The organism is Burkholderia sp. Bmkn7 (assembly GCF_041103175.1).
In the GTDB taxonomy this organism is placed as follows: Bacteria; Pseudomonadota; Gammaproteobacteria; order Burkholderiales; family Burkholderiaceae; genus Burkholderia; species Burkholderia cepacia.
Map to the genome: position 1 here is coordinate 1,701,883 of NZ_JBGCUH010000002.1, position 57,400 is coordinate 1,759,282.

The 57,400-nt window shown below is 67.0% G+C and carries 47 protein-coding genes and 1 pseudogene (1 of these 48 cut by a window edge); 23 read left to right on the top strand and 25 right to left on the bottom strand.

The genetic code is table 11. The annotated features are described in order from the left end of the window. Positions 1-37 precede the first annotated feature (37 nt). Together AB3K92_RS13610 and AB3K92_RS13615 are read left to right on the top strand one after the other, a co-directional pair. Positions 38-982 (top strand): hypothetical protein, encoded by a 945-nt coding sequence (locus AB3K92_RS13610; protein WP_059623301.1) that lies wholly within the window; start codon positions 38-40, stop codon positions 980-982. Positions 983-1,156: 174 nt separating this feature from the next. Further along, positions 1,157-1,951 carry an enoyl-CoA hydratase gene (locus AB3K92_RS13615; protein ID WP_059591475.1) on the top strand — a complete coding sequence of 265 codons (795 nt, stop codon included), beginning with the start codon at positions 1,157-1,159 and terminating at the stop codon, positions 1,949-1,951. A gap of 151 nt (positions 1,952-2,102) precedes the next feature. On the opposite strand, the gene alr is transcribed toward AB3K92_RS13615, so the two are convergent. Then, positions 2,103-3,224: an alanine racemase gene (gene alr / locus AB3K92_RS13620; RefSeq protein ID WP_104767585.1), complete on the bottom strand. Its 1,122-nt coding sequence runs from the start codon at positions 3,222-3,224 to the stop codon at positions 2,103-2,105. A 301-nt stretch (positions 3,225-3,525) separates the two neighbouring features. Between alr and AB3K92_RS13625 the strand changes: the two genes are divergently transcribed. After that, positions 3,526-3,897: an MAPEG family protein gene (locus AB3K92_RS13625; RefSeq protein WP_369465250.1), complete on the top strand. Its 372-nt coding sequence runs from the start codon at positions 3,526-3,528 to the stop codon at positions 3,895-3,897. Positions 3,898-3,944: 47 nt separating this feature from the next. Here AB3K92_RS13625 and AB3K92_RS13630 read toward each other — a convergent pair whose 3' ends face one another. Then, complete coding sequence (locus tag AB3K92_RS13630; protein ID WP_042976269.1) at positions 3,945-4,904, bottom strand: LysR family transcriptional regulator; 960 nt, start codon at positions 4,902-4,904, stop codon at positions 3,945-3,947. A gap of 119 nt (positions 4,905-5,023) precedes the next feature. Between AB3K92_RS13630 and AB3K92_RS13635 the strand changes: the two genes are divergently transcribed. From AB3K92_RS13635 to AB3K92_RS13670, 8 genes are all read left to right on the top strand, one after another. After that, a complete protein-coding gene (locus AB3K92_RS13635; RefSeq protein WP_369465251.1) occupies positions 5,024-8,563 on the top strand; it encodes an ATP-binding cassette domain-containing protein in 3,540 nt (1,179 codons plus the stop codon). A gap of 523 nt (positions 8,564-9,086) precedes the next feature. Next, on the top strand, positions 9,087-9,839 hold the full coding sequence (gene glnH, locus AB3K92_RS13640) for a glutamine ABC transporter substrate-binding protein GlnH (protein WP_369465252.1): 753 nt from the start codon (positions 9,087-9,089) through the stop codon (positions 9,837-9,839). Between the two features lie 15 nt (positions 9,840-9,854). Then, the gene (gene glnP, locus AB3K92_RS13645) at positions 9,855-10,562 is read left to right on the top strand and encodes a glutamine ABC transporter permease GlnP (protein WP_021160890.1); all 708 of its coding nucleotides are present in this window, start codon (positions 9,855-9,857) and stop codon (positions 10,560-10,562) included. Further along, on the top strand, positions 10,559-11,287 hold the full coding sequence (gene glnQ, locus AB3K92_RS13650) for a glutamine ABC transporter ATP-binding protein GlnQ (RefSeq protein ID WP_369465253.1): 729 nt from the start codon (positions 10,559-10,561) through the stop codon (positions 11,285-11,287). Before glnP ends, glnQ begins: the two co-directional genes overlap by 4 nt. A gap of 20 nt (positions 11,288-11,307) precedes the next feature. Beyond that, positions 11,308-12,357 carry a C45 family autoproteolytic acyltransferase/hydolase gene (locus AB3K92_RS13655; RefSeq protein WP_369465254.1) on the top strand — a complete coding sequence of 350 codons (1,050 nt, stop codon included), beginning with the start codon at positions 11,308-11,310 and terminating at the stop codon, positions 12,355-12,357. Positions 12,358-12,372: 15 nt separating this feature from the next. Further along, the gene (locus tag AB3K92_RS13660; RefSeq protein WP_048026022.1) at positions 12,373-13,707 is read left to right on the top strand and encodes an aspartate aminotransferase family protein; all 1,335 of its coding nucleotides are present in this window, start codon (positions 12,373-12,375) and stop codon (positions 13,705-13,707) included. A gap of 32 nt (positions 13,708-13,739) precedes the next feature. Further along, the gene (locus AB3K92_RS13665) at positions 13,740-14,294 is read left to right on the top strand and encodes a carboxymuconolactone decarboxylase family protein (RefSeq protein ID WP_060226381.1); all 555 of its coding nucleotides are present in this window, start codon (positions 13,740-13,742) and stop codon (positions 14,292-14,294) included. 160 nt (positions 14,295-14,454) lie between these two features. Further along, complete coding sequence (locus tag AB3K92_RS13670) at positions 14,455-15,228, top strand: extensin (RefSeq protein ID WP_369465255.1); 774 nt, start codon at positions 14,455-14,457, stop codon at positions 15,226-15,228. A gap of 234 nt (positions 15,229-15,462) precedes the next feature. Here AB3K92_RS13670 and ahpF read toward each other — a convergent pair whose 3' ends face one another. The 5 genes from ahpF to AB3K92_RS13695 all read right to left on the bottom strand — a co-directional run bounded on the left by ahpF (position 15,463) and on the right by AB3K92_RS13695 (position 19,654). Beyond that, positions 15,463-17,061, bottom strand: a complete 1,599-nt coding sequence (gene ahpF / locus AB3K92_RS13675) for an alkyl hydroperoxide reductase subunit F (protein WP_059492406.1) — start codon at positions 17,059-17,061, stop codon at positions 15,463-15,465. Positions 17,062-17,189: 128 nt separating this feature from the next. Further along, the gene (gene ahpC / locus AB3K92_RS13680; protein ID WP_006488685.1) at positions 17,190-17,753 is read right to left on the bottom strand and encodes an alkyl hydroperoxide reductase subunit C; all 564 of its coding nucleotides are present in this window, start codon (positions 17,751-17,753) and stop codon (positions 17,190-17,192) included. A gap of 336 nt (positions 17,754-18,089) precedes the next feature. Beyond that, a complete protein-coding gene (locus tag AB3K92_RS13685; protein WP_021160897.1) occupies positions 18,090-18,455 on the bottom strand; it encodes a type II toxin-antitoxin system VapC family toxin in 366 nt (121 codons plus the stop codon). Beyond that, positions 18,449-18,667, bottom strand: a complete 219-nt coding sequence (locus AB3K92_RS13690; protein ID WP_021160898.1) for a hypothetical protein — start codon at positions 18,665-18,667, stop codon at positions 18,449-18,451. The genes AB3K92_RS13685 and AB3K92_RS13690 overlap by 7 nt, the downstream gene beginning before the upstream one ends. A 90-nt stretch (positions 18,668-18,757) precedes the next feature. Next, positions 18,758-19,654, bottom strand: a complete 897-nt coding sequence (locus AB3K92_RS13695; RefSeq protein ID WP_048026027.1) for a LysR substrate-binding domain-containing protein — start codon at positions 19,652-19,654, stop codon at positions 18,758-18,760. Positions 19,655-19,831: 177 nt separating this feature from the next. Between AB3K92_RS13695 and AB3K92_RS13700 the strand changes: the two genes are divergently transcribed. The 3 genes from AB3K92_RS13700 to AB3K92_RS13710 are packed head-to-tail and all read left to right on the top strand — an operon-like array spanning position 19,832 to position 22,840. Continuing rightward, positions 19,832-20,998, top strand: coding sequence for a branched-chain amino acid ABC transporter substrate-binding protein (locus AB3K92_RS13700; RefSeq protein ID WP_060341559.1), 1,167 nt, complete (start codon positions 19,832-19,834; stop codon positions 20,996-20,998). A 59-nt stretch (positions 20,999-21,057) separates the two neighbouring features. Continuing rightward, positions 21,058-21,582: an L-2-amino-thiazoline-4-carboxylic acid hydrolase gene (locus tag AB3K92_RS13705; RefSeq protein ID WP_021160901.1), complete on the top strand. Its 525-nt coding sequence runs from the start codon at positions 21,058-21,060 to the stop codon at positions 21,580-21,582. Beyond that, positions 21,575-22,840 carry a Zn-dependent hydrolase gene (locus AB3K92_RS13710; protein WP_369465256.1) on the top strand — a complete coding sequence of 422 codons (1,266 nt, stop codon included), beginning with the start codon at positions 21,575-21,577 and terminating at the stop codon, positions 22,838-22,840. Before AB3K92_RS13705 ends, AB3K92_RS13710 begins: the two co-directional genes overlap by 8 nt. A gap of 87 nt (positions 22,841-22,927) precedes the next feature. On the opposite strand, the gene AB3K92_RS13715 is transcribed toward AB3K92_RS13710, so the two are convergent. Both AB3K92_RS13715 and AB3K92_RS13720 read right to left on the bottom strand, forming a co-directional pair. Beyond that, complete coding sequence (locus tag AB3K92_RS13715) at positions 22,928-23,410, bottom strand: GNAT family N-acetyltransferase (protein ID WP_226202121.1); 483 nt, start codon at positions 23,408-23,410, stop codon at positions 22,928-22,930. A gap of 29 nt (positions 23,411-23,439) precedes the next feature. Beyond that, positions 23,440-24,276 carry a cytochrome c gene (locus tag AB3K92_RS13720; protein ID WP_059677102.1) on the bottom strand — a complete coding sequence of 279 codons (837 nt, stop codon included), beginning with the start codon at positions 24,274-24,276 and terminating at the stop codon, positions 23,440-23,442. 258 nt (positions 24,277-24,534) lie between these two features. Here AB3K92_RS13720 and AB3K92_RS13725 point away from each other — a divergent pair, with 258 nt between their 5' ends. Then, entirely contained in the window at positions 24,535-25,377 is an 843-nt protein-coding gene (locus AB3K92_RS13725; RefSeq protein ID WP_369465257.1) for a DUF3626 domain-containing protein, read from the top strand. A 46-nt stretch (positions 25,378-25,423) separates the two neighbouring features. On the opposite strand, the gene AB3K92_RS13730 is transcribed toward AB3K92_RS13725, so the two are convergent. From AB3K92_RS13730 to AB3K92_RS13770, 9 genes are all read right to left on the bottom strand, one after another. After that, a complete protein-coding gene (locus AB3K92_RS13730; RefSeq protein ID WP_369465258.1) occupies positions 25,424-26,689 on the bottom strand; it encodes a hypothetical protein in 1,266 nt (421 codons plus the stop codon). Next, on the bottom strand, positions 26,686-28,509 hold the full coding sequence (glmS, locus tag AB3K92_RS13735; RefSeq protein WP_104767595.1) for a glutamine--fructose-6-phosphate transaminase (isomerizing): 1,824 nt from the start codon (positions 28,507-28,509) through the stop codon (positions 26,686-26,688). The genes AB3K92_RS13730 and glmS overlap by 4 nt, the downstream gene beginning before the upstream one ends. Before the next feature lie 127 nt (positions 28,510-28,636). Next, positions 28,637-29,125, bottom strand: a complete 489-nt coding sequence (locus AB3K92_RS13740) for a hypothetical protein (protein WP_021162105.1) — start codon at positions 29,123-29,125, stop codon at positions 28,637-28,639. Beyond that, positions 29,103-30,374, bottom strand: coding sequence for a poly-beta-1,6-N-acetyl-D-glucosamine synthase (gene pgaC / locus AB3K92_RS13745; protein ID WP_059650993.1), 1,272 nt, complete (start codon positions 30,372-30,374; stop codon positions 29,103-29,105). The genes AB3K92_RS13740 and pgaC overlap by 23 nt, the downstream gene beginning before the upstream one ends. After that, positions 30,371-32,461 (bottom strand): poly-beta-1,6-N-acetyl-D-glucosamine N-deacetylase PgaB, encoded by a 2,091-nt coding sequence (gene pgaB / locus AB3K92_RS13750; protein WP_369465259.1) that lies wholly within the window; start codon positions 32,459-32,461, stop codon positions 30,371-30,373. Before pgaB ends, pgaC begins: the two co-directional genes overlap by 4 nt. A gap of 15 nt (positions 32,462-32,476) precedes the next feature. Then, positions 32,477-34,846: a poly-beta-1,6 N-acetyl-D-glucosamine export porin PgaA gene (gene pgaA, locus AB3K92_RS13755; RefSeq protein WP_369465260.1), complete on the bottom strand. Its 2,370-nt coding sequence runs from the start codon at positions 34,844-34,846 to the stop codon at positions 32,477-32,479. Positions 34,847-34,951: 105 nt separating this feature from the next. Then, positions 34,952-35,749 (bottom strand): hypothetical protein, encoded by a 798-nt coding sequence (locus tag AB3K92_RS13760; RefSeq protein WP_369465261.1) that lies wholly within the window; start codon positions 35,747-35,749, stop codon positions 34,952-34,954. A gap of 63 nt (positions 35,750-35,812) precedes the next feature. Continuing rightward, complete coding sequence (locus tag AB3K92_RS13765) at positions 35,813-36,223, bottom strand: hypothetical protein (protein WP_021162100.1); 411 nt, start codon at positions 36,221-36,223, stop codon at positions 35,813-35,815. A 734-nt stretch (positions 36,224-36,957) separates the two neighbouring features. Further along, on the bottom strand, positions 36,958-37,956 hold the full coding sequence (locus AB3K92_RS13770; protein WP_060125485.1) for a LysR substrate-binding domain-containing protein: 999 nt from the start codon (positions 37,954-37,956) through the stop codon (positions 36,958-36,960). Between the two features lie 585 nt (positions 37,957-38,541). Here AB3K92_RS13770 and AB3K92_RS13775 point away from each other — a divergent pair. The 7 genes from AB3K92_RS13775 (at position 38,542) to AB3K92_RS13805 (ending at position 49,777) form a co-directional block, all read left to right on the top strand. After that, positions 38,542-39,957 (top strand): circularly permuted type 2 ATP-grasp protein, encoded by a 1,416-nt coding sequence (locus tag AB3K92_RS13775; protein WP_021162097.1) that lies wholly within the window; start codon positions 38,542-38,544, stop codon positions 39,955-39,957. Positions 39,958-40,021: 64 nt separating this feature from the next. After that, positions 40,022-40,963 (top strand): alpha-E domain-containing protein, encoded by a 942-nt coding sequence (locus tag AB3K92_RS13780; RefSeq protein WP_021162096.1) that lies wholly within the window; start codon positions 40,022-40,024, stop codon positions 40,961-40,963. Positions 40,964-40,971: 8 nt separating this feature from the next. Then, positions 40,972-41,949, top strand: a complete 978-nt coding sequence (locus AB3K92_RS13785; protein WP_369465262.1) for a transglutaminase domain-containing protein — start codon at positions 40,972-40,974, stop codon at positions 41,947-41,949. A gap of 96 nt (positions 41,950-42,045) precedes the next feature. Beyond that, complete coding sequence (locus AB3K92_RS13790) at positions 42,046-45,459, top strand: DUF2126 domain-containing protein (RefSeq protein WP_369465263.1); 3,414 nt, start codon at positions 42,046-42,048, stop codon at positions 45,457-45,459. 217 nt (positions 45,460-45,676) lie between these two features. Further along, entirely contained in the window at positions 45,677-48,283 is a 2,607-nt protein-coding gene (locus AB3K92_RS13795; protein WP_369465791.1) for a circularly permuted type 2 ATP-grasp protein, read from the top strand. Further along, positions 48,277-49,320: a transglutaminase family protein gene (locus AB3K92_RS13800; protein WP_249453692.1), complete on the top strand. Its 1,044-nt coding sequence runs from the start codon at positions 48,277-48,279 to the stop codon at positions 49,318-49,320. The genes AB3K92_RS13795 and AB3K92_RS13800 overlap by 7 nt, the downstream gene beginning before the upstream one ends. Positions 49,321-49,504: 184 nt before the next feature. Continuing rightward, a complete protein-coding gene (locus tag AB3K92_RS13805; RefSeq protein WP_369465264.1) occupies positions 49,505-49,777 on the top strand; it encodes a hypothetical protein in 273 nt (90 codons plus the stop codon). 75 nt (positions 49,778-49,852) lie between these two features. Here AB3K92_RS13805 and pip read toward each other — a convergent pair whose 3' ends face one another. Together pip and AB3K92_RS13815 are read right to left on the bottom strand one after the other, a co-directional pair. After that, positions 49,853-50,785 carry a prolyl aminopeptidase gene (gene pip, locus AB3K92_RS13810; RefSeq protein WP_021162091.1) on the bottom strand — a complete coding sequence of 311 codons (933 nt, stop codon included), beginning with the start codon at positions 50,783-50,785 and terminating at the stop codon, positions 49,853-49,855. 142 nt (positions 50,786-50,927) lie between these two features. Beyond that, on the bottom strand, positions 50,928-51,125 hold the full coding sequence (locus tag AB3K92_RS13815) for a hypothetical protein (RefSeq protein WP_124587607.1): 198 nt from the start codon (positions 51,123-51,125) through the stop codon (positions 50,928-50,930). Between AB3K92_RS13815 and AB3K92_RS13820 the strand changes: the two genes are divergently transcribed. Further along, positions 51,117-52,268, top strand: a complete 1,152-nt coding sequence (locus AB3K92_RS13820) for an acyltransferase family protein (protein WP_369465265.1) — start codon at positions 51,117-51,119, stop codon at positions 52,266-52,268. The two genes, AB3K92_RS13815 and AB3K92_RS13820, sit on opposite strands and share 9 nt — an antisense overlap. Before the next feature lie 18 nt (positions 52,269-52,286). On the opposite strand, the gene AB3K92_RS13825 is transcribed toward AB3K92_RS13820, so the two are convergent. From AB3K92_RS13825 to AB3K92_RS13845, 5 genes and pseudogenes are all read right to left on the bottom strand, one after another. Continuing rightward, positions 52,287-53,105, bottom strand: coding sequence for a multidrug ABC transporter ATPase (locus tag AB3K92_RS13825; protein ID WP_124587609.1), 819 nt, complete (start codon positions 53,103-53,105; stop codon positions 52,287-52,289). 181 nt (positions 53,106-53,286) lie between these two features. Further along, positions 53,287-54,441 (bottom strand): hypothetical protein, encoded by a 1,155-nt coding sequence (locus tag AB3K92_RS13830; RefSeq protein WP_226233744.1) that lies wholly within the window; start codon positions 54,439-54,441, stop codon positions 53,287-53,289. A 60-nt stretch (positions 54,442-54,501) separates the two neighbouring features. Next, positions 54,502-54,660: pseudogene (locus tag AB3K92_RS13835) on the bottom strand (HNH endonuclease); the annotation flags it as partial. Between the two features lie 607 nt (positions 54,661-55,267). Beyond that, positions 55,268-56,026 (bottom strand): hypothetical protein, encoded by a 759-nt coding sequence (locus tag AB3K92_RS13840; RefSeq protein WP_369465266.1) that lies wholly within the window; start codon positions 56,024-56,026, stop codon positions 55,268-55,270. A gap of 395 nt (positions 56,027-56,421) precedes the next feature. Then, positions 56,422-57,400: the 3' portion of a 2-aminoethylphosphonate aminotransferase gene (locus AB3K92_RS13845; RefSeq protein ID WP_369465267.1), read on the bottom strand. The gene runs 86 nt beyond the window's last position; 979 of the gene's 1,065 nt are visible here — the last part of the coding sequence; the start codon falls outside the window, past its right edge; its stop codon occupies positions 56,422-56,424.

Consider the following 57,400-nt stretch of genomic DNA (forward strand, 5'->3'; position numbering starts at 1 on the left):
CTGCTGGCTGCCTCGTCACTTCACAGGACTTTCGGGCATGACCATCCGCTTGATACCCTGGTTGATCGCGATCGGCACCGCATGCACGGGCCTGGCCGCGCACGCGGCGGGCACCGCACATTCGCTTGACGAGGTGCCCGGGAAGTTCAGTTCACCCGACGCACGCGCCGCGTACGCGCGCGACATGAGCGGCGTGCCCGAACAGGACGGTTTCGGCGTGCACCTGCCGCCCGGCTTCACGAAAGAGGCATTGGTTGCGCAGCTTGCGCCGGGCCAGCCGCTCGGGCGCGTCGTGCTGGTCGGCGCGAAGCCGTGGCCGCAGCGCCCCGGTGCGTTTGTCGCGATCGTCTGTGCTGCACTGACCGACGACCTTGCGCGTGAAGTGCTGCGATTCCGCGCGCCAACCGATTGTGAGGGCTATGAGCGCCACCCCGATGCCGATGAAACGAAGGAGCTGGTCTGGCTGGGCGTGTTCGAGCGCAGTCCCGACGGTGCGCCGCGCCTCGTCGCGCGTACCGAACAGCCGCTCGACCAGGGGATTGACTGGAGCCAGACGAACATCGAGAGTCCCGACTCCTTCAGAAAGACGGACGATTTCGCCATACGGCCCCAGCGGTGGTTACGGTTCGATCTTGCCCCCTACGCACTGCGGGCGGGCGATGCGGCATTCGGCGTGCGTGCGGGCTGGTCAATCGGTTATGCGGGCGGTGGCGCATCGTTCGAGGCGCTGTATCTGTTCCGGATCGACGGCAAGACGCTGCGCATCGCGTTCGCGCAGCCGATGATGTTCTACCAGGACCTCGCCGGCGACTGGCATCGCGACGGCACGCGCGATCACGATATCTCGGAGGCCAGCAATACGCTGAACGTGCTGCCGACGTCGACGGAGGGTTTCCACGACCTGCAGCTGCGCCAGCGCGGCGGCAAATGGCGCCAGACGTTTCGCTGGTCGGCCACCGACGGAGCGTATCAGCCGCGCTGAAGTGGCGCGATCGCCGCCTTTGCCGCGCGGACGGCGGGCAACGCGAGTGGTATGCAACTGGACGCCGCCCGTAATGTGGAGGACGATTTCAACACCGTGCCGTGAACGGGCGTGCATCACCGCCGCGCGTTCATGTCGTGCCGAACCCTGCCGAACCCCGTCGAGCGAATCATCATGGAATCCGATCAAGAGACTGCCGGGCCGATCCTGTTGCGCGACGCGCACGACGGCGTCGTCACGCTGCGACTGAATCGCCCGCAGCAATTCAACGCGTTATCCGAGGCGTTGCTCGCGAGCCTGCACGATGCGTTCGATACGCTGGCGGCCGATCCGCACGTGCGCTGCGTCGTGCTGGCCGCCGAAGGCCGGGCGTTCTGCGCGGGCCACGACCTGCGGCAGATGCGCGGCACACCCGAGCTCGATTACTACCGCACGCTGTTCGCGCAATGCAGCCGCGTGATGCTCGCGATGCGCGCGTTGCCGGTGCCGGTGATCGCACGCGTGCACGGCATCGCGACGGCGGCCGGCTGCCAGCTCGTCGCCGCGTGCGATCTGGCCATCGCGGCCGATACCGCGCGCTTCGCGGTGTCGGGCATCAACGTCGGGCTGTTCTGTTCGACGCCGGCCGTTGCGTTGAGCCGCAACGTCACGGCGAAGCGCGCGTTCGACATGCTCGTGACCGGGCGTTTCGTCGATGCGGCGACGGCCGCCGCGTGGGGGCTCGTCAACGAGGCCGTGCCCGAGGACGCGCTCGACGCGGCCGTCGCACGCAAGGTCGCCGAGATCGTCGCGAAGAGCCCGGCCGCGGTGCGCTACGGCAAGCAGATGTTCTATCGCCAGCGCGAGTTGCCGCTCGACGAAGCCTATGCGTATGCGGGCGACGTGATGGCGCGCAACATGATGGAAGAGGATGCGGGCGAGGGGATCGACGCGTTCCTCGAGAAGCGCAAGCCGACGTGGCGTTCGTAGTGCGACGTCGAAGGCCGGCGAACGGCGCGGAAGGGCCGTAACCCGGGCCTGTCCCGTCCACCGGAAAACGAACGGGCTGCCCGAGGCAGCCCGCAACCGAAGCGGCACTTGCGGCGTAGCGCGCGGCCGCGCGCCGCCGCAGCGACCCGTGTCAGCGCCCGTAGCTTCCGGTCCGCAGCGCCGGCTGTTCGCTCGACGCACCGGGCGGCACGATCACGACCGGCACGCGGCGCGCGAGCGCGCACATCAGCTCGTAGCCGATCGTGCCGCTGGCTTCCGCCACGTCGTCCACCTTCACCTGGTCGCCCCACAGCTCGACGCTCGACCCGATGCCCGCGTCCGCGCACGGCGTCAGGTCGACGGTCAGCATGTCCATCGACACGCGGCCGACGACGCGCGTCATCACGCCGTTCACCGCGATCGGCGTGCCGGTCGGCGCGTGGCGCGGATAGCCGTCCGCATAACCGCACGCGACGACGCCGATCCGCATCGGCCGGTCGGCCTTGAAGCGGCGGCCGTAGCCGACGGTTTCTTCCGGCGCGAGCGTCTGCACGCCGATGATCTTGCTCGTCAGCGTCATCGCGGGCATCAGCGGCGTGTCGGCGATATCCCGCGACACACCCGTCGGCGATGCACCGTACAGGATCGTGCCGGGCCGCACCCAGTCGCGGTGCGCGTGCGGATGCCACAGCACGGCCGCCGAGTTCGACGTCGAGCGCTCGCCGGGAATCCCCGCCGTGGCCGCGTCGAACTGTTCGAGCTGCCAGTCGGCCTGGCCTTCGTCGGCGTTCGCGAAATGCATCATCAGCGTGATCTTGCCGATCGACGGCGCGCCGGCCGCGCGCTCCCACGCCGCGCGGAAAACGTCGGGCCGGTAGCCGAGGCGGTTCATCCCGGAGTTCATCTTGAGCTGGATGTCGATCGGCTGCCGCGGCTTTGCCGCGATCAGCAGGTCGAGCTGTTCGTCGCAGTGCACGGACACCGTCAGCCGATGACGGTCGGCCAGCTCGACATCGGCCGGCTCGAAGATCCCCTCGAGCAGCAGCACGGGCTTGTCCCAGCCGAGCTCGCGCACGCGCACGGCTTCGTCGAGGTCGAGCAGCGCGATGCCGTCGGCGGCGGCGAGGCCCGGATAGATCCGCTCGATGCCGTGGCCGTATGCGTCGGCCTTGACGACGGCCCACACGCGCGATTGCGCGGCGGTGCGGCGGATGAAGTCGAGGTTGTGGCGGATGGCGTCGGGGCGGATATGGGCGACGATGGGACGGGGCATGGCGATGTCTCGGATCGGATGTCGTTGGGCGCGCGCGGCGGCGTGGGTTCGGCAGTCCGGCGCGAAAACACGCCGGGCCAGTGTTGAGCGCTATCTTATTGGTGTTCGACCAGTTTTAATTAACGTATTTGTCGACGATTTGGTGGAAATTTTTGTGTTCGTCCTGGCTGGGCCCAGCTGTCGACAGGCCGCGCAGCCGAGTCTCCCGTCTAGAAAACCGGTGCGCGAACGGCATGACGCAATGCTAAGCTCTCGGCGATCTTGTCATTGATCAATGTAACGATAAAGGAGGAGACTTTTGATGACGACGTCCCAGCTGTGCCTGTTCATCGTCGCGCTGTTGCCGTTCACGATGACGTTTCTCGCGAAGGCCCGCAAGGGTTACGACAACCGCGCGCCGCGCGACTACCTGGCGAAGCTCGAAGGCTGGCGCGCGCGGGCGCAGGCCGCGCACCAGAACGCATGGGAGGCGCTCGCGCTGTTCACGGCCGCGCTGGTGGTGGCATGGCACAACGGCGCGAACGTGCATCGCGTCGACCAGCTCGCGATGGCGTTCGTCGCGATCCGGATCGTCTACACGCTGATGTACCTGCTGAACTGGGCGTCGCTGCGTTCGCTCGTGTGGTTCGGCGGGATGGCGTGCGTGGTCGCGTTGTTCTTCGCTGTGCCGTAGGCGCCGGCAGGCAAGGCGAGGCGAGGCCGGCTTCGTGTGCCGGCCCGTCAGGCGCCGCCCGCGCCGCGCGCGTGACTGTCGTTGGATGCGGGCGCAACGATCTTCGCGAGCGTGGCGGGTGGCGCGGCTTCGGTTTCGGCTTCGCGACGCAGGAACGCGATCAACGGATCGAGCAGCCGGTGCCGCGCGGACGGGTTGCGACGCAGCACGAAGCGCCATGACGCATCGCGTGCGAGGCCCGGCACCAGCGGCACCAGCCGCCCGCTGCGCAGTTCGGGCTCGATCAGCGGCACGCGGCCGAGCGCGATGCCCGCGCCGCCGACCGCCGCGCCGATCACCTGGCTGAAACTGCTGTAACGGACGATCTTCGTCTCGAAGTCGTCCGGCAAGCCGAATTCCGATGCCCAGTTGTGCCAGTCGATCTCGGGGCTGTTCTCGTGCATCTCCTGCAGCAGCCGCGAGCGGCACACGTGCCCCGATGCGTACGGAAACAGCTCGGGGCTGCACACCGGGAACACCGTCTCCCGGATCAGCACGTCGTCGTCGTCCCGCAGCCGGTGCGCGGGCACGTGCACGATCGCCAGATCGACGCCGCTGCGCGCGAAATCCGGTTCGTCGTCGAGCACGACGGCGTGCAGCGGCGTGTCGGGATGAAGCGACGAGAATTCCGCGAGGCGGCGTGCGAGCCACATTGCCGAAAACGGCGCGTTGGCGGAGACGGTGAGCCGTTGCGCGGTGCCGCGAATCTCGGCGCAGGCATCGGTGAGGCGCGACAGCGCATCGCTGACGGCCGGCAGCAGGCGCTCGCCGGCCGGCGTGAGGCCGATGCCGCCGAGCCCCGTGCTGCGTTCGAGCAGCCGCGCGCCGAGCGATTCCTCGAGCGCGCGAATCTGGTGGCTGACCGCGCTCGTCGACACGTTCAGCTCGACCGCCGCGCGCGCGAACCCGCCGAGGCGGACGGCCGCCTCGAAAGCCCGCAACGCGCTGAGGGGAGGGAGGTGCGACATGCCGGGTATTGTAGGTGACTCAACACCCGTTGAAAAATCATCTTTTGCCGCGCGCAGGCGGCGCGGGTAGCCTCGATCCGGTCAAGAAAAAATGCAACCAGACACTACCGGAGGGCTTCATGTATTTCGACCGACGACTATGGGCAATGATGGCGGGACTGCGCTGGCGGGTCGCCGCGGCCGTCGCGCTCGGACTGCTCGCGATGGGTGTCGGGATCCTGCGCTTCGTGTTCCTCGGCCGCGTGCTGGCGCTGGTCTTTTCCGGCGCGCCGGCGCGCAGCATCGGCGAAGCCGTCGTTGCAACGGCGGCCTGCGTGTTGCTGCGCGCGTGGCTCGACCATCGCCGCACGGTGCTCGCGCAGCACACGGCCGGGCGCGTGCAGGCCACGCTGCGCGCGCGGCTGTTCGACCGGATCGCGGCGCTCGGCCCCGCATGGTTCAGCGGCGAACGCACGGGCGGCGTGATGCTGGCCGTCGTCGACGGCGTCGAGCAGCTGCAGACCTTTTTCGGCACCTACCTGCCGCAACTCGTGATCGCCGCCTGCGCGCCGGTGATGATCTTCGCGGTGCTCGCGTGGTGGGACGTGCCGACGGCCGCCATCCTGCTGGTCGCGGCGCTCGTCACGCTGGCGCTGCCGCAACTCGTGCATCGTGCCGACAAGCGCGCGGCGCTCGCGCGCTCGGCCGCGTTCAAGGCGTTCGGCGAGGAGTTTCTCGATGCGGTGCAAGGCCTGCCGACGCTGAAGGCGTTCGGGCAAGGCACGGCGTTCGGCGCGAAGCTGGCCGCGAAGGCGCGCGCGCTGTCCGACAGCACGTTCTGGGTGCTCGCGCTCGGCCTGTTGACGCGGCTCTTCACCGATCTCGGCACCGGCCTCGGCGCGGCCGCCGCGATCGCGGTCGGCGCGTGGCGCGTGCGGCACGGTGACATGAGCCTCGAGGCGCTGCTGATCGTGCTGATGGCCGGCAGCGAGATCTTCCGGCCGCTGCGCGACCTGCGTTCGGTATTGCATCAGGGGATGATCGGCCAGTCGGCGGCGAATGCGATCCACGCGCTGCTCGATGCGCGGAGCCACACGCCTTCCGCCGATGCGCCGCGCGTGCAGGGCCTGCGGCCGGAGATCGCGTTCGACGCCGTCAGCTTCGCGTATCCGGGGCGTCGCGCCGACGCGCATGCGGCGCTGAGCTTCTCGGTTCGCGAAGGCGAGACGGTCGCCATCGTCGGGCCGAGCGGCGCGGGCAAATCGACCATCGTGCGCCTGCTGCTGCGCCAGCACGATGCGCAGGGCGGCGCGGTCCGCATCGGCGGCCGCGACGTGCGGACGCTCGATGCCGGCCAGGTGCGCGAGATGATCGCGGTCGTTGCGCAGGATGCGACGCTGTTCGACGGCAGCGTCGCCGACAACCTGCGGCTCGGCCGCCCCGACGCGAGCGACGCGGACATGATCGCCGCCGCGCGTGCGGCCAACGCGCACGATTTCATCTCGGCGCTGCCGGACGGTTATGCGACGCGCATCGGCGAACGCGGGCTCACGCTGTCGGGCGGCCAGCGCCAGCGCCTCGCGATTGCCCGCGCGCTGCTGCGCGACGCACCGATCCTGCTGCTCGACGAGGCGCTGTCGTCGGTCGACGCGGAGAACGAAGCGTTGATCCAGCAGGCACTCGACCGGCTCACGCGCGGGCGGACCACGCTCGTGCTCGCGCACCGGCTGTCCAGCGTGATCGGCGCCGACCGCATCCTGGTGCTCGACCAGGGGCAGGTGGTCGACGAGGGCACGCACGCGGCGCTGATCGCGCGTGACGGCCCGTATCGCCGGCTGATGGGGCCGCAACTGGAGGCGGTCGCCGAATCGGCCGGCGTGGCGACGACGGCCGGCGCGACCGCGCGTGCGTCGTCCGGCCCGCAGGTGCGGCCGCTGAACGACGATGCGGCGGAGATCGGCTGGCCGGAAACGCTGCGGACGCTGCTGCGGTTCGTGCGGCCGTGGACGGGCAAGGTCGTGCTGACGGTGCTGTTCGGGATCGGCCGCGTGCTCGCGTTCATCGGTGTCGGCGTGATCGGCGCGCTGGTGGTCGGTGCGGTACCGGGCGGCCATGTGAGCCCGGCGCTCGTCACGGCGCTGCTCGTGATCGCGCCGGTGGCGGCCGTGCTGCACTGGCTCGAATCGTGGCTCGCGCACGACATGGCGTACCGGCTGCTCGCGGAAATGCGCATCGCGCTGTTCGCGACGCTCGAACGCCTCGCACCGGCCGGGCTGCTGCGCCGCCGTTCCGGCGATCTCGTGTCGCTCGCGACGCAGGACGTCGAGACCGTCGAGTATTTCTATGCGCATACGCTGGCGCCCGCGTTCGTCGCGGTGCTCGTGCCGGTCGCCGTGCTGGTGCTGCTCGCGTCGGTCGCGTGGCCGCTCGCGCTCGCGCTGCTGCCGTTCCTGTTGTGGGCCGGGCTTGCACCGGTGCTGGCGCGGCGCGAGGTCGACCGGCTCGGCACCGGCGCGCGCGAAGCGCTCGGCCAGCTCGGCGCGCACCTGACCGAGACGATCCAGGGGCTCGCGGAGCTGACCGCGTTCCAGGCCGTCGCGCGCCGGCGCGAAGCGTTCGTGGCGGAAGTCGATGCGTACCGGAAGCAACGCGCCAGGCTGCTCGACGACCTGTCGGCGCAGAGCGCCGCACTGGAAGTCGCGAGCGGGCTCGGCGGGCTGGTCGTCGCGGCGCTCGGCGCGCTGCTCTGCGCGCGCGGCTGGTTTCCGCGCGAGTCGTTGCCGCTGCTGGTGCTGGTCGCGGTGGCCGCCTTCATGCCGGTTGCCGAAATCGGCCAGGTCGCGCGCCAGCTCGCCGACACGATCGCGTCGACGCGCCGCCTGCGCGCGCTGGAGAAGGAGCCCGTGCCGGTGACGGACGGCACGCATGCGCTGCCCGCCGATCCGGCGGTGCGCTTCGAGGCGACGTCCTTCACGTACCCGGGCCGCAGCGTGCCCGCGCTCGACCGCGTGAGCTTCGACGTGCCGCCCGGCAGCACGGTCGCGCTGGTCGGTGCGTCGGGCGCCGGCAAGTCGACGGTCGCGAGCCTGCTGCTGCGCTTCTGGGATCCGCAGCAGGGCCGCGTGACGCTCGGCGGCGTCGACCTGCGCGACCTGCGGCTCGACGACCTGCGCCAGCACATCGCGCTGGTTGCGCAGGATACCTACCTGTTCAACGACACGCTGGAGGCGAACATCCGGCTCGCGGCGAACGACGCGTCCGACGCGGACGTGCAGCGCGCGATCGAGCATGCGGCGCTCGGCGAATTCGTTGCGCGGCTGCCGGACGGGCTCGCGACGCGCGTCGGCGAGCGCGGCGTGCAGTTGTCGGGCGGCCAGCGCCAGCGCGTCGCGATCGCGCGTGCGTTCCTGAAGGATGCACCCGTGCTGATCCTCGACGAAGCGACGTCCCACCTCGACACGATCAGCGAGCAGCAGATCCGCGCGGCGCTGGAAGACCTGATGACGCAGCGCACGTCGATCATCATCGCGCACCGGCTGTCGACCGTGCGTAATGCCGACCTGATCCTCGTGATGGAGCAGGGCCGCGTGATCGAGGCCGGACAGCATGCGGACCTGCTGGCGCGGCAGGGCGCGTATGCGCGGCTCGTGTCGCATCAGGCAAGCGGGGTGGCGGTGTAATCGACGTCGCATCGACGCGCGGGCCTCGCTTCCGGCGGTTCCGCGCGCGTGTCGCAACATTCGTCGAGTCACGCCGGCGGGTGCGTGCGTCGCGGGGGCAGCCACCCCGGCACCGTACCCGATCGCCGACGCTTCACGCTGACAAACCCTATGCGCGGGCCGCGACGATTGTCCGAGCGCCCGCGCGATCCTCCTCCTCTCGTGCGTGACGCCCTGAGCCGCAAGCCGGCCCGGTCACCGCCAACTGCGCCCAGGCGCCGCCGCCGTTCGGCGCGGCGTGATCCGGCCCGGGTGCTTCGCCCCGCGCCACCCTCCCTTTCCTCCGATTTATCCGCGCCGCGCGCCCCGGGTTTGTTTCGATGCATTTATCCGTTGCGCGTTTTTTTGTTGTCGTAGTATCGCGGTTGACAACACTTGTTGCACTAAGGTCTAATTCGACATCGCATGTTGCGGTGCGGCTTGATGTCGTCGTTACCGCCGGCCGGCTGGCCGGTCACATCGCTCAATCATGCGGAGAGAAATCATGAGTCGCCGTTCCTTCCTGAAAGCCGTCGCGGTCGTTGCCGCGCTCGGCGCAAGCCTCGCACACGCGGATAGCAGGACGCTCGTCGTCGGCACCGACACGTCGTTCATGCCGTTCGAGTTCAAGCAGGGCGACAAGTATGTCGGCTTCGATCTCGACCTGTGGGCGGAGATCGCGAAGGACCAGGGCTGGAAATACACGATCCAGCCGATGGATTTCGCGGGCCTGATCCCGGCCCTGCAGACGCAGAACATCGACGTCGCGTTGTCGGGGATGACGATCAAGGAAGAGCGCAAGAAGGCGATCGACTTCTCCGCGCCGTACTACGACAGCGGTCTCGCGGCGATGGTGCAGACCGGCAACACGACGATCAAGTCGATCGACGACCTGAACGGCAAGGTGATCGCCGCGAAGACGGGCACCGCGACCATCGACTGGATCAAGGCGCACCTGAAGCCGAAGGAGATCCGCCAGTTCCCGAACATCGACCAGGCCTACCTCGCGCTCGAAGCCGGCCGGGTCGACGCGGCGATGCACGACACGCCGAACGTGCTGTTCTTCGTGAACAACGAAGGCAAGGGCAAGGTGAAGGTCGCGGGCCAGCCGGTCAGCGGCGACAAGTACGGGATGGGTTTCCCGAAGGGCAGCCCGCTCGTGCCGAAGGTCAACGCGTCGCTCGTGAAGATCAAGGCCGACGGCCGCTACGCGCAGATCTACAAGAAGTGGTTCGGCGCCGAGCCGCCGAAGATGTAAGCGCGGCGGCGCACCATGGCGCGGCCGGGCGGCCGCGCCGGTCTTGAATCGAACGGGGAGCGACAAGTGAATTTCGATTGGTCGGCGATCTGGGCGGCGTTGCCGGACCTGATGGACGGGGTCCGGTTGACGGTGTTCATCGCATTTTTCGGGCTGGTGGGCGGCTTCATCGTCGGGATGATCGCGGGCATGTTCCGCGCGTACGGACCGAAGGCGATGAACGTGCTCGCCCAGGTTTATATAGAGTTGATTCGCGGCACGCCGATCGTCGTGCAGGTGATGTTCCTGTACTTCGCGCTGCCGCTGCTCGCGCATATCCGCATCGACGGCCTGACGGCCGCGATCATCGCGATCACGGTGAATTCCGGCGCGTATCTCGCGGAAGTGGTGCGCGGCGCGCTGCTGTCGATCCCGAAGGGGCTGACGGAAGCGGGGCTCGCGATGGGGTTGTCGATGCCGCGCGTGCTGCTGAAGGTGGTCGGGCCGCTCGCGTTCCGGCGGCTGATTCCGCCGCTCGGCAACCAGTGCATCGTGAGCCTGAAGGACACGTCGCTGTTCATCGTGATCGGCGTCGGCGAACTGACGCGCAAGGGGCAGGAAATCATCGCGGGCAATTTCCAGGCGGTCGAGATCTGGAGCGCCGTGGCCGTCATCTACCTGCTGCTGACCGGCGCGATGACGCTGACGCTGCGGCTCGTCGAAAAGAGGATGAGAATTCTATGAGCATGATCGAATTCCAGAACGTGTCGAAGAGTTTTGGCCCCGTGCCGGTGCTGAAGCACATCGACCTGAAGATCGACGCGGGCGAGGTGGTCGTCGTGATCGGCCCGTCCGGCTCGGGCAAGTCGACGATGCTGCGCTGTATCAACGCGCTCGAGAAAATCACCGGCGGCGAACTGCTCGTCGACGGCCAGAGCGTGCGCGGCAACGCGACGACGATCCGCAACATCCGGCTCGAAGCCGGCATGGTGTTCCAGCAGTTCAACCTGTTTCCGCAAATGACCGCGCTCGAGAACGTGATGTTCGGGCCGATCCAGGTGCGCGGCGCGTCACGTGCCGACGCACGCGACCAGGCGATGGCGCTGCTCGACAAGGTCGGCCTCGAATCGCGTGCGAATCATTACCCGTCGGAGCTGTCGGGCGGCCAGCAGCAGCGCGTCGCGATCGCGCGCGCACTCGCGATCCGGCCGCGGCTGATGCTGTTCGACGAGCCGACGTCGGCGCTCGATCCGGAATTGCGCCACGAAGTGCTGAAAGTAATGCAGGATCTCGCCAACGAAGGGATGACGATGATCGTCGTCACGCACGAGATCGGCTTCGCGAAACGGGTCGGCACGCGCCTGCTGTTCATGGATCAGGGCGGCATTGCCGAGGACGGCCATCCGGTCGACCTGATCGACCGGCCGCCGACCCCGCGCCTGAAGGAATTCCTGAAACACGTGTCCTGAACGAAACCGAAATGGCCGACATGCCGCTTTCCCTTACTCCTGTCATCGCCGGTGCGCCGTTCGACATCGGCGTGCGCCTCGGCGAACTCGCCCGTCCCGTGTTCGACGCGTACATGCAGCAGAGCAGCGCGTGGCAGGCCGTACGCCGCTGGCGCGGCCATCCGTTCGTCGATGCGCTGCGGCAGGCGGCGCTGGCCGCGTACCCCGATCTCGTCGCGGAACTGGACGGGATCGCGGCGGGTGTCGGCTGGCCGGCCGAGGACATCTTCCTGTGGAACTGCCGCGGCGAGCTGATCCACAACGCGCCGGACGGTTGCACGACGCTGGCCGCGCGCGATGCGGCCGGCACGCGCTGGATCGCGCACAACGAGGACGGCGATCCGTTCCTGCGCGAACGCTGCCTGCTCGTCGACGTGCAGCCCGACGGCAAGCCGGGCTTCGTCAGCTTCTACTACCCGGGCTCGCTGCCGGGGCACACCTTCGCCGCTAACCGGGCCGGCATCGTGCAGGCGATCAACAACCTGCGGATCAGGACGCCCGCGTCGGGCGTGCCGCGCATGATCCTCGCGCGCGCGGTGCTCGATGCGGCGTCGCTCGACGAGGCCGCCGACGTGCTGCGCGTGAATGCACGCGCGAGCGGCTTTCACCATACGCTCGGCGCGACCGGCGACACGCGGCTGCTGAGCATCGAGGCGAGTGCCGCGCGCTGCTCGGTCGTCGACGTGGCGACGCTGGCCGGGCACGCGAACCATCTCGTGCATCCGGGCTGTGAAGCAGAGGCGCAGATCGTCACGCAATCGTCGGCCGACCGCCAGCGCCGCGTCGACGCGCTCGTGCCCGGGATCGACGCGATCGATGAAGCCGCGCTGCTGCGCGTGCTCGGCGATCGTGCACCGGAAGGGTTGCCGATCTACCGCGACGATCCTGCGGACCCCGACGACGAAAATACGCTGGCCACGGCCGTGTTCGCGATCGACGCGGCGTCGATCGACGTCACCATTCACCAACAAGGCACGCAGCGTTTCGCGACACGCATCGTGCCGTCCGGACGCGCGCACGACGCATCCTGATCCATGAGGCAACGCATGACGACCGTTTTCCATCGCGCTCCGCGCGCCACCTTGCCCGTCGCCGTCGCAGGCGACGGCATCGAGATCATCGACTCGACCGGCAAACGCTATATCGACGCGTGCGGCGGCGCGGCCGTTTCGTGTCTCGGCCACAGCAACCAGCGCGTGATCGATGCGATCAAGCGGCAGGCGCAGCAACTGGCCTACGCGCACACGTCGTTCTTCACGACCGACGTGGCCGAGGAACTCGCCGACCGGCTCGTCGAAGCCGCGCCGGCCGGCCTCGAACACGTGTATTTCGTGTCGGGCGGCTCCGAGGCGGTCGAGGCCGCGCTGAAGCTCGCGCGCCAGTATTTCGTCGAGAAGGGCGAGCCGCAGCGCCGCCATTTCATCGCGCGACGCCAGAGCTATCACGGCAACACGCTCGGCGCGCTCGCGATCGGCGGGAATGCGTGGCGGCGCGAGCCGTTCCTGCCGCTGCTGATCGAGGCGCACCACGTGAGCCCGTGCTTTGCCTATCGCGACCGGCAGGCCGGCGAAACCGACGAAGCGTACGCGCAGCGTCTGGCCGACGAACTCGAGCAGAAGATCGTCGAGCTCGGCGCGGACAACGTCGCGGCGTTCGTCGCGGAGACGGTGGTGGGCGCAACGGCCGGCGCAGTGCCGCCGGTGCGCACGTACCTGAAGAAGATTCGCGCGGTGTGCGACAAGTACGGCGTGCTGCTGATCCTCGACGAGATCATGTCGGGGATGGGCCGCACGGGTTACCTGTACGCGTGCGACGAAGACGGCGTCGCGCCCGATCTGCTGACGATCGCGAAAGGGCTCGGCGCCGGCTACCAGCCGATCGGCGCGACGCTGGTGAGCGACCGCATCTACCGGACGATCGTCGACGGCTCGGGTTTTTTCCAGCACGGCCACACGTACCTCGGCCATGCGACCGCGTGCGCGGCCGCGCTCGAAGTGCAGCGCGTGATTGCCGAAGAGAAGCTGCTCGACAACGTGAAGGCGCGCGGCGAGCAGTTGCGTGCGTCGCTGCGCGAGCATTACGGCGCGCATCCGCATGTGGGTGACGTGCGCGGCCGCGGGCTGTTCGTCGGCGTCGAGCTCGTGCGCGATCGCGACACCAAGGCGACGTTCGATCCCGCGCTGAAGCTGCACGCGGCGGTCAAGCGCGAAGCGATGCAGCGCGGGTTGATGGTGTATCCGATGGGCGGGACGATCGACGGCGTTCACGGCGATCACATCCTCGTTGCGCCGCCTTTCATTTGCACCGCGCAGCAGATCGACACGATCGTCGAGCGGCTGTCGGGCGCGATCGACGCGGCGCTCGCGTCGGCCGGCGCGTAAGTGCATTCGTTGAACGTTCTCCGGAGATCGCCATGACCAACAGACTGCCGCCGTTCGATCCCGCGTCGGCCACCGACGCCCAGAAGGCCGTGCTGGCCGACATTCTCAGCGGCCCGCGCGGCAACCTGAACGGGCCGTTTCTCGGCTGGATCGCGAGCCCCGAACTGGCCCAGCACGCGCAGAAGCTCGGCGCGTTCTGCCGCTATCGCACGGGCCTGCCGCTGCGCCTGTCGGAACTCGCGATTCTCGTGACGGCCGCGCGCTGGCGCTCGCAGGCCGAGTGGCACATCCACCATCCGATCGCGCTCGAAGCGGGGGTGCCGGCCGCGACGGCCGACGCCATTCGGCTCGGCGTCGCGCCCGCATTCGAATCGGACGACGATGCGCTGATTCATGCGTTCGCGAGTGAGTTGTACGACACGCGGCGCGTGAGCGACGCGACGTTCGCGCGGGCGCAGGCGCGCTTCGGCCACGAAACCGTCGTGAATCTCGTTGCATTGCTCGGCTACTACGCGCTCGTCGCGATGACGCTGAACACGTTCGGCATGCGTGCGGACGGGCAGACCGAATTGCCGTTTCCGGAGTAAGGGCGGCGTTCCGGCCGTGCCGGAGCGGGGCGGCGATACGTCTGACGAACATCGTGACGACCTGCTCCCGGCACAATGCAACCAAATGTATTCGTGCGGGATCGACGGCCGATCGCAGCGTATGATGGCTTGTTCACGTCGACATGATCGGTGAGCAAGCATGACGAGTACCCGCAAGACCTTGATGATCGCCGGTGGGCTCCTGGTAGCCGCGGCCGGCACTGCCTACGTGATGCTCCTGCGCGCGGACCACCGTGCGATCGAAGATTCGGGCATCGGCGATTCCGCCGCGCCGGTTGCCGTGGCACCCGCGAACAACGATCACGCGGTGCAGGGCGCCATCGCGCCGCCGGCCCCGGCGGCCCCGGCGGCCCGGGCCGATACGGCATCGAAGCAGGCAGCCGTTTCCCCGCAGCCGCCCGCCCCGGCAACGCCCGCACCTGCACCCGCGCGTGTCGGTGCCGCACCCGCATCCGTCCCCGCCGTTCCTGTCGTGAGCGAGAAAGCGCAGCCGAGCGCACCGGCGCCGAAGGTCAACGTCGTGACCGTCGATGCGCAGGATTCGACCCCGCCGGCCCCGGCGCCGGCTGCGAAACCTGCGCAGCCGGTCGCCCCCGCGCAGGTCACGCAACGCGCACCGCGCAAGCGCGACGGTCTCGAACGCCACGCGGCCGCCGCGCCTTCCGCCACGAAATCCGAAACGCCGGAGACGGCCGCGCTCGTGAGGGAATCGGCGAAGCTCGACCCGTCGTTGCCGCCGCCGCCGATGTCGTCGACATCATCGATATCGTCGAGCACCGGTTCGTACCGGCAGGGCGGTTCATCGTCGGGCGCGAACCCGGTTGCCGCTGCGATGACCGAGCAACTGGTCAGGCAGTCGAGCAGTGTCAAGGCGTCGCCCTCGGCAAATAGCGATTCGACTGCGACCAAGTAAGCCGCGCAACTCGAGCGTGATGCTTGCGAACGTGATCGAACGGACGTGCGATGACGCGCAATGCCAATACACGATGACGTTTGACGCGAAAGTTGCGGGAATGCGACTCGTCAGTTAAGGGCGATTCGCTATTCGTCTGCGCCTCCAGGCGTCGACACAAAAAAGGGCCCCGCACGCCGACCAAAGCATGCGGGGCCAAGAGAGACAAACTGTTGTGCCGATGTGCGACGCGCGTTACGCGGCGACCGCTTCCTCGGCCTGCGGTTGCGCGGCGGCCACCGGTGCGACGTCCTGCCGGATCAGGTGGTCGAACGCGCCAAGCGATGCCTTCGCGCCTTCACCCACCGCGATCACGATCTGCTTGAACGGCACCGTCGTCACGTCGCCGGCCGCGAACACGCCCGGCACCGACGTCGCACCGCGCGCATCGACGACGATCTCGCCGTGCTTCGACAGTTCGACCGTACCCTTCAGCCATTCGGTGTTCGGCACGAGGCCGATCTGCACGAACACGCCTTCCAGATCGATGCGCTGCGTGTCGCCCGAGCGCAGATCCTTGTAGACGAGGCCGTTCAGCTTGCTGCCGTCGCCGGTCAGCTCGATCGTTTGCGCCTGCGTGACGATCGTGACGTTCGGCAGGCTGCGCAGCTTGCGCTGCAGCACTTCGTCCGCGCGCAGTTGCGCACCGTATTCGATCAGCGTGACGGCCTTCACGATGCCGGCGAGGTCGATCGCGGCCTCGACGCCCGAGTTGCCGCCGCCGACCACCGCGACACGCTTGCCCTTGAACAGCGGGCCGTCGCAGTGCGGGCAGTACGCGACGCCACGGTTGCGGTATTCACGCTCGCCGGGCACGTTGATTTCGCGCCAGCGTGCGCCGGTCGCGAGGACGATCGTCTTCGCCTTCAGCACCGCGCCGTTCGCGAGGCGGATCTGGTGCACGTCGCCCGGAATCAGCGCGTCGGCACGCTGCACGTCCATGATGTCGACGTCGTACTGCTTCACGTGCTGCTCGAGCGCGGTCGCGAACTTCGGCCCTTCGGTTTCCTGCACCGACACGAAGTTTTCGATTGCCATCGTGTCGAGCACCTGGCCGCCGAAACGCTCGGCGACCACGCCCGTCGCAATGCCCTTGCGTGCCGAGTAGATGGCGGCTGCCGCGCCCGCCGGGCCGCCGCCGACGATCAGCGTATCGAACACCGGCTTGTTTTCGAGCGACTTCGCGGCACGTGCGCTGGCGCCCGTGTCGAGTTTTGCGAGGATTTCCTTCACGCTGCTGCGGCCCTGGCCGAACGAGGCGCCGTTCAGGAACATCGTCGGCACGGCCATGATCTGGCGCGACTCGACTTCATCCTGGAACAGCGCGCCGTCGATCGCGACGTGGCGGATACGCGGGTTGATCAGCGACATCACGTTCAGCGCCTGCACGACTTCCGGGCAGTTCTGGCACGACAGCGAGAAGTACGTTTCGAACGCGTAGTCGCCGTCGAGCGCGCGGATCTGTTCGACCACGTCGTCGTCGAGCTTGATCGGGTGGCCGCCCGTCTGCAGCAGCGCGAGCACGAGTGACGTGAATTCGTGGCCCATCGGGATGCCGGCGAAGCGGATGCCGGCCGGCTTGCCGGGCTCGCCGATCGAGAACGACGGCTTGCGCTCGGCATCGTCGCGGCGTTCGGTCACGGTCACGCGATCCGTCAGCGACGCAATCTCGTTCAGCAGCGCCAGCAGTTCCTGCGATTTCGCGCCGTCGTCGAGCGAAGCGACGAGTTCGATCGGGCGCGTGATTTTTTCGAGGTACGCTTTCAGTTGGTTCTTGAGATTGGCGTCGAGCATGGCGTTTCGGATTCCGTATTGATGATTCTGGTCGGGCACGTCGTGCCGGAGGAGGGCGCGGGCCGCATGCGGCGGCGGCCCGTCTTCGTGTGTCTCGCGCGCCTCGGGCGAGGCGCGCGGAGCGATCGTCAGATCTTGCCGATCAGGTCGAGCGACGGGGTCAGCGTTTCCGCGCCCGGCGTCCACTTGGCCGGGCACACTTCACCCGGGTGCGCCGCGATGTATTGCGCGGCCTGCACCTTGCGCAGCAGTTCGCCTGCGTCGCGGCCGATGCCGTTGTCGTGGATTTCGCACAGCTTGATCTCGCCTTCCGGGTTGATCACGAACGTGCCGCGCAGTGCCATCCCTTCTTCCTCGATCAGCACGTCGAAGTTGCGCGACAGCGTGAGCGTCGGGTCGCCGATCATCGGGTACTTGATCTTGCCGATCGTGTCCGACGTGTCGTGCCATGCCTTGTGCGTGAAGTGCGTGTCGGTCGACACGCCGTAGATTTCGACACCCAGCTTCTGGAATTCCGCGTAACGGTCGGCGAGGTCGCCCAGCTCGGTCGGGCAGACGAACGTGAAGTCGGCCGGGTAGAACACGACGACGGACCACTTGCCCTTGAAGTTCTCTTCCGAGACGGGCACGAAGTCGCCGTTGTGGTAAGCGGTTGCCTTGAACGGCTTGATTTGGGTGTTGATGATCGGCATCTGGAGAGTTCCTTTGCTTCAGTGGTGAGTGGAGTGTTGCCAGTATCCGGGTTCACCCTGAGCTTGTGAAATTGCTTGTTTCAATCCGGGGCATCGGGAATTTCTATCTGCTTCCGGCCCTTGATTGCGTTGGGCTTGGGGGGCTTGTGAGGCGGTGGGCGGATAGCCGACGAATGCGGGTTGACAGCGGGGCAGTTTGGCGTGATGCGCCAGCGCGAGGGGCTGGCACATTGCGTGCGCAGGATGGTCGTCTCGCGCGTTCGTATCAGGTGCTGCGGGAGGGCCGAGTTCCGGCGCATACAACGGGCTCGGACTCGGAGGTGACTTGGCGCTGACTCAGAGCTTGTAGGGCACGCGAACGCCGGGTTCGGTGGCAGGGAAGTCCTTCGTGTTGCGCGACACGAGCAGTAGACCGTTCACTTGTGCCGATGCCCAGACGATTGCATCGGGAAGGCGTATGCGGCGTTCCTTGCGGATTGTCACGGCACGATTCGCAACCGGGCTGTCCAGTGCGATGACATCGAACGACGACAGCCACGCGCGGATGGGTGCCTCGTCCTGTGCGGACGTGCCGACCAGGACCTCCATCCACGAGATCGTGCTGATCGCCCGATAGTCGTAGCGGCCCAGTTCCGCACGAGCGGATTCCACGCCGCCCAGATAGTCGATCAGGATGTTGGTATCGAAGAGAGCTTTTACCATTCCGAGCGCAGTTCTTCCTGATAGGTGAGCCCGTCGACCTTGCGATCTTTCCAGAGACCGAAGACGTCGTCGGCAAGCCGGTGCTTGTGCAAGGCAATATAGGCATCGATTGCGTCGCGGATGATTGCGGCGCGGGGACGATGTTGAGTCTCGACGATGACGGCCAACTCGTCGAGTTGGCCGTCCGACAGATCGACCAGAATTCGGCTCATGATAGCCTCCGATATATGATATGCATATCATATATACCAGATCTTTCGGCCGCAAGACGATAGCAAGCGAATCGGCGCAGCGTACCCCGCTCACATCCCCGCCATCTTCCTCAGCCACTCCGCCAGCCGCCGCGCCCCGTCCGGCATGTCCGCGTCCTCGCGCGTACACAGGTAGTAATCGCGCCCGTCGTCGAGCGCGTGATCGAACAGTTTCACGAGCTCGCCATTCGCCAGTTCGCGCTCGACCAGCGGCGCGCGCAGCAATGCCGCGCCGAGATCCGCGCGCGCGGCGCTCAGCGTCAACTGGCCGTCCTCGAACATCGGCCCCACCGCGTGCGACACGTGCCGCACGCCCGCGCCCTGCAGCCAGTTGACCCACGTGCTGCGATCCTCGTCGTGCACGAGCGGCGCGCGCGCGAGATCGGCCGGCGTGCGGAACGGCCCGTGGCGCTTCAGGAACGATGGGCTGCACATCGGCACCATCGCGCCCGGAAGCAGGCGTTCGCAGCGATAGCCGGGCCAGTCGCCGGTGCCGAAGCGGATCGACAGGTCCGACGCATCGCTGCGGTAGTTGCGGTGATGCGCGTACAACACGGTGACGTCGACGTCCGTGTTGTCGGCCAGGAACGCATGCAGCCTCGGAATGAACCAGCCGATGCCGAGCAACGGAATCAGGCTGACGGTGATCTGCCGCAGCGACGAGCGGTCGCGCACGAAGCGCGTCGCGCTGCGCAGCACCGAGAACGCGGCGCTGATCGAGCGGTAGTAATCGCGGCCTTCGTCGGTGAGCGCGAGCAGCCGGCCCTCGCGCACCGTCAGCGGCGTCTGGATGAACGCTTCGAGCAGCTGCAGCTGATGGCTGACCGCCGACGGCGTGATGTCGAGCTCGCCCGCGGCGGCGGTCACCGACCCGAGGCGCGCGAAAGCTTCGAACGCACGCACCGCGCGCAGCGGTGGATCGTGCGGCAATTGTTCGATATTTTTCATGTGTCGAATTTTATCGAAAAATCAGGGTAAGCGACAACACAAAAATATCCTGTATTTACAGTGATATAGGTTAATGTGTGGCCAGCGATATAAGCATCCAACAATTGGGTATTTGGGGTTTGGGTGCTCAATATTTAATATTTTTCATGTTTTGATTCGATCCACCCATCCCCGCACATGAAAATCGCTTTCCTCCACGCCACCCTCGCATTCTCGGCGGCCGCCCTGGTCGCTTCCGTTCCCGCCTTCGCGCAATCCGCGCCGCAGACGGTCCTGATCGGTCTCGCCGCGCCGCTCACCGGCCCGTCCGCGCGGATCGGCAAGGACTTGCAGAACGGCGCGCAACTCGCGATCGACGATGCGAACGCGAAGCATCCGACCATCGGCGGCAAGCCGGTCGTCTACAAGCTCGTCGCGGCCGACGATCAATCGGATCCGCGCACGGCCGTCGCGGTCGCGCAGCAACTCGTCGACCAGCACGTGATCGGCGTCGTCGGCCACTGGAACACGGGTTGCAGCGTGCCGGCATCGCGCGTCTACCGCGATGCGGGCATCCCGCAGATCGCGCCGGCGTCCACCGGCCATCAATACACGCAGCAGGGTTATGCGACGGCCTTCCGCATCATGGGTCACGACGATGCGGGCGGCAACTTCACGGGCGCGTATGCGGTGAAGACGCTGAAGGCGAAGCGTATCGCGGTGATCGACGATCGCACGTCGTTCGGCGCGGGGCTCGCCGACCAGTTCATCAAGGGCGTGCAGGCGAACGGCGGGGCGATCGTCGATCGCCAGTACGTGAACGACAAGACGACCGATTTCAGCGGTGTGCTGACCGCGATCAAGGGCAAGCGCGCGGATCTCGTGTTCTTCGGCGGCCTCGATGCACAAGCGGCGCCGATCGCGCGCCGGATGCGCCAGCTCGGCGTGAACGCGCCGTTGCTCGGCGCGGGCGGCTTCGTGAGCCAGACCTTCCTGTCGCTCGCGGGCAAGGACGGCGACGGCGTGACGGCGCTCGAACCGGGCCTGCCGCTCGACCGGATGCCGGGCGGCAAGGCATTCGACACGCAATACCAGGCGCGCTTCCGTGCGCCGATCGAACTGCATGCGCCGTTCGCGTACGACGCGGCGGCCACGCTGATCGCGGCCGCGCAGAAGGCCGGCACGACGCAGCCGGCGAAGCTGGTCGCGGCGGTGCGTGCGATCGACCGGCCCGGCGTGACGGGGCGGATCGCGTTCGACGGCGAAGGCAACCTGAAGGACCCGGCCTTCACGATCTACCAGGTGCGCGGCGGCAAGTGGACCGTCGTCGACGTGCTCGGCGGCTCGCGCACCGCAACCAAGTAAGCGAAACGACACGGCGCGACACAGCGCAATACATCGATAAAACGACCCGGACGATCCCCATGACCGAAGCGACCCAGACATCCGCCGCCGCACCCGAGGACACACGCCTCGGGATCCTCGCGCGGCGCCGCATCGAAGCGGAAATCATCAAGCCGATCTACGAGATCATGAAGCGCGAGTTCGGCGCCGAGCGCGCGCAGGCCGTGATCGCGGAAGCCGTGCGCGGCGCGGCCGTCGACGCCGGCCGCACGTTCGCCGCGCAGGAGCCGGGCGGCACGAGCGTGAAGTCGTTCATCGCGCTGCAGGTGCTGTGGGAGAAGGACGATGCGCTCGACGTCGAGGTGCGGCGCGCGGACGACGCGCACTACGACTACGACGTGCATCGCTGCAGCTACGCGGAGATGTATCACGCAATGGGGCTCGGCGAGATCGGGCATCTGCTGAGCTGCGCGCGCGACAGCCATTTCATCCAGGGTTATGCGCCGGACATCGCGCTCACGCGCACGAGCACGATCATGCAGGGCGGCAAGCGCTGCGATTTCCGTTACGCACTGCAATCCGCGCCGGAGAACGGCGATGCGTGACGATCGCGGCAACGTGGATATCGTAAGCGCGCCGCGCGTCGACGGCGACCGCCTGTGGGCGTCGCTCGAACGGATGGCGCAGATCGGTGCGACGCCGAAGGGCGGCGTCTGCCGTCTTGCGCTGACCGACCTCGATCGCGAGTCGCGCGACCTGTTCGTGCAATGGGCGCAGGACGCCGGCTGCACGGTGCGCGTGGACCGGATGGGCAACGTCTTCGCACGCCGCCCGGGGCGCAATCCCGCCGCCGCGCCGGTCATGACGGGCTCGCACGCCGATTCGCAGCCGACGGGCGGCCGCTACGACGGCATCTACGGCGTGCTCGGCGGGCTCGAGGTCGTGCGTGCGCTGAACGACGCGGGCGTCGAGACCGAGCGCCCGATCGACGTCGTGATCTGGACCAACGAGGAAGGCTCGCGCTTCGCGCCGGCGATGGTGTCGGCCGGCGTGTTCTCGGGTGTCTATTCGCTCGAATACGGGCTGTCGCGCACCGACGGCGCGGGCAGGACGATCGGCGAGGAACTGGCGCGGATCGGCTACGCGGGCGCCGAGCCCGTCGGCGGTTATCCGGTGCACGCGGCGTATGAGCTGCATATCGAGCAGGGCCCGATTCTCGAACGGGCCGGCAAGACGATCGGTGTCGTGACGGGCGGGCAGGGGCAGCGCTGGTACGAAGTGACGCTCACCGGCGTCGACGCGCACGCGGGCACGACGCCGATGGAGGTCCGCCGTGATGCGCTGGTCGGCGCCGCGCGGATGATCGCGTTCATCGAGGTGCTCGGCCGTCGTTACGCGCCGGACGCACGCGCGACGGTCGGGATGATCGAGGCGCGGCCGAACTCGCGCAACACGGTGCCGGGCGGCTGCTTCTTCACGGTCGAGTTTCGTCATCCGGACGATGCGGTGCTCGACGAACTGGACGCGGCGCTGCGTGCCGAACTGGCGCGTGTGGCCGATGAAACGGGCCTCGGTGCGCAGATCGAGCAGATTTTCACGTATGCGCCGATCCCGTTCGCGCCGCGCTGCATCGACGCGGTGCGTGACGCGGCACGCTCGCTCGGGCTGTCGCACCTGGACATCGTGTCCGGTGCGGGTCATGACGCGTGTTATGTCGCGCGCGTCGCGCCGACCGGGATGATCTTCGTGCCGTGCGTCGACGGGCTGAGCCACAACGAGGCCGAAGCGATTACGCCCGAGTGGGCGGCGGCGGGGGCGGATGTGCTGTTGCGTGCGGTGTTGCGGAGCGCGCAAGAGGCCTGAGCCCGAGCGTGACGGCAGCGGCCCGGCGGCACGGTGTGCGCCGGGCCGTGCCGGTTTCGGCCTGGCGCCGCGAACGCGAAATTCGCGTCAGGCCACTGGCGAATGCCGATCGATGTATCGGCGCATCACGTAAAACGCCGTATCGGTGCGCCCCGGCATCGTCACCATCTCACCATCGGCCGTAAAACCGAGCTTTTCATAGAACCGGTACGCCACTTCGCGTGCCGTACACCACACGAGCGCCGCCCCGTGCGCTTGCGCATGCCGCACGCATACCTGCACCAGCACGCGCCCGAAGCCCATGCCGCGCACGGCAGGGTCGACGGCCATTCCGCGAAGCCGCCACGCGGGCCGTGCCGGATCGTCGTCGCGCAACTCCTCGCAGAGCGACGCGACCGCCACGATGTTCGAACGGTCGTCGCGCACGCCGACATGCAGCGTCGTCGGCGCATGGTCGCCAGCCAGTTCGCAGGCGTTCAGGTCGCCGTTCAGCAGGATCGCCGCCCGGAGCGGGTGCGTCTGCGCGGCGTCGATCGATGCGATGGTGAACAGCGGGTCGCCTGAAGTCATCAACGTTCCTCGTGCAATCGGGCCGCGCGTTATCGAGCGGCCTTGCGCCGCGCCATATACGCGAGATACGCGACGATCTGTTCGAGTTCCCGGTCGCTCAACTGGTCGGGCGGAAACGCCGGCATGACGCGGCCCGGCCAGTCGCGCACCGATGCCGGGTTGCGGATGTAGCGGCGCAGCGCGGCCGGCTGGAAGTAGTCGACCGGGTTCATCGGCGTGTTCAGGTCGGGGCCGGCATGGCTGCTGCCCGCGCCGTCGAGCCGGTGGCACGCGAGGCATTGCGTGACGAACAGGTGCTGCCCCGCGCGGGCCGGGTCGTCGGCAGGCAACGCGGCATCCACGGCAAGCGACGGCCAGCGCGCGAGCGGCGACGATTCGATCGTGACGCGCACGATCTGGTACGGCCACTGCTCGCCGCGCACCGACGCGGCGTCCGGCCCGAGCCACACCAGATAGAACGGCCCCGCGCTGACCTGCTTGCCGGGCAGCTTCGGCCACGGATGGGCCGGGTCCTCGATCGCGAGCCACGGAACGGCGCCGGCCGGCGCACGGCGGCGCACGAGGTCCAGCGGCAGTTGCGCGGCGAAGCCGTCGGCGGCGCGCGTTTCGAGCACGCCGTCGGCGGGCAGCGGCGTGTCGCCGAGCAGCGCGGCGAACGGCACCGCGCGGAACGTCATCGGCCGGCCGTACGCGATGTCGCGCGGCACACGGATGTCCGTCGCGTCGGGGCGTGCGAGCAGTGTCTGCCGGGTGAGGGGGCGGGCCGTGCCGTCGGTGTCGAGTTCGAGCGTGGACTGGGCCGACGCGCGTTGTCCGAACAGGCAAACCGTCAGCAGCACGAGCGAAAACCACTGGCGCTTCAGCATTCGTTCTCCGGGAAGGGGCGTTCCGGCGGCGGCAGGAGGCGGGCGCCGCGGCCGATGGAAGGAATCGGGCGACAGTCTATCCGGTACGCGCGGCGCTGGCGACTGCGGCGCGGGGCGGGTGACCGGTTCCGCGCGACGGTGTATCGTGCTTCGTCACGCACCGGGTGCGGCCAGCCGCAACCGACGTCGGGCCGTGGGCCCGAGGATACCGTCGGCGCTGCGCGGCCCGGCGGCATTCAACGAGACCGGACAACACGCATGGACTCCCCGGCAGAGCGGGCGCTTGCCCATATCCGACGATCGTGGCCGCCGGCGCGGCAAGGCCACGCATTTCCCGTCACGCTCAATTTTCATCCGGACATGCCGTCCGACGGTATGGGCACGCTCGAGCGGATCGTCCTCGATGGCATCTACCGGTCCCAGTTCGAGACGGCGACGAGCAACGGCGGCCTCACCGCGTATCCCGGCGGCGATCGCTGGCTGTGGGAAAGCCGGATGTTCGGGCAGGCGTACGATGCCGCCGACCCCGCGCTGCGGCCGAAGTACGGCGCGCTGAACCATCTGGGCGATCCCGTCGGCGGGTCGCGCCGCTTCGGGTCCTGTCATTTGCGCCTGCATGGCGACGCGTATCGGCGCACGACCTTCTGTTACCCCGACAGCCATTACCGGCCCGAGCATTTCGCGATTCACGACTGCACGGCGCTGATCGCGCTCGCAGCCGAAAACCGCGCCGGCCTCGATCCGCTGCTCGACAACTACATCGAGGCGCAGGTGCATGGCGTGGTCAGTCTGGACGACGACGTCGACGCGATCGTGCTCGATCCGAGCTATCGCGATACGCCGGTCGAGGCCGCGGCGAGGCGGTCGGGCTGCCGGATCGAGTGGCACGACGGCTTCCGGCTGTCGCTCGACCGGCTGGCCGAGTGCGCGCAATTCCGCGGGCAGGCGGCCGCCGACGCGATCGAACGCATCGCCGTCGACCGCATCGTGACGCCGGCCGTGCTCGGCCGCGCGCGCGACGGCACACTCGACTATCAGACGGCCAAATGGGTGTGGCATTGCATGGCGCGGTTTGGACTGGCGCGCGAAAACGCGGACTGACCGCACTCATCCGGCATGCGCCGCGCGACACTTGCGCGTCGTCGCTTCAATGACTCGAACAAGGCACTGCGCTTTTCGGCATCGGCGTGTCGTGCGCAGGCTCGAAATCGGCTTCGCGCGTGCCCGACGGCGTCAGCGACACGAAATGCATCGCGTTGCCGCGCGCCGGGAAACCGGCGATGCCCGTCATGCCCCACGGAATCGGCGAACGCTGCACGCCGTCGACCGCGATGTCCGTCGGCCCGAGTGCCAGCGTCAGCAGCCGGCCGTCGCGGATCGGCACGTACGCATGCGTGCCGGACACCCCGATGCCGGATTCGCGCACCGACGCCGGCAGGCAGTCGAGCGTCGCCGTGCGGCGGCCGTCCGGCGCGATCAGCATCGCGATGCCGCGATCGTCCGCCGTCGTCGTGACGACGATGAAGCGGTCGATCTCCGGCACATACGCCGACGCGTAAACGTAGTACTGGATCGCGTCGTTCAGCGTTCCCAGCTTGTCCAGCTTCGCGGTGACCGGGTCGAACATCGCGTATTCGAGCGTCGCGTCCGTGCTGCCTTCGATGAACTTCTGCCACACGAGCAGCGCGGCATGCGGCGAGCCCGCGACCATGGGCCACCACTCACGGCGGTGCGGCGCGACCGCGACGTGGTTCAGCACGCGCCCGGCCGCGTCGTAGGTCTTCACGTAGACGCCGTTGCCGGTGCCGAGGTTGTCGACGCCGCCGCCGTCGATCCAGTCGGCGGAATAGAACACGACGAAGCGGTCGGCAGCCGTGGCGACGTGCCCCGAGTGGCCGCCCGATTCGACGTCGTTCGGGTAGGGCTTGATCGGCTTCAGGTCGCGGCGGTAGACGCCGTAGCGCTGGCTGACTTCCTGCGGCGCGTTCCAGCCGTCCTCGAACGTGACGAAGATGTCGCCGCGCGCGTTCTGCGCGATCGACACCGGTTCCTGCGCCTCGGGGCGGCTGATGAACGTATGGACGCGCAGCAGGTGCGACCCGCCGGGCAGCCATTCTCCGACGTACACGTCATGCGGCCAGTTGCCGTTGCGCATCGCGCCGCGCGGCACGATGCCCGAGCTGCTGAAGAACACCCAGCGCTTGCCGTTGCCGGCGTCGGCCACGCCGATGCCGTGCATGAAGCTGCGCGGATCGGCGGCCGGGTGGGGGGCCGGGGCTGCCGGCACGGCGACCGTATGCACGGCCGGCGTGGCGGCGACGGCCGGCGGCGCCGTGACGATGCAGTATGCGCCACACAGCGCGGCCGCGACGCACCGCGCGACCGCCTGCGCCGGGCGCGCTCGCCACCTCATTCGACGGTCACCGATTTCGCGAGGTTGCGCGGCTTGTCGACGTCGGCGCCGCGCGCGCAGCCGACGTGATACGCGAGCAGTTGCAGCGGGATCACGTTGACGATCGGCGACAGCAGGTCGCTCGATTCGCGCACGCGGATCAGGTGCGTGTCGCGGTCGGCGTCGATGTCGAGTGCGCTGCCCGCCAGCACGTAGAGCCGCCCGCCGCGCGCGCGCACTTCGGCCATGTTGGACTTCAGCTTCTGGAACAGGCGGTCGTCCGGCGCGATCGTGACGACCGGCATCGCGCTCGTGACGAGCGCGAGCGGGCCGTGCTTCAGTTCGCCGGCCGCGTAGCCTTCGGCGTGGATGTACGACACCTCCTTGAGCTTCAGTGCGCCTTCCAGCGCGATCGGAAAATGAATGCCGCGCCCGAGGAACAGCGCGTTTTCGGTACGCGCGAACTTCGCGGCCCAGCCCATGATCTGCGTTTCGAGCGCGAGCGCGTGGCCGATGCGCTCGGGCAGCGCACGCAACTGCTTCAGGTGCAGCGCGACCTGCGCCGCATCGAGCCGGCCGCGCAGCTGCGCGAGCGTCAGCGTCAGCACGAACAGCGCGACGAGCTGCGTCGTGAACGCCTTGGTCGACGCGACGCCGAGCTCGATGCCGGCCCGTGTCAGGAACCGCAGCGGCGCGTTGCGCGCGATCGTGCTGGTCGCCACGTTGCAGATCGCCATCGACAGTTCCTGGCCCATGTCGCGCGCACGCTCGATCGCGCCGATCGTGTCGGCGGTTTCGCCCGATTGCGAAATGCCGACGACGAGCGTGCGCGGATCGGCCACCGTGTCGCGGTAGCGGAACTCGCTGGCGATCTCGACCTGGGCAGGCACGCCCGCGATCGACTCGAGCCAGTATTTCGCGGTCAGGCCCGCGTAGTAGCTGGTGCCGCAGCCGAGCAGCAGCACGCTCCTGACTCTCGACAGTCGCGTGCGCGCGTCGTCGGTCGTGTCGAACAGCGCTGGCGAGATCGTGTCGATGCCGTCGAGCGTGTTGTCGATCGCCTTCGGCTGCTCGAAGATCTCCTTCTGCATGAAGTGCTGGTACGGGCCGAGCGCGGCGTCGCCTTCGCGCGCCTTCACCTGGCACAGCGGGCGCTGGGCGTCGTGTCCGCCCGAGTCGACCACGGCGATGCGCTCCGGCGTGATCAGCGCGACGTCGCCGTCCTCCAGGTAAACGAAGCGGTCGGTCAGGTCGCCGAGCGCCGCGCAATCCGACGCGAGGTAGTTCTGTTCGGCCCCGATGCCGATCACGAGCGGCGAGCCCGCGCGCGCGGCGACGAGGCGCTGCGGCTCGCGCGCGCTCAGCACGGCGATCGCATACGCGCCGTGCAGCCGCTTCACCGCGCGCACGACCGCGTCGAACAGGTCGTCGCGATAGAGGCTGTGGATCAGGTGCGCGATCACCTCGGTGTCGGTCTGGCCGCGAAACGTGTAGCCGCGCTCGCGCAGCTCCGCGCGCAGCGCGTCGTGGTTCTCGATGATGCCGTTGTGCACGACCGCGATCGTGTCGCCGGACATGATCGGATGCGCGTTCATTTCCGACGGTGCGCCGTGTGTCGCCCAGCGCGTATGCGCGATGCAGGTCTGCGCCTCGAGGCCCAGCGTCAGCACGCGGGCCTGCAGGTCGGTCACGCGCCGCAGCGTGCGCTCGCTGCGCAGGCGGCCGTCGTCCTGCACGGCGATGCCGCACGAATCGTAGCCGCGATACTCGAGCCGGCTCAGCGCATTGACCAGTTGCGGCACCTGATTGTTCAGGCCGCTTGCTCCGACGATTCCGCACATGATTCACCTCGTCCGCAAAAACTGCAAAAGGTTGCCGGCCTGCCGGCACAGCGCGGCAGTGCGGCTTCAGGAGTGGCGCCGCGCGGCACCGATGCGGTCCCGTGCGCGGCGGCGCGGCTCCGCTGACCTACTCGCGGGGCGGCGGCCCCGCGTGGGCGACCCATTCGATGCCTGAAATCGAGCCGTTCGCGTCGTGCGACGCGACGAGAATGCGTGTCGTGCGGCGCGCGCCGCGCCGACGGGCGCTCGCCAGCACGGTCGGCGGCACCGAGCGCACCTTCGCGCTGGCCGAACGCCGCAGCATCTTCGACACGCGCAGCCGGAACGCCAGCGGATGCACGACGCGCCCGGCGATCAGCCACATGACGATGGTGCCCGCGATGATCGCGATGCTGGTCGCGTAGAACACCATCTGTTCGATCGGCATCTCGGCCGGGTTGAACGGCAGCAGGTAGCGATACGTATAGATGCAGATCGACGCCCATACGGCGCCCACCAGCGCGGGCCGCAGGAGCCGGAACCAGACGACCAGCGCGGGCCCGGCGACGCGGCCGCGTTCGGCGAGCATTTCGCGCGGCGTGCGCAGGGAGAGGTCAATAATCGGCGCGTTCTTCATGTTGAATGCCTCGGTCGGGGCTGACCCACACGGCCCGCTTGCCGCGGCCCCGCAGCACGACGGCCGGCAGGGCGACGACGGTAGTGATCATGCTGATCAGCCAGAAAGCAACGGGGTACCAGATGGTGTCCAGGAAGTACATCAGGAGTTTTTCGTCATACTGACGATCGATCATGCTGCCGATGATCAGTTGCAGGATGCAGGTCGCAACCAGCAACATCCCGTGCCAGTGCGGCACGACCGATACGTGCCAGCTCAGCGGCAGCGGATGGACGACGTTCACCAGCGCGAGCAGCAGGATGAACGACATCGAATAGGCCCACGCGATGCCGATCAGGTACTCGGCGAACAGCGGCCACATCATCATCTGCGTCGGCCGCGCGAGCGTGCCCGCATATTTCAGCAGCACCTGGATGCCGCCTTTCGACCAGCGCAGCCGCTGCCGGTAGAGCCCCATCAGCGTCTCGGGCATCAGGATCCAGCTGAGCGCGTGCGGCTCGTATACGACGCGCCAGTCGCGGCATTGCAGCTTCCAGCTGATGTCGATGTCCTCGGTCAGCATGTCCGAGCTCCAGTAGCCGACGTCGGCGAGCGCGGTCTTGCGGAACATCGTGACGACGCCCGACACCGTGAAGATGCGGCCGTACACCTGCTGCGTGCGCTTGATCAGCCCGACGATCGACGAGAATTCGCCGACCTGCATGCGGCCGAGCAGCGACGTGCGCGTGCGGATGCGCGGGTTGCCGGTCACGGCGCCGACGCCCGGGTCGGTCAGGAAGTGCTCGAGCATCCAGCCGATCGCATCGTGCGCGAGCAGCGAATCGCCGTCGATGCACAGCAGGAATTCCGCGTTCGACACCGCGGCCGCGGTCGTGAGCCCGACCGCCTTGCCTTCGTTGCGCGCGTGATGGATCACGAGCAGCCGCGGGATCTCGACGGCCAGTTCGTTGAGAATCTCGCCGGTGCGATCCCGGCTGCCGTCGTTGACCGCGATGATGTCGTAGTTCGGATACTGCATCCCGTCCAGGTGTTGGATCACGCTGCGCGCGTTCGCGGCTTCGTTGAAGCAGGGCACGACGATCGAGATCTTCGGAATGCCGCTCGCCGCGATCGTGCGCGTCGACAGCACGCGCCCTTCCTCGAGCAGGAAGTAATGGACGACACCGCCGATCATCCACAGATACGACATGAAGAACGGGTAGTAGAAGACGAAATCCTGCAGGCGCTGGATGATGCTGTGGCTGGTCATGGCGTCTTCGTCCCCTGTGTCTTCTGCATCTGCATCAGCGCGTTGATCGAGGTCGGATCGAGGCGCGACTTCAGCGACATCACGTCGCGCATCGTGTCGAGATCCGGCTGGTTGTTCAGGAAGTTGTCCGGGTAGTAGCCGAAGTTCACCGCGCCCTTGCTGCGCAGGCGCCGCATCTGCGCGAGCAGCGCGGTGCCGCCGATGTCCTTGCGCGCGTGCCAGTCGTACGACTGCAGCTCGAACACGGTGCGCCTGGTGCCGAGCTGTTTCGCGCGGACGGCGTCGACGAGCTGGTCCATCCAGCGTTCGGGGTCCTGCGCCTGTTCCATGTACGGCATCGCCATCAGCGCGACGAAGTCGTAGGTGGCGAGGAAATCGTCGTAGTTCTGTGCGAACCACGCTTCCGATTCCGGCTTCAGCACCGGCAGCGCGAAGATGTTGCGCGCCGTCAGCACGTCGCCCGCGTTCTGGTTCGCGAGCACGATCTGTTCGAGCTGGCGCGTCAGGTCGATCAGGTAGCGGCTCTTCTGCCGCGTCCAGCGCTTCATCAGGTCGGGTGTCGCGCGGATCTTGCCGATGTCGGCCGGCAAGCCCCATTGCGCATACGTGCTCAGCGCGTGCCGGCCGGCGTCTTCGTAATCGTCGAGCACGGCGTCGTCGCTGAACAGGATGCCGCTGAACGACGCGTATTTGCCGAGATCCTCGTAGATCTGCTCGATGAACAGCCGCGCTTCGGGGTCGAACGGGCTCAGGCGGTACACGCGCGAGTCGTTCTCGCGCGCCGGCGCGCCGCCGTATGCGCTGACGGCCTCGAGGCCGCGATGCTGGTCCGCCCGCGGCCGGAACGCGAGCACCGGCATCCACGCATACACCTGCACGTTCGAGCGCGTGCTGAGCTGCCAGGCGGCGCGCGAGAACAGGTCGCCGCGCATCGGCAGGTGCCGGTTCGGGAAATACAGCGATTCCGCGACACCCGTGCCCTTCGGGTCGGCGAATGCCTGCAGGTACACCGATTTCGGCTGCATCCGGTAGATGCGCTCGATCAGCTTGCCGAGATTCGCTTCCTGGCGCGCCGGATCGGGATCGTAGACCTGGTCGAGATCGACCTGCACGACGCGCTCGGGAATGTCGACGTCGCCGCGGTTGGAGGCCGGCTCGCGCATCGACCGCTCGAACCCGCCGATGTCGACGTCGTACATCATCAGGATCCGCCGCAACCGGTCGAGCGGCACGTCCGGCGTATTCGGGCCGGCGTCGAGGCTGAACTGGATGTCCATGCCGAGCGACGTCGAGATCTTGCGCACGGGCTGGTTTTCCGCGCCGTATGGCCAGACCATCGAGCGTGCGACGATGCCGGTGCGTTCACGGATCTGCCGCACGCACGTCTGCAGGTCGTCGTGCACGCGCGCTTCGAATTCGGCGTCGGTTTCATAGCGTTTCTGGTCCTGCAGGTAAAGGTGCGACGTGGTCGCCGGCAGTTCGTTGCCCTGCGGATTCGCGACCGCGCCGTGATGAAGGTTGTGGGTGTGGCAGCCGAGCTCGACGAATTCCGACTGGCCGACCTTCTTCACCTGGTCCCACGTCATGAAGTAGTCGCGCGGCATCTGGATCTTGTCGCTGATCTTGATCGGCGTATCCAGCGGCGCGTCGATCCAGGCGGTGACGATGCCCATCACGGCCGGATACTTGAAGCGCTCGAGCAGCGGCAGGACTTTCGTGTAGTGGCTGCTGTAGCCGTCGTCGAACGTGAGCAACACCGCGCGCGGCGGCAGCGGCTTGCCGCCGTGCCGCGACGCTTCGATCTGCTTGACCGTGATGGTGTGATAGTTGTTGGTCTGCAGCCACGAGAAGATGGCCGTCAGCGTGCCGGTGTCGACCGCGTACGGATCGACCATCGTCGACGACGAGAACGTCGCGAGCAGGTTGTCGCGCACGTCATGCAGGCAGATCACGCGGAACGTCTTGCCGTCGACCGGATCGGACGGCGGCAGCAGGTCGATCATCTTGGCATTGGTCACGCTCGGGAACAACGAACAGGCCGCAAACGTACCGAGGCATCCGCACATGAAGGTCCGTCTGGATTGCATTGTGCGATCTCCTTGCTAGAACGGCAGGTTGACCGACAGGAAGCCGGTTTCGGAGCGCTCGCGCTGGCCGTCGTACGCATGACTGCTGATTTCGACGCCGTACGTCAGCGTGATGTCGTGCTTGAACGTCCACGCGTGCTCGAGGCGCGCGGTCCACAGCGGGCTCGTGCCGAAGCCGCGCTCGTTGTACACACCGCCTGACGCCGACAGGCGCTGCTGCAGCGACATGTCGCCCTTCTTCCACAGCGTCAGCTGGTGCATGACGGTCGCCGCGGCCGCATAGTCGCGGCCCGGGTTGAAGTAGGGGGCGTCCTGGCGCGTGTTGCTGTCGGTGCCGAGGTCCAGCGACACGTTGACGAGCTGGTTCGCGGACGTGTACACGCGCTGCGTGCCCGTCGCGGAAATCTCCTGGTGCAGGTTCGAATCGCTGTAGCGGCTCACGCCGTAGCTCAGCTTGACTTCGCGGCGGTCGCTCTGCCGATACACGATCGAGACGTTCGCGGAGCGGCCCCAGATGTGCGCCGCATACGCCTTCCACGGCAGCGAGTTGTCGTTGGTGTCGAGCCCGGCGCCGACCGTCCAGTAGTCGTTCAGCGCGTACGCGATCGACCCGCGGCCGCCGGTTCGGCCGTCCGAACCGAACGAGCGCGTGACTTCGCCCAGCACGGTGAGCGGCCCGTGCCGGTAGTCGCCGCCGACGCCCGTGCGCGTGCGGCTGACGCTGCCGCCGTCGGTCTGGGCATGGCCGAAGAACGTATGCGAAAAGACACGCCAGTTGTCGCCGAACGGTTGGGAATACACATAGCTGTCCGACGTGAAGCTGTTGTCGGCCAGTGCGCTGTTGCCGTGCTCGAAGCTCAGGTCGGTCGTGAACACGGGGCTGCGGTACGCCTTGTAGTCGCGCTTGAACCCGCGCACGGCGCCGCTGTCCGGGAACGTGTTGCCCAGGGTCTGGTCGACGTTCCTCGCGCTCGCGTAATCGTCCGCCGTAAGCGATGCGCGGCCGAGCCCCGCGAGCATCTCGACGCTGTCCGGGTGGTCGGTCAGCGACGCGCGATACATCGCGATCGCCTGGCGCGGGTGCGACTGGCCCGAGACGGCGTCGGCATGCGCGGCGCGGACTTCCGCGTTGAACGGCACTTCCTTCTCGAGCTTTTCCAGCGAGGCGATCCCTTCGTCCACCCGGCCCGTATAGATCAGGTATTGCGCGCGCAGCCGGTAGTAGCGCAGGTAGTCTTCGTTTTCCGGCCCCCAGGTGCGCACGTCCTTGGCCGGCGGCAGCGATTTGCCCATGTCCTCGAGCACCTGGTTCGCATCGGCCGCGCGTCCCTGGTCGACGTACGACCAGAACAGCCCCTCGCGCAATTCGATCGGGCGCGTGCGTGCGCCGTACTGGAAGCCGCGCGTCGCGATGTCGGCCTGCGGCGCGGTCGCCTGCTTCAGCGCGCGCTGGTATACCACGTTGGCCTTGCCCGGTTCGCTCAGGTACAGGTACGCATCGCCGACGGCCGCCAGTGCGTCGATCGAGATCTCCGCGTCCGGCGGAATCGTCTCGAACGTCGCGACGGCCTGCTTCATCTCGCCGCGTGCCGCCAGCGCTACCGTCCGGTCGCCGGCGAGCGCCGTCCTGACCGGCGAATACTCGGGCGTGGACGGCATCCGCTTGTCGAGGTCGTTCGCGGCGGCGAGCGCGCTGTCGATCCCGTCGAAGCGGTCGGGGCTCGTCATCGAGCGCGACTTGTCGCGTCCGCCGCGCACCTGCTGGCGGATCGACAGTTCCTCGAGCCGCGCGAGATCGACTGCGGAGAACACGTCGGGGCGCGCTTTCGCTTCCTCCAGCGCCTTGACCGCGCCGCCGCTCGACGCGAGACCGAACACGTCGTTGCGGACCGTGGCCGGATCGGCGGTGCGGAGGTCGGGTATCTGCGCGTTCGGCGCCTGGGCTTCGGGTACCTGGGAGGCGGGCGGCTGCGCGCCGGGGGTCTGTGCATTCGGCGCCGGCATGCCGGGTGTCGACGAACTCGACGTCGGCGCTCCCGGCGTTTGCGGACCGGGCGGCTGACCGGACTGTGGAGCGGACTGTGAAGCGGCGGGCGTTGACGCGTCGGGCATCTGCGCACTCGATGCCTGCGCGATCAGCGTCCGCGCATTCGGCGGTTGCGCATCCGGCGCGGGCGAACCCTGTGCCGACGCGTCGGGCGGCCCCCGATCCGGTGCGCCGGCGGACCCGGCGATTTCACTGATGCGGCCGCCCGACTCCGTATCGCCTTCGGCGGAGAAGCAGGGGCCGGACGCGACGAGCAGCAATACCAGTGGCGCATGCAGGAGGATCCGCCGGTTGGACGGAGCGACGGCCGTGCAGGATTGTTGATGATTGTTGGCCACGAGGTGTCCTCCTTTCGAAACGATCACATCGGTGACACGCGTGACGACGCACGTCGTCGCGTGTCGCGCGGCCGGGCTGCGCGTGCCCGGCAATGCGGCGCCGGCTCACAGCCGGTTACGGATCGCCTGGCCGAGCAACGCACGCGATTCGCTGTTCGTCGGGTCGATCGCGAGCGCCCGGCTCGCGTTTTGCTCGACACAGTTCCATTCGTCGATCACCGCACACGAGCGCGCCTTCGCCAGCGCACGCGCGCTTTCCAGTTCCGCGTGCGTGACGCTCGCCGTCTGCATGCGCGTGGCGTCGGTGCGGTACGTCCGGGGTTTGGGCGCGAAGTCCATCCGCTTGTCCGTGCCTGCCAGCGTGTCCGCATGCGGCGGCCGATGCGTGGCGCCGTGCCGCGTGGCGGCGCGACTGGCGGCGGTTGCCTGCTGCGTACCGGCCGCGAGTGCCACCGGTGGCGCATGCGGCGGCCGCCGGTGCGTCGCGACGGCGCGGGAAGCGGGGTGCGGCGCGGGTTCCGGTGCGACCGTGAGCGTGACGGGCGGCACGGTCGATACCTCGGGTGCTGCCGACGCCGACGCGGCCTGCCATGGCGGCGCGGGCGGTGTGGCCTGCGCGCGTGTCGACGCCGGCACGGGCGCGACGGATGTGCCGGACGACGCGCTCGCGCGGGAGGCCAGGGTCACGATCGCGTTGCGATACTTTCCGACCGCGGTTCCGATTGCGCCGGAGATGTCGTGCGCCACGCTCGGGTGGCCGACTGTCGTGTCTCGCTCGGCATACGCGAAGAGGCCGAAGATCGTGGCAAACGCGACGAAGCTGAGTGCTGCATTCTTTCCCGGGCCCCAGGAGGGTTTCGGCTGGGGGGCGGGCGAGCGGTCCGGTCGTTCGGCAGGAGGCATGCAATGCTCCTCGATTCGATGCGCGGCGGTGAGTGGCGTGATCGGGGCGGGGTCAGGCGGGACTTACCATCGCAACTGCGTGGTGAGTGCGCCGGTTTCCACGATCGCGAACTGGGTGGCTCCCTGGTACGTTCCCTCCACCCGGTAACTTGCGTCGGGCACGCTGAACAGGCAGCGCGACCCGGACGCGTTGAACTCGACGAGCACGCGTCCATGGCGGCGCAGCCGTACCTGCACATTGGCAAGCGGCTGCCCGGTGCTGGCCGAAGCAAACGACACGCCCAGGTTGTACGGCCGGCCATCGGGAGGCAGCGGCGCCGTGCCGTCGATCCGCGCGTCGCCGCAGATATACGAGATCACGTAGCGCCCGTCGCCCGGCCCCGACGCAGGCGTCTGGGCCGTTGCATTCATGCAGAGCGCGGAGAGGGCGGCGCTCAGGAAAGGGCGAGCGTGCTGTCGAATCGAGGAAGGCATTGCAACCTCCGTTCCGGAATCAATGACGAGTATTTATTCCGAGTCAAATCTGCCAGCGTTCTTTTTGCGACACGCTATTGATACACGATGGATTGCGAACCAACAATCGCGTGTGGCCCGAATGGGACGGCGGTGAAATATCCTATTTACACAGGATAAGGACGGATTTGTTTGACTCTCTTAATACTGAAGAAAGTCGATATTGCCGAATATGAATATTGCTATTCGGTAGCGATGATCCCGCACGCATTGAATCACGTCTGTCGTATCGACATTCGTGCCGAAAAATAACGACTGATAAAAGAAATGTTTGCGGCTGTGTGTGCGGCGGATCGATGTCGGTTCGGGTACAGGTCGAGCGAAATGAAAAGGACGGCGTGACGTTGTTAGTATTTTAGAGTGTTGCGGGTGAATCGAAACTTTTAATTTGTTCTGTAACAGGGTGTTTCTGTTCTGATAATCAGATGGAATATTCCGGTGCATCGTGCCGGATGTAAAAGAATCAAGTCATGAAATGCAAACGTTTGCGATTCCACTGATAACGATTACCGGTCTGTCGCGTAATTTTTCGGGTTGCGACGGGATCGCTATTTGCTGCCGGAAAAGCGGGTCGCGTTCGCCGGGAAGCGGCGCGGATGCATGCGCACACCGCACGGCTGAAATTCGCGGTTGCGTTCGCGTCGTCGCGGGACACGACGCGAACGCGAACGCGATCAAGATCACACTCGCGAAGATCAGCGGTTGGCGCCCGCGCTGCGCCGCGCGATGCGCATCGCCGGCGCGGATGCCTGTTCGTCCGCGCCGACGGCACCTTCGACCGCTGCGCGCGGCCGGTTCATGATGTACGTCCACAGTTGCTCGGCCGCGAGCCCGCGCTTGCGGGCCGACCGATACAGGCGGATCTCGAGTTCGGTGATCCAGTCGCCGGAACCCGCGCATACGAGCGTGCCTTCCGCGAGCTCCTTCGCAACGCAGCTTTCCGGCAGCCAGCCGATCCCGTGCCCGGCCACGACCATGCCCTTCAACGCTTCGGACATGTGCGTCTCGAAGCACCGGTGCACCACGTACGGCTCGGTTGCGTTCAGCAGCAGCATCTCGACGATGTTGCCGAGGAACGCGCCCGACGAATACGCGAGCAGCGGCAGCGGTGCGTCGGGTGTGCCCGGCAGCTGGAACACGGGCTTGCCGCGCGCATCGGGCGTCGATACGGGCAGGATCCGTTCGACGCCGAGGCTGACGAACGGGAAGTGGTTCGGGTCGAGCACGATCGGCAACTGCGGATGGTGATAGCCGAGCAGCAGGTCGCATTCACCTTCGACGAGCTGCTGCACGCCTTCCGGCACGTTCACCGCGTTCACGCGCGCGGTCACGTGGCCGACCTCGCCGTTGAGCTGCTTGAGCCATTCGGGGAACAGCGTGAAGACGAGCGTATGGGCGACCGCGAAACGCACGACCTGATCGCTGGCCGCGAACTGGTCGTAGCCGTTCACGAGATTGCGCGCCGCATACATGCTGCGCAGGATGTCCGCGGCGAGCCCGCGGAACATCTGGCCGGCCGGCGTCAGCGTGATCGGGTTGATGCTCCGGTCGACCAGCTTCGCGTCCATCCAGGTTTCGAGTGCGGCAATTCGTCTGCTGAATGCCGACTGCGTGAGGTGCCGGTGACGTGCGGCCCGGGAAAAACTCTTGGTATCCGCAAGGCTCAGGAAATCTTCCAGCCACTTTGCTTCCATTTCGATCTTCGCTTTTTATAGTCGGGCGCCTGAAGGGCGGCACCCCGTGCTGCACCAATTTTCTAGCGTACCGCGCCTCGCGTGGGTCGGCCCGATGTTTTTTTTCGATCGGTGTCAGTCGAAATATGCATGGGCGTTGTCGGCGGGATTACGGCTGCATAGCGTTGAGGTGCCGGATCCGGCTAACCGGACAGTTCACAGCATCGAACTGCCGGCGCGCCGCAGACGGTACTTCCCCCAGGGCCGGTTGCGCCGTGTGCGTGCCGGCCCGCCTCCATTGTGGCGGCCCGGTGCCGGGTCGCCCCGTTTTTTGTGCAGTGCAGATTGCACATTCGTGACACGCGGGGGAACTATGTTCGGAAGTCGCGGCGCAGCATCGGCCGTGCGCGCCTGCGACGCACCGTCGTCGCACGTCGCGCCGGGCGCTGCACCACCGTGGTGCGCAATGTCGGCCGGGCGTGCCTGGCACGGCGCAAAAAGGGGGGATTATCGAGGGAGCCCGCAAGGCACGTTCCTTGCAACGCAGTCGTTACGCCGGTCCGGCATGCGCAATGCCGGGGAAACGATCGATGGAGAAAAAGATCGATGAAGCCATTCGATGAAATGCTGCAATCCGGCGACATGGTAAGGGCGCCTTACGCGCGCCTGAAGCAGTGGCTCGACACGCAGAATCCCGCGAGCCTCGCCCAGAAAGCCCACGACGCGGAAGGCGTGTTCCGCAAGACGGGCATCACGTTCGCCGTCTACGGCGACGCGGAGGCCGCCGAGCGGCTGATTCCGTTCGACATCGTCCCGCGCATCATCTCGGGCACGGAATGGAGCCGGCTGTCGCTCGGCATCGAGCAGCGCGTGATGGCGCTCAACGCCTTCCTCGACGACATCTACCATCGTCAGGAAATCGTGCGCGCCGGCATCGTGCCGAAGCACCTGATCGCGCACAACGAAGCGTTCATCCCGGAGATGATCGACTTCCGGCCGCCCGGCAACGTTTACACGCACATCATCGGCGTCGACATCGTGCGCACCGGCGAAAACGAGTTCTACGTGCTGGAAGACAACGCGCGCACGCCGTCCGGCGTGTCGTACATGCTGGAAAACCGCGAGACGATGATGCAGCTCTTCCCGGAGCTGTTCCAGCAGGTGAAGGTGCGCCCGGTCGAAACCTATCCGCAGATGCTGCGCCAGTCGCTCGCGGCCGTATGCCCGCCGGGCGGCAACGCCGACAACCCGACCGTCGCCGTGCTCACGCCGGGCATTCACAACTCCGCGTACTACGAACATTCGTTCCTCGCCGACCAGATGGGCGTGCATCTCGTCGAAGGCAGCGACCTGCAGGTGATCGACGGCCGCGTCGCGATGCGCACGACCGAAGGTTTCCAGCCGATCGACGTGCTGTACCGCCGCGTCGACGACGCGTTCCTCGATCCGCTCACGTTCCGCCCCGATTCGGTGCTCGGCGTCGCGGGGATCATGGACGTCTACCGCGCGGGCAACATCACGATCGCGAACGCGCCCGGCACGGGCATCGCCGACGACAAGGCGATCTACTCGTACATGCCGGAGATCGTCGAGTTCTACACGGGCCGCAAGGCGCTGCTGGAGAACGTGCCGACCTGGCGCTGCGGCGAGGCCGACAGCCTGAAGTACGTGCTCGACCATCTCGACGAACTGGTCGTGAAGGAAGTGCACGGCTCGGGCGGCTACGGGATGCTGGTCGGGCCGGCCGCGTCGAAAGCGGAGATCGAGGCGTTCGCCGCGAAGCTGCGCGCGCGCCCCGCGAACTACATCGCGCAACCGACGCTCGCGCTGTCCACGACGCCGATCCTGACCGACGCCGGCCTTGCGCCGCGCCACGTCGACCTGCGGCCGTTCGTACTGGTGTCGGACCGGATCCGCATCACCCCGGGCGGGCTCACGCGGGTCGCGCTGAAGGAGGGATCGCTCGTCGTCAACTCGAGCCAGGGCGGCGGCACCAAGGACACCTGGGTGCTGGCCGACTGAGCCGGATGCTACCGCGCGCGCCGGAGCCGGCGCGCGAACCGAACGAAGACGGAGTGGACACGAGATGCTTCTGGGACGTACTGCAAGCGGTCTCTACTGGATGTACCGCTATATCGAGCGCGCGGAGAACATCGCGCGCATCGTCGATGCCGGGCTGCGGATGGCGCTCACGCGCACGTCCGACGCGCCGGCCGAATGGTCGTCGGTGCTCGTCAGCTCGGGCACGGATGAAGGTTACCGGCAGAAATACGACGCGTATGCGGCCGATACCGTGACCGACTACCTGCTGCGCGACCGCGACAACCCGTCGAGCGTGCTGTCGTGCATCGAGGCCGCGCGCTCGAATGCGCGGATGGTGCGCACGGCGCTCACGCGCGAGGCATGGGAGAGCGTGAACGGCGCTTGGCTCGCGCTGCGCCGCGCGCTCGCGCAGCCGGTGCCGGAAAGCGAGCTGCCGGCCGTGCTCGACCAGGTGAAGCGCGAAACCGCGCTGATCCTCGGCAGCTTCTACAGCACGATGCTGCGCAACGAGATCTTCGATTTCGCGCAGATCGGCGCGTTCGTCGAGCGCGCCGACAACACCGCGCGCATCATCGACGTGAAATACCACCTGCTGCTGCCGTCGGTGTCGCACGTCGGCACGATCCTCGACAACTACCAGTGGGAGACGATCCTGCGCTGCGTCGCCGCGCACCGTTCGTACCGCTGGGTGTACGACGTGCAGTACAAGCCGATGAACATCGCCGACTACCTGATCCTGAACGGCCGCATGCCGCGTTCGCTGCGCTATTGCTACGGGCGCGTCGTGTCGAGCCTGAACCTGCTCGCAAAGGATTACGGCGTGACACACCCGTGTCACGACACGGCCACGAAGATCCTGCAGATGCTGTCCGATACGTCGGTCGAGCGGATCTTCAAGAGCGGCCTGCACGAATTCCTGACCGACTTCATCGGCCGCAACAACAGCCTCGGGATCGAAATCGCCCAGGCTTACAACTTCGACTGAGACTTGCCATGCGACTCGCCATTCGACACATCTCGCGTTATCAGTTCGACGATCAAGCCACCCATGCGCTGCAACGGCTGCGGCTGCGCCCGCAATCGGGCCCCGGGCAGACGGTGCGCGCGTGGCAGGTCACGATCGACGGCGTCGAGCCGTCGCTGTCGTACGCCGACGGGCTCGGCAACCGCATCGACCTCGTGCGGCACGAGCGCGGCGCGAAGGCGGAGATCGTCGTCGTCGCGGCCGGCGTCGTCGAGACGCAGGACCGCGCCGGCATTCTCGGCAATCCTGAAGGCTATGCGCCGCCGTGGATCTTCGAACGCGAGACCGCGCTCACGAAGGCCGGCGCTTCCGTGCGCGAGCTCACGGAAGCGCTGCCCATCGACCCGCGCGGCCTCGACGCATTGCACTGGCTGATGACGGAAGTGCATGACCGCATCGCGTATGCGCCGAACCTGGCCGCCGACGCGCCCGTCGACGCGGAAACCGCGCTGCAAAGCGGCGAGGGCACGAGCCGCGATCACGCGCATGCGTTCATCGCGGCCGCGCGCGTGCTGAAGATTCCCGCCCGCTATATCTCTGGCTACGTGCTGGCGGACAGCGCGATGCAGCGCATCGCCGACGCGAAGCAGAACCTGAGTGACGACGAGGCGGAAGAAGCGCTCGCGCTGCAGAGCGGCGAGGGCATGCAGCAGGTGCTCGGCGCGTCGCACGCCGCGCAATCGCAGGGGCTGCCGCAGCCGTCGCTCGGTGCGCAGCCGCAAGCGACGGGGCTGATGCAGCAGCCGGCCGGCCATGCGTGGGCCGAGGCCTATGTCGAAGGGCTCGGCTGGGTCGGGTTCGATCCGTTCATGAATCGCTGCCCGGACGAGCGTTACGTGCGCATCGCGGTCGGCCTCGACTATCGCGACGCGCAGCCGGTGACGGGGCTCGGCGCGACGGCCGTCGGCGTCGAGATCAGCGTCGTGCAGACACCCGAGCTCGTCTGACCCGACGCGCGCTTTCGCCGAATCCGCCAGGCCGGGCAGCCGCGTCGCGTTGAACGCGACGCGGCGCGCGGCCGGCCCAACCCGAACCGAGCTCCCATGTCCATCCACGTCGCGCTGCATCACACCACCCGCTATCGCTACGACCGGCTCGTCAACCTCGGCCCGCAGGTCGTGCGGCTGCGGCCCGCGCCGCACTGCCGGACGCCGATCCTCGCGTATTCGATGACGGTCGAGCCCGCGCAGCACTTCATCAACTGGCAGCAGGACCCGTTCTCGAACTATCTCGCGCGGCTCGTGTTTCCGGAGCGCACCGAGCACTTCGAGATCACGATCGATCTCGTCGCCGAGATGTCGGTGTACAACCCGTTCGACTTCTTTCTGGAGGCGAGCGCGGAGCAATACCCGTTCAGCTATGACGACGCGCTGAAGACCGAACTCGCACCGTATCTCGTGTGCGACCCGCAGACGAGCGCGGCGCCGCTGTTCCGCGCGTACGTCGAAGGCGTCGATCGCACGCCGGCCGGCACCGTGAACTTCCTCGTCGCGCTGAACCAGCAGCTGCAGCGCGACATCGGCTATCTCGTGCGGATGGAGCCGGGCGTGCAGACGCCCGAGCAGACGCTCGAGCTGGCGTCCGGCTCGTGCCGCGACAGCGCATGGCTGCTCGTGCAGCTGTGCCGCCATCTCGGCATCGCTGCGCGTTTCGTGTCGGGCTACCTGATCCAGCTCACGCCCGACGTGAAGTCGCTCGACGGCCCGAGCGGCACGTCCGTCGACTTCACCGACCTCCATGCATGGTGCGAGGTGTACCTGCCGGGCGCCGGCTGGATCGGCTTCGACCCGACCTCGGGCCTGCTCGCGGGCGAGGGCCACATTCCGCTGGCCTGCACGCCGCAGCCGACGAGCGCCGCGCCGGTCGAGGGGCTGATCGACGAGTGCGAGGTGTCGTTCGAGCACGAGATGACCGTGACGCGCGTGTACGAATCGCCGCGCGTGACGAAGCCGTATACGGATTCGCAATGGGACGCCGTGCTGGCGCTCGGCTCGCAGGTCGACGGCGCACTCGCGGCCGGCGACGTGCGGCTCACGCAGGGCGGCGAGCCGACCTTCGTGTCGATCGACGATCGCGACGGTGCTGAATGGAACACCGACGCGCTCGGCCCGACCAAGCGTGGTTACGCGACCGAACTCGTGCAGCGGCTGCGCGCCGAGTACGGCGACGGCGGCTTCCTGCATTTCGGGCAGGGCAAGTGGTATCCGGGCGAGCAGCTGCCGCGCTGGGCGCTGTCGATCTTCTGGCGTGCCGACGGCCAGCCCGTGTGGCACGACCCGTCGCTGTTCGCCGACGAGCGCGAGCCGTCCGCGTATACGACCGACGACGCGAAGCGCTTCATCGATGCGCTGGCCGCACGGCTGAACCTGACCGGCGAATTCATCCGGCCCGGCTACGAGGACGTGTGGTACTACCTGTGGCGCGAGCGCCGGCTGCCGGTCAACGTCGACCCGTTCGACTCGCGCCTCGACGACGAGCTCGAACGCGCGCGGCTGCGCAAGGTGTTCGAGCAGCAGCTCGACAGCGTGGTCGGCTACGTGCTGCCGGTCAAGCGCGTGGACACGGCGCCGGGCCTCGACGGGCCGCGCTGGCAGACGGGGCCGTGGTTCTTCCGCGACGAGCGGATGTACCTCGTGCCCGGCGATTCGCCGATGGGCTATCGGTTGCCGCTCGATTCGCTGCCGTGGGCCAGCCGCGCCGACTATCCGTATCTCGTCGAGCGCGATCCGTTCGCGCCGCGCGACGCGCTGCCGGAAGCCGCCGCGATCCGCGCGCGCTACGCGGGGCCCGCCGATGCGCCGCGCTACCTGTCCGGCGTGCATCGCGAGGCGTCCGCGCAGACCGTGATGCAGTGGCGCGACGACGGTACGGCCGGGAACGGTCGGCCTGCCGCGCGCGACCCGGGTCGCGTACCCGAGCGCTTCGAATCGGCCGCGTGGATCACGCGTACCGCGCTGTGCGTCGAAGTGCGCAACGGCATCCTGTACCTGTTCATGCCGCCGCTTGCCGCGCTCGAGGATTATCTCGACCTGCTCGGCGCGATCGAGCTGACCGCGCACGCGCTGGGCGTGAAGCTCGTGCTCGAAGGCTATCCGCCGCCGCGCGACGCGCGGCTGAAGCTGCTGCAGGTCACGCCCGATCCCGGCGTGATCGAGGTGAACATCCATCCGGCCGCCAACTTCGACGAGCTCGTCGACCACACCGAATTCCTGTACGACGCCGCGTGGCAGTCGCGGCTGTGCAGCGAGAAATTCATGGTCGACGGCCGCCACGTCGGCACCGGCGGCGGCAACCACTTCGTGCTCGGCGGCGCGACGCCGGCCGACAGCCCGTTCCTGCGCCGCCCGGACCTGCTCGCGAGCCTGATCGCGTACTGGCACAACCATCCGTCGCTGTCCTACCTGTTCTCGGGGCTGTTCATCGGGCCGACCAGCCAGGCGCCGCGCGTCGACGAGGCGCGCAACGACCAGCTCTACGAGCTCGACATCGCGTTCGCCGAGATCCAGCGCAACAAGCTGCTGTTCGGGCAGGACATGCCGCCGTGGCTGGTCGACCGCGTGCTGCGCAACCTGCTGATCGACGTGACGGGTAACACACACCGCAGCGAATTCTGTATCGACAAGCTGTATTCGCCCGACTCGTCGACCGGCCGGCTCGGCCTGCTCGAACTGCGTGCGTTCGAGATGCCGCCCCATGCACGGATGAGCATCGTGCAGCAATTGCTGCTGCGCGCGCTGGTCGCGCGTTTCTGGGCCGCGCCGTACACGACGCCGCTCACGCGCTGGGGCACCGCGCTGCACGACCGCTTCATGCTGCCCGAGTTTCTTCAGATGGATTTCGACGACGTGCTGGCCGAACTGCGCGACGCCGGTTTCGCGTTCGATCCGGCGTGGTTCGCGCCGCACTTCGAATTCCGCTTCCCGCTGTTCGGCCAGATCGCGGTGAACGGCATGCAGCTGTCGCTGCGCGGCGCGCTGGAACCGTGGCACGTGATGGGCGAGGAGGGGGCGCCCGGCGGCACGGTGCGCTACGTCGATTCGTCGGTCGAACGGCTCGAAGTGCGCGTGACGGGGCTGAACGACAACCGCCACGTCGTGACCGTCAACGGCCGCGCGTTGCCGCTGCAGCCGACCGGCACCGTCGGCGAATACGTCGCGGGGGTGCGCTACAAGGCGTGGTCGCCGCCGTCCGCGCTGCATCCGACCATCGGCGTGCACGCGCCGCTCACGTTCGACATCGTCGATACGTGGCTGCAGCGCTCGCTCGGCGGCTGCCGCTACCACGTCGCGCATCCGGGCGGACGCAACTACGCGACGTTCCCGGTCAATGCCTATGAAGCGGAGAGCCGCCGGCTCGCACGCTTCGTCGAGATGGGGCATACGCCGGGGCGGATGGAGGTCGCGCTCGCCGCGCCGAGCCGCGAGTTCCCGTTCACGCTCGATTTGCGGCGGCCGTGACCGGACGATGACGAGGCGGACGACGATGCGCGGTGGGCGGTCTCCCGGCGAACGGGGTGATGGCCGCCCCGCCGGAATGCTAGGATGCGGGCAGATCGCGGCCACGCGCCGCAGCAGCCTGCCGCTGGTGCGGCCGTGCGTATGCACGGTTGCACCCTGAAGACGGAACGACACCGTGCCGCCCATGAACACCGACCATCTCGCCGCCCTCGACGCGATGCCCACGCTTTTCGATACCGGCGCGCAGCCGGATGCCGCGGAACTGGCCGCCGCGCTCGCGGCGCCGGCGGCCGCCGGCCGCTACGACGAACTGCGTGGCAGCGCGGCCGGCCTGAACGCGCCTGCGCTCGCGCCCGCGTGGCGCAGTTTCTTCACATCGATCGGCAGCGACGGCGTGGCCGACCTCGATCGCCGCGCCGACGCGCTGCACCGGCGCATGCGCGAGAACGGCCTGTTCTACCAGCTGCACGAGCAGCGTGCCGGCGACGGCGCGGCCGGCCCGTGGTCGCTCGACCTGCTGCCGCTGATCGTCACGCCCGAGGACTGGGTCGCGATCGAGCGCGGCGTGCTGCAGCGCGTGCGGCTGCTCAACGCGACGCTGGCCGACCTGTACGGGCCGCAGACGATCCTCGAGCGCGGGCTGCTGCCGCCCGCGCTCGTCACCGGGCACCCCGGCTACCTGCGCGCGATGCGCGGCGCGAGCGTGCCGGGCGACACCTGGCTGCACGTGGTCGCGTTCGATCTCGCGCGTGGCCCGGACGGGCAGTGGCGGATCGTCGCGCAGCACACGCAGGGCGCGGCCGGCCTCGGCTACCTGCTAGAAAACCGGCTGATCGTGTCGCGGCTCTTTCCGCGCGGGTTTCGCGGGCTGCGCGTGCAGCGGCTCGCGTCCGCGTACCGCGCGCTGCTGCAGAGCATGCAGGCGCTCAGCCCGGCCCGCAAGAACTCGCGGATCGTGCTGCTGACGCCGGGGCCGCACAGCGCGACGTATTTCGAGCACGCGTATCTCGCGCGCTATCTCGGCCTCACGCTCGTCGAGGGCGGCGACCTGACCGCGCGGGACAACCGCGTATTCCTGAAGACGCTGAGCGGCCTCGAACCCGTGCACGGCATCCTGCGGCGTGTCGACGACGCGTGGCTCGATCCGCTCGAACTGCGGCCCGATTCGATGCTCGGCGTGCCGGGGCTGCTGCAGGCCGTGCGCGCGGGCAATGTGCTGCTCGCGAACGCGCCGGGCTCGGGCTTCCTCGAATCGCCGGCGATGCTCGGCTTCATGCCGCGTCTCGCGGAAGGGCTGCTCGGCGAAACGCTGACGCTGCCGGCCGTGCATTCGTGGTGGTGCGGCGAGGCGGCCGCGTGCGACGACGCGCTGCCGCAACTCGCGCGCGCCATCGTGAAGGCATCCTATCCACCCGAGGTGCAGGCCGGCGGCGCGTTCGAGCCGGTGATCGGCGCGCGGCTCACGCAGGCGCAGCTGGCCGAGTGGCGCGCGCGGATCCTCGCGCGGCCCGAACACTACACGGTGCAGGCCGACCTGCCGCTGTCGCAGGCGCCGACCTGGCCGCGTCAGGACGCGCCCGACGGCCACGGCGGCGCGCGCATCGTGCCGAAGCCGGTGCTGCTGCGCGTCTTCGCGCTCGCCGACGGTGCGCAGCGCTGGCGGCTCCTGCCGGGCGGGCTGTCACGGGTCGGCACACGCGACACGCTGTTCAATGCGCCGATGCCGCGCGGCGGCAGCACCGTCGATACATGGGTGATGACCGAAGGCATCGTCGATTCGACGACGCTGCTGCAGACGCATCTCGGCCCCGACGACCTCGTCGAACGGCCGCGCGCGATCGCGAGCCGTGCGGCCGAGAACCTGTTCTGGCTGGGCCGTTACACCGAGCGCGCGACCAACCTGATGCGGCTCGCGCGCGCGGCGCTCGAACGGCTGCGCGGCGAGGACGACGTCGACAGCCCCGCGCACCTGGAGCTGCTCGACACGCTGTGCCGCGACACGGGCCTGATCGCGGCCGATGCACCGAACGCCGTCGATGCGCCCCGTGCGTTCCAGCACGCGCTCGCGACGTCGCTCACGCGCGGCGCGGATCGCACGTCGGGCATTGCGGCGTGCCTGTTCGGGATGCGTGGCGCGGCTGCCGCGATCCGCGAACGGCTGTCGAGCGACCAGTGGCGCCTGATCGACGACGCGACCCAGCTGTTCGCGGACAGCGCGGGCCAGCCGGAAGCCGAGGAACAGATCGGCAACGACGCGCTGCAGTTGCTGGAGCGCCTCGGCCTGCTGCTCGGCGCGATCACGGGTGCGCAGACCGACAACATGACGCGCGACGACGGCTGGCGGCTGCTGTCGATCGGCCGGCAGATCGACCGGCTGGACTTCCTGTGCAGCGTGCTGAAGTGCGCGTTCGACGAAGGCGCGGTGCACCGGCAGGACGGCTTCGAGCTCGTGCTGGAGTTGTTCGACAGCACGATCACGTTCCGTTCGCGTTTCCAGCGCGGCTTCGATGTCGCGCCGCTGCTGTCGCTCGTCGTGCTCGATACCGACAATCCGCGCTCGCTCGGCTGGGTCGTGCAGGCGCTGCGGGGCCGGCTGACGAAGGTCGAGCGCAGCGAAGGTTATGCGTTGTCCGAACTGGCCGAGACGGTTCCGGATGTGCCCGCGTGGTCGCTGCACGAGCTGTGCGAAACCACCGACGGGGGCCGGCACGGCAAGCTGCTCGAAGCGCTCGACGCGACGGCGAAGGCGGTCTGGGAACTGTCGAACCGGATTGGCGAGCGCTATTTCAGCCACGTACGCGAGGCGGGCAGGACGTTATGGTGACGACGAAGGGCGCGGGGAAAGCCCCACCGGGTTCCGGCGATGCACGGAACGCATCGGCATCGGCCGCGAAGGCAACGACCGCCGAGGTCGCGCCGGGCCGGTTGCTGCGCGTCACGCACGACACCGAATACCGTTACGCGGCGCGCGTCGAATCGGCGCAGCACCAGGCACGGCTGCAACCGCTCGCGACGCCGCGCCAGCAAGTGCTGTCGTTCGCGCTCGACATCGATCCCGCGCCGGAATCGGTCTGTACCGAGATCGACGCATTCGGCAACGCGCGCGCATCGTTTGCGTTGAACCTGCCACATGACGCGCTGCTCGTGCGCAGCCGCAGCACGGTACGCGTGACGCCGCCCGTGTGGTCGCGCGGTGCGCGCGGCGCGCCGCCACCCGCCATCGCGCATCCCGACGCGAAACAGGCGACTGCGTGGGAAGCCGTGCGCGACCGCCTGCGGTTTCGCGCAGGGCAGCCTTACGATGCCGCGAGCGAATTCGTGTTCACGTCGCCGCATGTTGCGTGCGACGCTGAACTCGCCGCGTATGCGGCCGCGAGCTTCACGCCGCAACGGCCGCTCGTGCAGGCTGCCTGGGACCTGATGCGGCGCGTGCATGCCGATTTCGCCTATACGCCGAACAGCACCGACATCACGACGTCGGCGCTCGATGCGCTGCGCCTGCGCAAGGGCGTGTGCCAGGATTTCGCGCACGTGATGATCGGCGCGCTGCGCTCGCTCGGGCTGGCCGCACGTTACGTGAGCGGCTACCTGCTGACGCAGCCGCCCCCCGGGCAGCCGCGGCTGATCGGCGCCGACGCGTCGCATGCGTGGGTCGAGGTGTACGACCCGGCATGGCCCGAGGACAACGGCTGGCTGCAGCTCGATCCGACCAACGATCGTGCGCCGGGCGACGACTACGTGATGCTGTCGATCGGCCGCGACTACGCGGACGTGACGCCGCTGCGCGGTGTGATCCGCGGCGGTGGTGCGGATCAGGAGCTGAAGGTCGGTGTGACGGTGGAGCCGCTCGACACGCCGTAATGTCGCCCGATGCCGCGTGCCCGCGCGCATGGCGGTTTAAGTCTTCGTTAATACTGCACGCCTAGCATGGCCATGCCGGCGAACGGATCTGGCTTGATTCGGGCGCCGGCGGCACGCGCGGGTGCGTCGGCGTCACGGCGCCGCACCGTCGCGCAGCGCCATTCCCTTGCAACGGCGGCGGATCATGATCAAGACTTTCGACTACACGCTCGGCAGCGAGACGATTGCGCTTTGTGCGAGCTTCGGCGCGGGGCCGGCGTGGCGCCGCGTGCTCGTGAGCCGAGCGGATTCGATGGAGACGCTGGTGGTGCTCGACGCGCGCGGCCTGTCGGGCTTGCTGAAGGTGGCGACCGAACCGCCGGAGGGGCTGCTCGACGACGCGATCCGCAAGGTCGGCGACGAGCAGCTCGTCGAGCGGGCGATCAGCGGCAGGGCGATCGTAGAAACCGCGCTTTGATCGCACGATGCGGCGCGGCGCAGCGTGTGCCGGCAGGCATGGCCGCACACGCCGCATCGCATCCCGTCGTGTCGGTTACGCCGCGAACCGGTCCGTGGCCGCGATCAGCGCCTCCAGGATCCCCGGTTCGTTGTACGCATGCCCGGCACCGGGCACGATCTCGAACGTCGCATCCGGCCACGCCTTCGACAGCTCCCATGCGGTGCGGGCAGGCGTCGCGACGTCATAGCGGCCCTGCACGATCACGCCCGGAATGCCGGCGAGGCGATGCGCGTCACGCAGCAACTGGCCTTCCTCGACGAAACCCTGGTTCACGAAGTAATGATTCTCGATGCGCGCGAACGCGAGTGCGTAGTGGCCGTCCGCGAAGTGCGCGGCGAGTGCGGGGTCGGGCAGCAGCGTGATCGTGCGGCCTTCCCAGATGCTCCACGCGCGCGCGGCTTCGAGCTTCGCGGCTTCGTCGTTGCCGGTCAGCCGGCGATGGTAGGCGGCCATCAGGTCGCCGCGCTCCGCTTCCGGAATCGGTGCAAGGAAGGCTTCCCACAGGTCGGGGAACAGCCACGACGCGCCTTCCTGGTAGTACCACAGCACTTCCGCGCGACGCATCGTGAAGATGCCGCGCACGACCAGCGCGCTCACGCGCTCCGGGTGCGTTTCCGCATACGCGATCGACAGTGCGCTGCCCCACGAGCCGCCGAACACGAGCCACTTTTCCGCGCCGACCATCTCGCGCAGGCGCTCGATGTCGGCAACCAGATGCCACGTCGTGTTGTTCTCGAGGCTCGCATGCGGCGTCGAGCGCCCGCAGCCGCGCTGGTCGAACAGCAGGATGTCGTAGCGCTCCGGATCGAACAGGCGGCGATGGTCGGCGCTGCAGCCGGCGCCGGGGCCGCCGTGCAGGAACACGGCGGGCTTGCCGGCGGGGTTGCCGCAGCGCTCCCAGTAGATGCGGTGGCCGTCGCCGGTGTCGAGATGGCCGTGGGCGTAGGGTTCGATCGGTGGGTACACAGGCAGGCTCCGGGTAAAGGTCGACGGGAGGGCGGACGAGGCGCGGGCCGTTGTGCGGGCGGGTACGGTACTGCGAATGTTGCTGCGCCGCAAAATTCGTTGCGTGGGCATCGGACCGGCCGCCGCCGGACAAGGCTTGTCATTATGCCCATTCGCCGCGCCGGGCGTCGGCTCGTTCGGGCGCAGCGTCGTTGGCGGGGTGTGTCGCGGCGATTTTTGAAGCAATTTCATTCCGATATTTTTCATACAAAATCCCGGCGGCATATCGGCGTGCCGAAGCGAGGGCGGCGCTGGTCTGCTGCCCATCCACCGTGCCGACGGAAACCAGCCGATGAACCATCGCGTCACGCAGTTGACCGGATTGCGCGCCGTCGCGGTGGCGATGGTCGTGGTCGGACACGCCGAGCACGTGCTGCCCGGCGGCTACACGGGCTGGTACGCGCCGTTGCGGCTGATCGCCGACGGCCGGCTCGGCGTGCTGATCTTCTTCGTCCTCAGCGGCTTCCTGATCACCAACGTGCTGCGCGCCGAATTCGCGCGCACGGGCGGCATCGCGCTGACGTCGTTCTACGTGCGTCGCGCGCTGCGGATCTGGCCGGCGTGCTACGTCTATCTCGCGGCGGTCGCGATCGTGGCCTTCGCCGGCTGGTTCGACGTCGATCGCCGGCAGTGGCTGTATGCGGCGCTGCACCTGTGGAACTACTCGGCGTGGTTCGGGCTGACCGGCGACAACGCGTTGCATCCGGACGGTGCGTGGTATCTGGGCCATTTCTGGTCGCTCGCGCTCGAGGAACAGTTCTACTGGTTCTGGCCGCTGCTGTTCGTGTACGGCATGCGCCGCGGCGGTACGCGCTGGCTGGCCGCGCTGATCCTGGTCGTGCCGCTGGTGCGCGCCGTCACGTACTTCGTGGCGCCCGCGCTGCGCGGGCAACTCGGGATGATGCTTCACACGGGCGTCGATCCGATCCTGATCGGTTGTTATGCGTCGCTCAACCGCGAACGGCTCGAAGCGTGGATTCTCTCGTGGCGCGGCGAGACGCGCATCGTGACGGCGATCATCGTGGTCGTGCTGATCGGCGGCCCGCTCGCCGAACATCGGTTCGGTGGCTTCTGGAATGCGACGTACGGCGTGACGCTCGAAGCCGCGCTGATCGCAATCGTGATCGTCGTGCTGAATTTCCGCAGCGAATTCTGGTGTGCGCGATGGTTGCGTGCGCAGCCTGTCGTGTTCGTCGGCACGATCTCGTTCAGCCTCTATCTGTGGCAGCAGCCGTTCGCGAACCCGGATCTGCCGGTTGCGCACGCATTTCCGCTTGGGATCGTGTGGGCGCTGATGGCCGCGACGGCCAGTTACTTCCTCGTCGAGAAACCGTTCCTGCGGTTGAAGGATCGGTATACGGCGCGTGAGGCGCGACGCATGCGGGACGATGCGTTGCGGATGCCCGCGTCGAGCGATGCGATCGGGGCGAAGGTGGTGGAGTAGGGGCGTTACGCCCCGGCCTTACTTGAAGCGCTTCATTGCGGCTGGCGAATACCAGAAGTTTCGGAACATATCGATGCCGTATGACTTGCCGTCGTAGCGCACGATCATGCGTGCGGTGCGCTTGCCCGTATCCGAGTATTCGTTGTCCTTGCGTTGGTTTTTTGTGATGTGTGCAGTGATCGACAGGTCTGCGAAACCGTGGCTGGAGGTCTTTTCGACGGCGATCGTCATGTGGGCGTCTTCGCTGGTCGCGTCACCCAAGCTGGCGCCGCAAGCCTCACCTTCAACACTGACCCAGCCGTAGAGATTGGTGCCGAACACCGGACGGATACGGTTGCCTTCGCGCACCCACAGCGTCAATTCTTCACTTGCGTCGGCATCGGGACAACTCGGTCCCCGCGCGCTGCTCGTGAACACGACGCCGAATGCACGCACCTCGGGCGACAGCCGGTAGGGTGCCGTGTCGATGCGATAGCTGTTCTCGCCGATCTCCGTCGCCGCATCTTCCTGAATCACCGACCGGTCGGCGGCCACGACCTTGCCGCCTTCGACGAGCGCGAGGACCTGCAACTTGTTACTTTCGTCCGGGTTCTTGCTTTTCGGCAGCGAATCGAACGCGACAGCCGCGATCGTCGTCGCTGGCGCGTTCGGCATGACCTTGCATGACGACGCGACGACGAGCCGGTCCGCATCGCGCGTGGCGATACGTGCGCTCGCGATGCCGGCCCAGCGGGCGACGGCGGTGACGGTTTCGTCGCCGCAAGGCTGGCTGTCTGCGGCGTGAATGATGGGGGAGGCGGCGAGCGCCAGCAGCGGGGCGAAGCGAAGGGTTCTCATTGTCACGATCGGAAATGGTTCTTCGTAGATGTTCGTGGGTGTCGCTGCCGACCGAAAGCGAACATCGCTAGTTCGTCGAAATTTAATCGGAATTGAGCTATGCAACAGAATTAGTTTGCTTGCCTAACAGACTCATCGAACGGCTTGATGACTCGCTGACCACTTCCGATCAATATCCCAGTCAGAGCAACTGGTACTCGAGCTCCGATTCCAGTCTCTTTGCGCGCAGCAACTCGTAGAACTTGTAAGCTACGTATCGCTCGAGGTCTGCAGCCGGCACGCACCTGACTTGATCGGGACGGCTGCATGCCAAAGTGCCGATACGGAATTCATTAAAGTCCTTGTTCAACAGCTTCATAACTGACAGTGGGTTAGCCCGTAGGTCATCGAGCAGCGTCAGGCCCAGCTTGGTCTTCGCGGCCTCTGCCTTTTCGAACATATCCCGAACGACCTCGAAATGTTGCGCATTGGACAGGCGGGCGTACTGCGCGAGCGTGAACACTAGGCACTGGACCTTTTCGATTGTCTCATCCGGTTCGAGGCTGTAAGGGCGGACTCGGGCACGGTGGAGCACCTCGTCCTGGATCTCGTCCCAAGTATGGTCCTCCATCGACACGCCGAACTGGCCCGCCAGAACATGCAGGTCACTCAGTGTTCGTGCAGTGAACCAGCTCTCCTCAAACTCCCACTTTTCTGCTTTTTGGACGAACTTCTCTAACAAGCGATGGCCGTCGTAGGTACTGCTGAGGTGCACGTACTTCTGCACCACGCCGAACAACTCCACGTAGCAGTAGAGATCTCGGTCGTGACTGAAGAGATAAAGATGGTGAGTCGGGTACCAGTCCTCATGGACATGCTTTTCGGTCTCGAACAAGCGCTCCACATCCTCTACCGGGTAATACGAAAAGATTGTCGAACGCAGCACCGATTCCGACTGAGTCAGATCATCTTGTGTCATCAGGTGGGCGAGATATTTGCGCTCGACGCCGTGGAAGCTTGCAAACCCGATTGCGATCTTAAGAATCCCCCGGAGAACTTCGGGCGCGTCGGGGCGGGCGGATAGAAGCAGGCGCTCCGCGTAAGGGGCAGCGTTATCGCTTAGCTCGATGGTGTAACCGTCCGCCACGAGCGCCTTGACGTCGGGTGAGTTCTTGTACTGGCGGGCCTGCTTGATAGTCGCAGCGACGACCGTGACCGCCTTTGCGGTGACACTCTTGACCAGCACCGGCCGCACTGGCACCAGGCTGAAGTCGTTCTTTAAGACGAGGCGCACTTGCTCAAGCACCTTTGCATCGGCGTCGTTCGTCTGCAGTTGTACTTGGGTCTGAGAATGCATCCCCCGGTCTCGTGGAGTGTCCAGGAGCGTCGTGAGCGGGGAGAGGGCGGTGGCAAAGGGGCCGTCCACTGAATCGCCGAGCTTACAGCCGCATGCCTGACATAGGATGTCATCGCACAGCAGGCCGCCACCTAAAGCGTTCTGGACAATATGTTCGCTATGCTTGAGTACTGTCGTTTCATTAAATCGCTTATCACACAGGTAGCACGTGGTCGACATTGTAAATTCCGTCAGAGCGGAGAATCAGATGGAGGCGAGAGGTGGTGCAGTTGCCACGATCAAGCGGGGGGATCATTGCTGCGACCTAAGGCGCTAGTAGGGCGCAATTGAATGATGTTATTAGATATCGACTCCGCAATACTAGAGCGTCAGTCGGGGAAGTGCCACGCGCTGAAAGGCCCATAATAGCTAGGTAGGGCGTTTCGCAGGCGAATCCGGCCGGATACCAATCCAATTGGTGAGGCGGTACAACCGCCCGCGCGGCAGCCTCGGCCGCTCAATCAGTTCATGACCCGTCGCGTTCCGCATTACGAGGACGGGAAGGACCATCGGGTACCGCTATCGCTCGAACTCTCAGGGCCGCTCAAAGACAGGACCTGTCGCGTACGGTCTCCGGTTATCCGTCAGGTCCGGTTCAGGTTAATAGAAAGGTCGCGGAGAGGAGCAAGGGCGACGCCTGCAGTATGCGGTCGTCCTGACTTCCCGGGTCTCGTGACCTCGCACCGGCAAGACGCTTAAATTTCACCCGCTCTTCTTTCGCTATGTAAAAGGGATGACTATGACTTCGTAGCCAGCAGCCTCCCAGTTCCCAATCACCGTCGCTGTTTCAAAGTTTCGAACGATCTGGGGCAACCGAGAGAAGTCTACTTATGCGCCATGCTCGGTGGTATGCCGCGCACCAGAACTCGAAAACGAAATTTTTTGCGAAGTCATGCTGTTGTGCTGGCGGAATCGGCTGGGATGGGAGTCCTTGGATCATGTTCTCAACTACTGCTACTGCATGAACCATATTTGCGACTTCGCGCTTCCGACCAGCGACGATCAACCAGGTCGAGCAGCCAAACCATAGCGCAAACAGTGCGGTGTTGCTGACCATGACGATCTGCGATCCATAGCGCTGGATGAATGACTGATGGCTGTTTTCTGAGTCCAGATAGTGCTGATATGCGAACGGCCTAGCGGAGACGCCGGCAGCATTTGTGGAGACCATCACATCGGGCGCCGACGCCCCTTTGAAATAGAGAAGAAGCGTTCGCGTAGGCGCGAACGCTTCAGTGCGGTTGATGCTCTTCAGAGGAATGGAGATTGAAAGCGTCCCATGCTTGACAGTCTGCGTGATATTCTTCTCGGCGTCGAAATCCTCCGCAGAACCATTTCCGATACGGAAGGTCTGTAGTGCCGGCGGAGCGTCATTTCGCGCTGTCGCATCGATTTGAAGATCCACACTAGCGATATCGCGCGAGCTGAAATTCTGCAGTTCGACTTTGACAAGGCTCAAAGCCTTGAGAGAGTTCCCTTTTTCATCTTTGTACAACAGAGTAACGCCTGGAATCTGAAAAAACCCAGTCACGTTGTTTTCTTTCACTATCTGGAAGTCAACATACCGCGTCGCTTGGTCACTCGCAGATGACGCTAGGTTCGCGTACATAGTCGAATAGTATGTTCCGATTGCGGCGAGCACGGCTGATAGGGCTACCGAGATCAGAAAAGTTGCCTTCGACTTCCATGAGGATGGCGCAACTGCGTTAGGCGTCGACATAACTGTCCCAAATCACTTTGTTACGGCGCGCCGCAAAAAATCTTTAGGGGTGTTCCAACAGAAGGCCTACTTGCACCGGCTCGACTGTCGACGAATTGCGGGCGGCTGTCGAACGTCCGCTTCTGGCCGATTACCGACAGCGTGTCCCGTGTCCCCCGAGATTTGCGAAGAATAAAAAAAGGCCCTTGCGGGCCTTTCATGGACGAAGGTGCGACCAACGCTTACCGCGTCAACGCCGTAAACCCGTCCAGCAACCGCTCGACATCAGCCGCCTGAATCGCGCCCATCGTCGAAATCCGGAACAGTTCCTTCGACAACCCGCCTTGCCCCGCGTAGATCACGAAACCACGCGCCTTCAAGCCGTCATGCAACGTCTCGTACGTCACACCCTGCGGCAACCGATACGCGCGCAGCACGACCGACGATTCACCTTCCGGCAGCACGAGCGGCATCCCGCGCGCCGCCAGCCCGGCCTGAGCCTGATCGGCGAGCGCCTTGTAATGCGCATGACGCGCACGCCAGCCGCCAGCCTCATCGAACTCGCGCAGCGCCTCGACGAGCGCGTAATACGCATGCACGGAAGGCGTGAACGGCGTATTGCGCTGATCCTGCAGCTTTGCCAGGCGACCGAGATCGAGGTAGTAAGTGCGGCTTGCAGCCTTCGCGAGCGCGCTGCGGCGCACGATCACGAACGCCGCGCCCGGCACACCGTGCAGGCACTTGTTCGCGGTCGCGGCCACCGCGTCGATGTCGCCGCCGGCGAAGTCGATCGCTTCCGCGCCGAAGCTGCTGACGCCATCGACGAGCATCTTCACGCCGCGCGAACGGCACACCCCGGCAATCGCGCCGAGATCGTTCAGCCGGCCCGTCGTCGTTTCGTGATGAATCACCGCGACATGCGAGTAACCGCCCGCATCGAGACGCGCGGCGATCTGCGCGAGATCGGGCGCCTGCATCCACTCATGCTTGAGCACATCATGGGCGATCCCGTACTGCGTCGCGATCTGCGTGATCCGCTCGCCGTACACGCCGTTCTCGATCACCAGCAGCTTGCCGTCCTGCGGCACGAGTGCCGCGATCATGCTTTCCACGGCGGCCGTGCCCGAACCCGTCATCAGCACGGCGGTCCATTCGGCCGGATCGAGCTCGTACGCGGCAACGAGGCGCGCACGTGCTTCGTCCTGCAGATCGAAGAATTCG

Bases quoted from the DNA above. Each gene is read 5' to 3' on its own strand.
- glnQ (WP_369465253.1), top strand. From the start codon at position 10,559: ATGAGCATGATCGAATTCCAGAACGTGTCGAAGAGTTTTGGCCCCGTG.
- AB3K92_RS13770 (WP_060125485.1), bottom strand. From the start codon at position 37,956: ATGGAAGCAAAGTGGCTGGAAGATTTCCTGAGCCTTGCGGATACCAAG.
- AB3K92_RS13660 (WP_048026022.1), top strand. From the start codon at position 12,373: ATGACGACCGTTTTCCATCGCGCTCCGCGCGCCACCTTGCCCGTCGCC.
- AB3K92_RS13785 (WP_369465262.1), top strand. From the start codon at position 40,972: ATGCGACTCGCCATTCGACACATCTCGCGTTATCAGTTCGACGATCAA.
- AB3K92_RS13740 (WP_021162105.1), bottom strand. From the start codon at position 29,125: ATGAAGAACGCGCCGATTATTGACCTCTCCCTGCGCACGCCGCGCGAA.
- AB3K92_RS13820 (WP_369465265.1), top strand. From the start codon at position 51,117: ATGAACCATCGCGTCACGCAGTTGACCGGATTGCGCGCCGTCGCGGTG.
- AB3K92_RS13805 (WP_369465264.1), top strand. From the start codon at position 49,505: ATGATCAAGACTTTCGACTACACGCTCGGCAGCGAGACGATTGCGCTT.
- AB3K92_RS13715 (WP_226202121.1), bottom strand. From the start codon at position 23,410: ATGACTTCAGGCGACCCGCTGTTCACCATCGCATCGATCGACGCCGCG.
- AB3K92_RS13700 (WP_060341559.1), top strand. From the start codon at position 19,832: ATGAAAATCGCTTTCCTCCACGCCACCCTCGCATTCTCGGCGGCCGCC.
- AB3K92_RS13635 (WP_369465251.1), top strand. From the start codon at position 5,024: ATGTATTTCGACCGACGACTATGGGCAATGATGGCGGGACTGCGCTGG.
- AB3K92_RS13800 (WP_249453692.1), top strand. From the start codon at position 48,277: ATGGTGACGACGAAGGGCGCGGGGAAAGCCCCACCGGGTTCCGGCGAT.
- pgaC (WP_059650993.1), bottom strand. From the start codon at position 30,374: ATGACCAGCCACAGCATCATCCAGCGCCTGCAGGATTTCGTCTTCTAC.
- AB3K92_RS13825 (WP_124587609.1), bottom strand. From the start codon at position 53,105: ATGAGAACCCTTCGCTTCGCCCCGCTGCTGGCGCTCGCCGCCTCCCCC.
- AB3K92_RS13690 (WP_021160898.1), bottom strand. From the start codon at position 18,667: ATGAGCCGAATTCTGGTCGATCTGTCGGACGGCCAACTCGACGAGTTG.
- AB3K92_RS13775 (WP_021162097.1), top strand. From the start codon at position 38,542: ATGAAGCCATTCGATGAAATGCTGCAATCCGGCGACATGGTAAGGGCG.
- AB3K92_RS13615 (WP_059591475.1), top strand. From the start codon at position 1,157: ATGGAATCCGATCAAGAGACTGCCGGGCCGATCCTGTTGCGCGACGCG.
- AB3K92_RS13815 (WP_124587607.1), bottom strand. From the start codon at position 51,125: ATGGTTCATCGGCTGGTTTCCGTCGGCACGGTGGATGGGCAGCAGACC.
- pgaB (WP_369465259.1), bottom strand. From the start codon at position 32,461: ATGCAATCCAGACGGACCTTCATGTGCGGATGCCTCGGTACGTTTGCG.
- AB3K92_RS13830 (WP_226233744.1), bottom strand. From the start codon at position 54,441: ATGCATTCTCAGACCCAAGTACAACTGCAGACGAACGACGCCGATGCA.
- alr (WP_104767585.1), bottom strand. From the start codon at position 3,224: ATGCCCCGTCCCATCGTCGCCCATATCCGCCCCGACGCCATCCGCCAC.
- glmS (WP_104767595.1), bottom strand. From the start codon at position 28,509: ATGTGCGGAATCGTCGGAGCAAGCGGCCTGAACAATCAGGTGCCGCAA.
- AB3K92_RS13685 (WP_021160897.1), bottom strand. From the start codon at position 18,455: ATGGTAAAAGCTCTCTTCGATACCAACATCCTGATCGACTATCTGGGC.
- AB3K92_RS13695 (WP_048026027.1), bottom strand. From the start codon at position 19,654: ATGAAAAATATCGAACAATTGCCGCACGATCCACCGCTGCGCGCGGTG.
- AB3K92_RS13725 (WP_369465257.1), top strand. From the start codon at position 24,535: ATGGACTCCCCGGCAGAGCGGGCGCTTGCCCATATCCGACGATCGTGG.
- AB3K92_RS13655 (WP_369465254.1), top strand. From the start codon at position 11,308: ATGCCGCTTTCCCTTACTCCTGTCATCGCCGGTGCGCCGTTCGACATC.
- AB3K92_RS13610 (WP_059623301.1), top strand. From the start codon at position 38: ATGACCATCCGCTTGATACCCTGGTTGATCGCGATCGGCACCGCATGC.
- AB3K92_RS13670 (WP_369465255.1), top strand. From the start codon at position 14,455: ATGACGAGTACCCGCAAGACCTTGATGATCGCCGGTGGGCTCCTGGTA.
- glnP (WP_021160890.1), top strand. From the start codon at position 9,855: ATGGCGCGGCCGGGCGGCCGCGCCGGTCTTGAATCGAACGGGGAGCGA.
- ahpC (WP_006488685.1), bottom strand. From the start codon at position 17,753: ATGCCGATCATCAACACCCAAATCAAGCCGTTCAAGGCAACCGCTTAC.
- AB3K92_RS13625 (WP_369465250.1), top strand. From the start codon at position 3,526: ATGACGACGTCCCAGCTGTGCCTGTTCATCGTCGCGCTGTTGCCGTTC.
- AB3K92_RS13730 (WP_369465258.1), bottom strand. From the start codon at position 26,689: ATGAGGTGGCGAGCGCGCCCGGCGCAGGCGGTCGCGCGGTGCGTCGCG.
- AB3K92_RS13710 (WP_369465256.1), top strand. From the start codon at position 21,575: ATGCGTGACGATCGCGGCAACGTGGATATCGTAAGCGCGCCGCGCGTC.
- ahpF (WP_059492406.1), bottom strand. From the start codon at position 17,061: ATGCTCGACGCCAATCTCAAGAACCAACTGAAAGCGTACCTCGAAAAA.
- AB3K92_RS13760 (WP_369465261.1), bottom strand. From the start codon at position 35,749: ATGCCTCCTGCCGAACGACCGGACCGCTCGCCCGCCCCCCAGCCGAAA.
- AB3K92_RS13630 (WP_042976269.1), bottom strand. From the start codon at position 4,904: ATGTCGCACCTCCCTCCCCTCAGCGCGTTGCGGGCTTTCGAGGCGGCC.
- AB3K92_RS13790 (WP_369465263.1), top strand. From the start codon at position 42,046: ATGTCCATCCACGTCGCGCTGCATCACACCACCCGCTATCGCTACGAC.
- AB3K92_RS13765 (WP_021162100.1), bottom strand. From the start codon at position 36,223: ATGCCTTCCTCGATTCGACAGCACGCTCGCCCTTTCCTGAGCGCCGCC.
- AB3K92_RS13795 (WP_369465791.1), top strand. From the start codon at position 45,677: ATGCCCACGCTTTTCGATACCGGCGCGCAGCCGGATGCCGCGGAACTG.
- AB3K92_RS13705 (WP_021160901.1), top strand. From the start codon at position 21,058: ATGACCGAAGCGACCCAGACATCCGCCGCCGCACCCGAGGACACACGC.
- AB3K92_RS13720 (WP_059677102.1), bottom strand. From the start codon at position 24,276: ATGCTGAAGCGCCAGTGGTTTTCGCTCGTGCTGCTGACGGTTTGCCTG.
- glnH (WP_369465252.1), top strand. From the start codon at position 9,087: ATGAGTCGCCGTTCCTTCCTGAAAGCCGTCGCGGTCGTTGCCGCGCTC.
- AB3K92_RS13780 (WP_021162096.1), top strand. From the start codon at position 40,022: ATGCTTCTGGGACGTACTGCAAGCGGTCTCTACTGGATGTACCGCTAT.
- AB3K92_RS13665 (WP_060226381.1), top strand. From the start codon at position 13,740: ATGACCAACAGACTGCCGCCGTTCGATCCCGCGTCGGCCACCGACGCC.